The 54,290-nt window shown below is 68.3% G+C and carries 53 protein-coding genes and 1 riboswitch (1 of these 54 running past the window's edge); of the genes, 19 read left to right on the top strand and 34 right to left on the bottom strand.

Going from position 1 to position 54,290, the window contains the following annotated elements; all coding sequences use genetic code 11:
- Positions 1-75: 75 nt before the first annotated feature.
- From BHE97_RS05910 to BHE97_RS05900, 3 genes are all read right to left on the bottom strand, one after another.
- Entirely contained in the window at positions 76-498 is a 423-nt protein-coding gene (locus BHE97_RS05910) for a thioesterase family protein (protein ID WP_087623079.1), read from the bottom strand.
- The gene (smc, locus tag BHE97_RS05905) at positions 495-4,037 is read right to left on the bottom strand and encodes a chromosome segregation protein SMC (protein WP_087623078.1); all 3,543 of its coding nucleotides are present in this window, start codon (positions 4,035-4,037) and stop codon (positions 495-497) included. Before smc ends, BHE97_RS05910 begins: the two co-directional genes overlap by 4 nt.
- Before the next feature lie 122 nt (positions 4,038-4,159).
- Positions 4,160-4,357 carry a hypothetical protein gene (locus BHE97_RS05900; protein ID WP_087623077.1) on the bottom strand — a complete coding sequence of 66 codons (198 nt, stop codon included), beginning with the start codon at positions 4,355-4,357 and terminating at the stop codon, positions 4,160-4,162.
- A 170-nt stretch (positions 4,358-4,527) separates the two neighbouring features.
- Here BHE97_RS05900 and BHE97_RS05895 point away from each other — a divergent pair, with 170 nt between their 5' ends.
- Both BHE97_RS05895 and BHE97_RS05890 read left to right on the top strand, forming a co-directional pair.
- Positions 4,528-5,013: a PH domain-containing protein gene (locus BHE97_RS05895; protein ID WP_087623115.1), complete on the top strand. Its 486-nt coding sequence runs from the start codon at positions 4,528-4,530 to the stop codon at positions 5,011-5,013.
- Positions 5,006-6,364 (top strand): PH domain-containing protein, encoded by a 1,359-nt coding sequence (locus BHE97_RS05890; RefSeq protein WP_087623076.1) that lies wholly within the window; start codon positions 5,006-5,008, stop codon positions 6,362-6,364. Before BHE97_RS05895 ends, BHE97_RS05890 begins: the two co-directional genes overlap by 8 nt.
- Before the next feature lie 12 nt (positions 6,365-6,376).
- Here the strand turns inward: BHE97_RS05890 and dusB are convergent, their stop codons facing one another.
- From dusB to BHE97_RS05875, 3 genes are all read right to left on the bottom strand, one after another.
- Positions 6,377-7,525, bottom strand: coding sequence for a tRNA dihydrouridine synthase DusB (dusB, locus tag BHE97_RS05885; RefSeq protein ID WP_087623075.1), 1,149 nt, complete (start codon positions 7,523-7,525; stop codon positions 6,377-6,379).
- 156 nt (positions 7,526-7,681) lie between these two features.
- Positions 7,682-8,263, bottom strand: a complete 582-nt coding sequence (locus BHE97_RS05880) for a hypothetical protein (protein ID WP_087623074.1) — start codon at positions 8,261-8,263, stop codon at positions 7,682-7,684.
- A 25-nt stretch (positions 8,264-8,288) separates the two neighbouring features.
- The gene (locus tag BHE97_RS05875; RefSeq protein ID WP_236757542.1) at positions 8,289-9,677 is read right to left on the bottom strand and encodes a glycine--tRNA ligase; all 1,389 of its coding nucleotides are present in this window, start codon (positions 9,675-9,677) and stop codon (positions 8,289-8,291) included.
- 207 nt (positions 9,678-9,884) lie between these two features.
- Between BHE97_RS05875 and BHE97_RS05870 the strand changes: the two genes are divergently transcribed.
- From BHE97_RS05870 to BHE97_RS05845, 6 genes are read left to right on the top strand one after another with little or no spacing between them, the layout of a single operon-like run.
- On the top strand, positions 9,885-10,916 hold the full coding sequence (locus BHE97_RS05870; protein ID WP_087623072.1) for a zinc ABC transporter substrate-binding protein: 1,032 nt from the start codon (positions 9,885-9,887) through the stop codon (positions 10,914-10,916).
- Positions 10,913-11,674, top strand: coding sequence for a metal ABC transporter ATP-binding protein (locus BHE97_RS05865; RefSeq protein WP_087623071.1), 762 nt, complete (start codon positions 10,913-10,915; stop codon positions 11,672-11,674). The genes BHE97_RS05870 and BHE97_RS05865 overlap by 4 nt, the downstream gene beginning before the upstream one ends.
- Positions 11,671-12,492, top strand: a complete 822-nt coding sequence (locus BHE97_RS05860) for a metal ABC transporter permease (RefSeq protein WP_087623070.1) — start codon at positions 11,671-11,673, stop codon at positions 12,490-12,492. The genes BHE97_RS05865 and BHE97_RS05860 overlap by 4 nt, the downstream gene beginning before the upstream one ends.
- 10 nt (positions 12,493-12,502) lie before the next feature.
- Complete coding sequence (locus tag BHE97_RS05855) at positions 12,503-12,904, top strand: Fur family transcriptional regulator (RefSeq protein WP_087623069.1); 402 nt, start codon at positions 12,503-12,505, stop codon at positions 12,902-12,904.
- On the top strand, positions 12,883-13,764 hold the full coding sequence (locus BHE97_RS05850; RefSeq protein ID WP_087623068.1) for a hypothetical protein: 882 nt from the start codon (positions 12,883-12,885) through the stop codon (positions 13,762-13,764). Before BHE97_RS05855 ends, BHE97_RS05850 begins: the two co-directional genes overlap by 22 nt.
- Entirely contained in the window at positions 13,761-14,222 is a 462-nt protein-coding gene (locus BHE97_RS05845) for a GNAT family N-acetyltransferase (protein WP_087623067.1), read from the top strand. The genes BHE97_RS05850 and BHE97_RS05845 overlap by 4 nt, the downstream gene beginning before the upstream one ends.
- 91 nt (positions 14,223-14,313) lie before the next feature.
- On the opposite strand, the gene BHE97_RS05840 is transcribed toward BHE97_RS05845, so the two are convergent.
- Positions 14,314-15,129, bottom strand: coding sequence for a hypothetical protein (locus tag BHE97_RS05840; RefSeq protein WP_087623066.1), 816 nt, complete (start codon positions 15,127-15,129; stop codon positions 14,314-14,316).
- On the bottom strand, positions 15,126-16,748 hold the full coding sequence (gene cimA / locus BHE97_RS05835; protein WP_236757540.1) for a citramalate synthase: 1,623 nt from the start codon (positions 16,746-16,748) through the stop codon (positions 15,126-15,128). The genes BHE97_RS05840 and cimA overlap by 4 nt, the downstream gene beginning before the upstream one ends.
- A gap of 151 nt (positions 16,749-16,899) precedes the next feature.
- On the opposite strand from cimA, the gene BHE97_RS05830 reads away from it, so the two are divergent.
- A complete protein-coding gene (locus BHE97_RS05830; protein ID WP_140399990.1) occupies positions 16,900-17,589 on the top strand; it encodes a hypothetical protein in 690 nt (229 codons plus the stop codon).
- A gap of 37 nt (positions 17,590-17,626) precedes the next feature.
- Here the strand turns inward: BHE97_RS05830 and aspA are convergent, their stop codons facing one another.
- From aspA to BHE97_RS05815, 3 genes are all read right to left on the bottom strand, one after another.
- Positions 17,627-19,069 carry an aspartate ammonia-lyase gene (gene aspA, locus BHE97_RS05825; protein WP_087623113.1) on the bottom strand — a complete coding sequence of 481 codons (1,443 nt, stop codon included), beginning with the start codon at positions 19,067-19,069 and terminating at the stop codon, positions 17,627-17,629.
- 98 nt (positions 19,070-19,167) lie between these two features.
- Positions 19,168-20,262: a branched-chain amino acid aminotransferase gene (locus tag BHE97_RS05820; protein WP_087623064.1), complete on the bottom strand. Its 1,095-nt coding sequence runs from the start codon at positions 20,260-20,262 to the stop codon at positions 19,168-19,170.
- A 42-nt stretch (positions 20,263-20,304) separates the two neighbouring features.
- Positions 20,305-21,360 (bottom strand): 3-isopropylmalate dehydrogenase, encoded by a 1,056-nt coding sequence (locus tag BHE97_RS05815; protein ID WP_087623063.1) that lies wholly within the window; start codon positions 21,358-21,360, stop codon positions 20,305-20,307.
- Positions 21,361-21,857: 497 nt separating this feature from the next.
- Here BHE97_RS05815 and BHE97_RS05810 point away from each other — a divergent pair, with 497 nt between their 5' ends.
- Positions 21,858-22,421 (top strand): class I SAM-dependent methyltransferase, encoded by a 564-nt coding sequence (locus BHE97_RS05810; RefSeq protein ID WP_170931288.1) that lies wholly within the window; start codon positions 21,858-21,860, stop codon positions 22,419-22,421.
- Between the two features lie 4 nt (positions 22,422-22,425).
- Here BHE97_RS05810 and BHE97_RS05805 read toward each other — a convergent pair whose 3' ends face one another.
- The 4 genes from BHE97_RS05805 to thiM form a co-directional block, all read right to left on the bottom strand.
- On the bottom strand, positions 22,426-23,049 hold the full coding sequence (locus BHE97_RS05805) for a TenA family protein (RefSeq protein ID WP_087623062.1): 624 nt from the start codon (positions 23,047-23,049) through the stop codon (positions 22,426-22,428).
- Positions 23,046-23,855, bottom strand: coding sequence for a bifunctional hydroxymethylpyrimidine kinase/phosphomethylpyrimidine kinase (thiD, locus tag BHE97_RS05800; protein ID WP_087623061.1), 810 nt, complete (start codon positions 23,853-23,855; stop codon positions 23,046-23,048). Before thiD ends, BHE97_RS05805 begins: the two co-directional genes overlap by 4 nt.
- The gene (thiE, locus tag BHE97_RS05795) at positions 23,852-24,463 is read right to left on the bottom strand and encodes a thiamine phosphate synthase (RefSeq protein ID WP_140399988.1); all 612 of its coding nucleotides are present in this window, start codon (positions 24,461-24,463) and stop codon (positions 23,852-23,854) included. The genes thiD and thiE overlap by 4 nt, the downstream gene beginning before the upstream one ends.
- Positions 24,460-25,260, bottom strand: coding sequence for a hydroxyethylthiazole kinase (gene thiM / locus BHE97_RS05790; RefSeq protein WP_087623059.1), 801 nt, complete (start codon positions 25,258-25,260; stop codon positions 24,460-24,462). The genes thiE and thiM overlap by 4 nt, the downstream gene beginning before the upstream one ends.
- A riboswitch (TPP riboswitch) is annotated at positions 25,248-25,341 on the bottom strand. (Overlaps the previous gene by 13 nt.)
- Before the next feature lie 136 nt (positions 25,342-25,477).
- Between thiM and BHE97_RS05785 the strand changes: the two genes are divergently transcribed.
- The 3 genes from BHE97_RS05785 (at position 25,478) to BHE97_RS05775 (ending at position 28,348) form a co-directional block, all read left to right on the top strand.
- A complete protein-coding gene (locus BHE97_RS05785) occupies positions 25,478-25,987 on the top strand; it encodes a DUF6318 family protein (protein WP_140399986.1) in 510 nt (169 codons plus the stop codon).
- Positions 25,988-26,124: 137 nt separating this feature from the next.
- Positions 26,125-26,736 (top strand): hypothetical protein, encoded by a 612-nt coding sequence (locus BHE97_RS05780; protein WP_087623057.1) that lies wholly within the window; start codon positions 26,125-26,127, stop codon positions 26,734-26,736.
- A gap of 169 nt (positions 26,737-26,905) precedes the next feature.
- On the top strand, positions 26,906-28,348 hold the full coding sequence (locus BHE97_RS05775; RefSeq protein WP_087623056.1) for a PLP-dependent aminotransferase family protein: 1,443 nt from the start codon (positions 26,906-26,908) through the stop codon (positions 28,346-28,348).
- Between the two features lie 78 nt (positions 28,349-28,426).
- Here BHE97_RS05775 and ilvC read toward each other — a convergent pair whose 3' ends face one another.
- The 3 genes from ilvC to BHE97_RS05760 are packed head-to-tail and all read right to left on the bottom strand — an operon-like array spanning position 28,427 to position 31,809.
- On the bottom strand, positions 28,427-29,452 hold the full coding sequence (gene ilvC, locus BHE97_RS05770) for a ketol-acid reductoisomerase (RefSeq protein WP_087623055.1): 1,026 nt from the start codon (positions 29,450-29,452) through the stop codon (positions 28,427-28,429).
- 51 nt (positions 29,453-29,503) lie between these two features.
- Positions 29,504-30,037, bottom strand: coding sequence for an acetolactate synthase small subunit (gene ilvN, locus BHE97_RS05765; RefSeq protein WP_087623054.1), 534 nt, complete (start codon positions 30,035-30,037; stop codon positions 29,504-29,506).
- On the bottom strand, positions 30,034-31,809 hold the full coding sequence (locus tag BHE97_RS05760) for an acetolactate synthase large subunit (RefSeq protein WP_087623111.1): 1,776 nt from the start codon (positions 31,807-31,809) through the stop codon (positions 30,034-30,036). The genes ilvN and BHE97_RS05760 overlap by 4 nt, the downstream gene beginning before the upstream one ends.
- Positions 31,810-32,101: 292 nt before the next feature.
- Here BHE97_RS05760 and BHE97_RS05755 point away from each other — a divergent pair, with 292 nt between their 5' ends.
- Positions 32,102-32,455 carry a hypothetical protein gene (locus BHE97_RS05755; protein ID WP_087623053.1) on the top strand — a complete coding sequence of 118 codons (354 nt, stop codon included), beginning with the start codon at positions 32,102-32,104 and terminating at the stop codon, positions 32,453-32,455.
- Between the two features lie 63 nt (positions 32,456-32,518).
- Here the strand turns inward: BHE97_RS05755 and BHE97_RS05750 are convergent, their stop codons facing one another.
- The 6 genes from BHE97_RS05750 to BHE97_RS05725 all read right to left on the bottom strand — a co-directional run bounded on the left by BHE97_RS05750 (position 32,519) and on the right by BHE97_RS05725 (position 38,741).
- A complete protein-coding gene (locus BHE97_RS05750; protein WP_087623052.1) occupies positions 32,519-33,955 on the bottom strand; it encodes an SDR family NAD(P)-dependent oxidoreductase in 1,437 nt (478 codons plus the stop codon).
- Positions 33,956-33,986: 31 nt separating this feature from the next.
- The gene (locus BHE97_RS05745; protein WP_087623051.1) at positions 33,987-34,370 is read right to left on the bottom strand and encodes a Uma2 family endonuclease; all 384 of its coding nucleotides are present in this window, start codon (positions 34,368-34,370) and stop codon (positions 33,987-33,989) included.
- Between the two features lie 165 nt (positions 34,371-34,535).
- Entirely contained in the window at positions 34,536-36,242 is a 1,707-nt protein-coding gene (gene ilvD, locus BHE97_RS05740; RefSeq protein ID WP_087623050.1) for a dihydroxy-acid dehydratase, read from the bottom strand.
- 52 nt (positions 36,243-36,294) lie between these two features.
- Complete coding sequence (locus BHE97_RS05735; protein ID WP_087623049.1) at positions 36,295-36,987, bottom strand: hypothetical protein; 693 nt, start codon at positions 36,985-36,987, stop codon at positions 36,295-36,297.
- Positions 36,984-37,598, bottom strand: a complete 615-nt coding sequence (locus BHE97_RS05730; protein ID WP_087623048.1) for a SatD family protein — start codon at positions 37,596-37,598, stop codon at positions 36,984-36,986. The genes BHE97_RS05735 and BHE97_RS05730 overlap by 4 nt, the downstream gene beginning before the upstream one ends.
- Before the next feature lie 147 nt (positions 37,599-37,745).
- A complete protein-coding gene (locus tag BHE97_RS05725; protein ID WP_087623047.1) occupies positions 37,746-38,741 on the bottom strand; it encodes a patatin-like phospholipase family protein in 996 nt (331 codons plus the stop codon).
- A gap of 214 nt (positions 38,742-38,955) precedes the next feature.
- On the opposite strand from BHE97_RS05725, the gene BHE97_RS05720 reads away from it, so the two are divergent.
- Positions 38,956-39,846: an alpha/beta hydrolase gene (locus BHE97_RS05720; RefSeq protein ID WP_170931287.1), complete on the top strand. Its 891-nt coding sequence runs from the start codon at positions 38,956-38,958 to the stop codon at positions 39,844-39,846.
- 83 nt (positions 39,847-39,929) lie between these two features.
- Here the strand turns inward: BHE97_RS05720 and gatB are convergent, their stop codons facing one another.
- The 3 genes from gatB to gatC are packed head-to-tail and all read right to left on the bottom strand — an operon-like array spanning position 39,930 to position 43,212.
- Positions 39,930-41,438: an Asp-tRNA(Asn)/Glu-tRNA(Gln) amidotransferase subunit GatB gene (gatB, locus tag BHE97_RS05715; protein ID WP_087623045.1), complete on the bottom strand. Its 1,509-nt coding sequence runs from the start codon at positions 41,436-41,438 to the stop codon at positions 39,930-39,932.
- Positions 41,435-42,913 carry an Asp-tRNA(Asn)/Glu-tRNA(Gln) amidotransferase subunit GatA gene (gene gatA / locus BHE97_RS05710; protein WP_087623044.1) on the bottom strand — a complete coding sequence of 493 codons (1,479 nt, stop codon included), beginning with the start codon at positions 42,911-42,913 and terminating at the stop codon, positions 41,435-41,437. The genes gatB and gatA overlap by 4 nt, the downstream gene beginning before the upstream one ends.
- A complete protein-coding gene (gene gatC / locus BHE97_RS05705) occupies positions 42,910-43,212 on the bottom strand; it encodes an Asp-tRNA(Asn)/Glu-tRNA(Gln) amidotransferase subunit GatC (RefSeq protein WP_201791324.1) in 303 nt (100 codons plus the stop codon). Before gatC ends, gatA begins: the two co-directional genes overlap by 4 nt.
- Before the next feature lie 109 nt (positions 43,213-43,321).
- Here gatC and BHE97_RS05700 point away from each other — a divergent pair, with 109 nt between their 5' ends.
- Positions 43,322-43,579 (top strand): hypothetical protein, encoded by a 258-nt coding sequence (locus BHE97_RS05700; protein WP_087623042.1) that lies wholly within the window; start codon positions 43,322-43,324, stop codon positions 43,577-43,579.
- Positions 43,576-44,004: a type II toxin-antitoxin system VapC family toxin gene (locus BHE97_RS05695; RefSeq protein ID WP_087623041.1), complete on the top strand. Its 429-nt coding sequence runs from the start codon at positions 43,576-43,578 to the stop codon at positions 44,002-44,004. Before BHE97_RS05700 ends, BHE97_RS05695 begins: the two co-directional genes overlap by 4 nt.
- A gap of 5 nt (positions 44,005-44,009) precedes the next feature.
- Here BHE97_RS05695 and ligA read toward each other — a convergent pair whose 3' ends face one another.
- Positions 44,010-46,421: an NAD-dependent DNA ligase LigA gene (ligA, locus tag BHE97_RS05690; RefSeq protein ID WP_087623040.1), complete on the bottom strand. Its 2,412-nt coding sequence runs from the start codon at positions 46,419-46,421 to the stop codon at positions 44,010-44,012.
- A 55-nt stretch (positions 46,422-46,476) separates the two neighbouring features.
- A complete protein-coding gene (locus tag BHE97_RS05685) occupies positions 46,477-47,409 on the bottom strand; it encodes a methionine synthase (protein ID WP_087623039.1) in 933 nt (310 codons plus the stop codon).
- 41 nt (positions 47,410-47,450) lie between these two features.
- Between BHE97_RS05685 and BHE97_RS05680 the strand changes: the two genes are divergently transcribed.
- Complete coding sequence (locus BHE97_RS05680) at positions 47,451-47,978, top strand: GNAT family N-acetyltransferase (protein ID WP_201791323.1); 528 nt, start codon at positions 47,451-47,453, stop codon at positions 47,976-47,978.
- Between the two features lie 5 nt (positions 47,979-47,983).
- On the opposite strand, the gene BHE97_RS05675 is transcribed toward BHE97_RS05680, so the two are convergent.
- The 5 genes from BHE97_RS05675 to BHE97_RS05655 form a co-directional block, all read right to left on the bottom strand.
- Entirely contained in the window at positions 47,984-48,616 is a 633-nt protein-coding gene (locus BHE97_RS05675) for a hypothetical protein (RefSeq protein WP_087623038.1), read from the bottom strand.
- On the bottom strand, positions 48,613-49,716 hold the full coding sequence (mnmA, locus tag BHE97_RS05670; protein ID WP_087623037.1) for a tRNA 2-thiouridine(34) synthase MnmA: 1,104 nt from the start codon (positions 49,714-49,716) through the stop codon (positions 48,613-48,615). Before mnmA ends, BHE97_RS05675 begins: the two co-directional genes overlap by 4 nt.
- Positions 49,713-50,915 (bottom strand): cysteine desulfurase family protein, encoded by a 1,203-nt coding sequence (locus BHE97_RS05665; RefSeq protein WP_087623036.1) that lies wholly within the window; start codon positions 50,913-50,915, stop codon positions 49,713-49,715. The genes mnmA and BHE97_RS05665 overlap by 4 nt, the downstream gene beginning before the upstream one ends.
- A gap of 72 nt (positions 50,916-50,987) precedes the next feature.
- A complete protein-coding gene (locus BHE97_RS05660) occupies positions 50,988-52,628 on the bottom strand; it encodes a serine/threonine-protein kinase (RefSeq protein ID WP_087623035.1) in 1,641 nt (546 codons plus the stop codon).
- The gene (locus tag BHE97_RS05655; RefSeq protein ID WP_087623034.1) at positions 52,612-53,619 is read right to left on the bottom strand and encodes an FhaA domain-containing protein; all 1,008 of its coding nucleotides are present in this window, start codon (positions 53,617-53,619) and stop codon (positions 52,612-52,614) included. The genes BHE97_RS05660 and BHE97_RS05655 overlap by 17 nt, the downstream gene beginning before the upstream one ends.
- Before the next feature lie 72 nt (positions 53,620-53,691).
- On the opposite strand from BHE97_RS05655, the gene BHE97_RS05650 reads away from it, so the two are divergent.
- Positions 53,692-54,290, top strand: partial view of a hypothetical protein gene (locus BHE97_RS05650; protein WP_087623033.1) — the 5' portion only. It continues 124 nt past the right edge of the window; only the first 599 of its 723 coding nucleotides appear in the window; it begins with the start codon at positions 53,692-53,694; its stop codon lies off the right edge, out of view.

Genomic DNA, 54,290 nt, shown 5'->3' with positions numbered 1-54,290 from the left:
GGGCGAACTTGCACCACTCGGCGGAACCCGAGGGCGAGACGGGAAGAAGGAAAGGGGACCGGGTGGGAGGCAGAGTCAAATGACGAGGGGTTCGAGGACGGCGCGGAGCTCTCCGGGGACCGGAGTCACCTCGCGGCCCTCCCCCGTCACGTAGACGTGCACGAAGCGTCCGACCGCCGCCGGCTCCTCTGACCCCTGGAACAGCCCGATCTCGTACACGACACTGGACCGCCCGAGCTTGGTGACGGCCAGACCCGCCTCGACGGGCAGCGGGAAGCGCAACTCACGCAGGAACCGGCATCCGGTCTCCGCCACGATGCCGTAGGCCTCCAGTTGCCGGATGTCGACACCCGTCGCCTCGATCAGATACCCATTCACCGCCGTGTCGAAGTACGAGTAGTACTTGACGTTGTTGACGTGCCCGTAGACATCCTCGTCCTCCCAGCGGGTGCCGATGGGACGCAGGACCGGATAGCCGGAGCGGAGCCGTTCGGTCACGATGCCTCTTCCTCGTCCTCACGCAGCCGCTGGCTGATGACCGCGGAGACGCCGTCGCCGCGCATCGACACGCCGTACAGCGCGTCGGCCACCTCCATCGTGCGCTTCTGATGAGTGATGACGATGAGCTGGCTGTTGGCGCGCAGCTCCTCATAGATCTCCAGCAGGCGCCCGAGATTGGTGTCATCGAGTGCGGCCTCGACCTCGTCGAGGATGTAGAAGGGACTCGGCCGGGCCTTGAACAGCGACACCAGGAAGGCCACGGCCACCAGGGATCGTTCGCCGCCGGAGAGCAGCGAGAGCCGCTTGACCTTCTTGCCCGGGGGTCGCGCCTCGACATCGATGCCGGTCGTCAACATGTTCGAGGGGTCGGTGAGCACGATCTTGCCCTCGCCACCAGGAAACAACCGGCCGAACACATGCGCGAACTCCCGCTCGACGTCCTGCCACGCCTCGGTGAAGACCTGCTCCACCCTCCGATCGACCTCCTCGACGATCTCGAGCAGATCCTGACGAGTCTTCTTCAGGTCGTCGAGCTGCTCGGAGAGGAACTGGTGACGCTCCTCCAGCGCCGCGAACTCCTCCAGTGCGAGCGGATTGACCTTGCCGAGCATCGCGAGCGACTTCTCAGCCGTCTTGAGCCGTCTGGCCTGCTCCTCGCGCACGAAGGGCACGGGCTCGGCGTCCTCGTCCCCCAACACTGGGACGAGCTGGTCCGGCCCGTACTCGCCCACCAAGGTCTCCGGATCGATACCGACCTCGGCGAGCGCCCGCTCATGGAGCTGCTCCAAGCGCAGCACCAACTGCGAACGTGCCATCTCGTCGCGGTGCACGGAGTCCGTCAGCTGCTTGAGCTCGTTCTCGAGATCGCGCACGCGCGTGCGGACCTCCCGCACCTGCTGCTCACGACCGGCGCGAGCCTGCTCGATCTGCGTGCGGCGCTCGGAGGCCCGGCCGATTGAGGTCTCGAGGCGTTGCAGTGCCGTATCGATGCCGCCAAGGACAGCCGTGGCGGTCTCGGCCTCGCGCCGGCGCTGTTCTCGACGCTGCGCGGCGCGTTGCCGGGCCTCGCGCTCGGCTGCGGCTGCTCGCAACATGTTCTCGACCTGCGTCGCGAGGGCACGAGCGCGCTCCTCGGCGGTACGTAGCGCGAGGCGCGCGTCGGTCTCACCGCGGCGGGCAGCCGAGGCGGCATCGGCGAGTTCCTCGAGATGGCTGGTGTCCGGCTCCTCGTCGGGTGCCGACTCGGCCTGCTCGACTCGATCCTCCAACTCGGCGAGCCCCGCCAGGGCCTCCTCGCGAGCGACCTGGGCCTGCTCGATGGAGGCCTCCAACCGCTCCGCCTCGGCGGTCGAGGCCCGGGAGGCGGTGCCGAGCTCACCGAGCTTCTCGGCGACCGCTGACATCGCGGCATCCGACTCATGCAGCCGACTGAGGGCGGCATCGACCAGGCTCTGTGCCTCCTCGAGCTCGCCGGTGGCCTTCTCGGTCTCGAAGCGGAGGCGGTCGAGGTCGGCACCGACCTCGGAGAGCTGCGTATCCGCCTCCTCGATCGCCGCGGTCACCTCCAGCAGGCTCTGACTCGCCGACGAGCCCCCCTCGGCGAAGTGCGCGCCGAGGCGGTCCCCCTCACTGGTGACGGCGACGACCTCGGGCGCGGAAGCCACCAGCGCCCGCGCGGCCGCGAGATCGTTGACGACCGCAACCTTGTCGAGCAGCCGGTGCAGCGCCGGCCGGAGATCGGGCGGCGCGTCGATCAGGTCGATCGCGTAGGACGCGCCGGACGGCAGGTCGGGCCAGTCCCCATCGAGGGCAGGAGCGCCACCGAGCACGATGCCCGCACGTCCGAGATCGTGCTCCTTGAGTCGCTCGATGGCCCCGACGGCCGCAGGCGCACCGGAGACGGCAAGCGCATCGGCCGCGGCGCCGAGGGCCGCGGCAAGGGCGGCCTCATGGCCCGGGTGCACGGTGATGAGCGTGGCCACCGAGCCAAGGAGACCGTCGACCTCCTCGGGCACGGCGAGCAGCGCTCCCGCGCCGTCCTTGCGAGCGAGGCCGAGCTCGAGCGCCTCCTTGCGCGCGCGCAGCGCGTCCTGACGACGCTCGGCCTCGTGACGACGCTGTTCGAGGGACTTGGTCGCCTCCTCGGCGGCCGCCAATCGTTCCTCGGCGGTCTCCAGCTCCTCGTCGAGTCCGGTCTCCCCCGCGCTGAGGCCGGCGATCTGGCTCTCCAGCGCGGTGAACTCGCGCTGGGCCTGCTCCGCCCGGTCCCGTGCCGCCTCGGCCGCAGCGGTGAGACGGCCGATCTCGTCGTCGGCCGCGGCGGCACGGCTCTTGACGGTACTGAGCTGGCCATGCAGCCGGGCGAGACCTTCGCGACGATCTGCGGCAGCGCGCAGAAGTCCGGCGATCCGGCGCTCCTCGGCCGTGTACTCCTCCTCGGCGGCACGACGGCGCTCGATGATCTCGGCGAGCGACTGCTGGGCCTGCTCGACCATCCGTTCCAGCTCGGCATGCTCGTCGCGGGCCCGGCGCGCGTCAGCCTCGAGTTCCTCGGGATCGCGGCCCGGAACCCGATCGTCCTCGGCTTCCGCCTGTGCCAGCCGGATGCGCTCGCGCGCCAGCCCGGCCATGCCGTTGAACCGCTCGCGCACGCTGGTCAGCGCATACCAGGTCTCATTGGCCGCGGCGAGCTGTGGGGCATCGGCGGCCAGCGCCTGCTCGAGTTCCGTCTCTGCGGAACGCGCCTCGCGTAGGGCGGTCTCGGCATCGCTCTGACGCTGCTTGAGCGCCTGCTCGTCGGCGAGCTCGGTCTCGATGGTGGTGGTAGCCGTGACGATCTCATCAGCCAGCAGGCGCGCACGTGCATCGCGCACATCAGCCTGGATGACGGCGGCCTTGCGTGCCACCTCGGCCTGCCGACCCAAGGGTTTGAGCTGACGTCGCAGCTCGGTGAGCACGTCGTTCAAGCGAGTGAGATTGCCCTGCGTGGCCTCCAGCTTGCGCAGCGCCTTCTCTTTGCGCTTGCGGTGCTTCAGGACACCAGCCGCCTCCTCGACGAAGCCGCGGCGCTCCTCGGGAGTCGCCCGCAGGATCGTGTCCAGCTGGCCCTGGCCGACGATCACGTGCATCTCGCGACCGATGCCCGAGTCGCTCAGCAACTCTTGGACGTCCAACAGCCGACAGGTGTTGCCGTTGATCGCGTACTCGGAGCCGCCGCTGCGGAACATCGTCCGCGAGATGGTGACCTCGGTGTAGTCGATCGGCAACGCCCCATCGGTGTTGTCGATGGTGAGGACGACCTCGGCCCGACCGAGCGGGGGGCGGCCGGCGGTACCGGCGAAGATGACATCTTCCATCTTGCCGCCGCGCAGCGACTTGACGCCCTGCTCGCCCATGACCCACGACAGCGCGTCGACGACATTGGACTTGCCCGAGCCATTCGGCCCCACGACGGCGGTGATGCCGGGCTCCAGCTGCAGCGTCGTCGAGGACGCGAAGGACTTGAAGCCTCGCAGCGTGAGGGTCTTGAGATACACCACGTCTCCCGAAGCGGCCGGCGGAACGACTACTGGCTCACCCTAGTGGATCGCGACGTGCGGCCCGCGCGTCACGCGCCGCGAGACGACGAACGGCCCCGCACCGAGGCACGGGACCGGATTCAGCGCGAGGCGGGCTCGAAGAGCTCGGCGACGTCGTCGACGCGCGATCCGAGCGCCTCGACCAGGCCGTCGTTCTCGGCCTTCAGACGCAGCACCTCGGCCTCGAGATCGGCGACCCGGCGACGCAGCCGAGCCAGCTCACCGGCGGCGTGGTCATAGGACGGGCCTGCCAGGTAACCGACGAGCGCTTTGGCCATGAGAGTCCTTCACGGGAGAGACCGACAGGGAAGGCAGACGCGAAGACTGCCATCGTCCAGTGTCTCACCGGCCCGCCGGGAGGGTCAAATCGCCCCGTGCGCGCCGGTGACAGGGCTCAGTCGGCCCCGGGTGCCCGCCGAGGACGCGGCTCCGCCCTAGGGTGGAGAGCGTGTCCGACCTCTTCACCTCACCCACCGGCGACTGGACCGCGGTCTCCCCACGGCTCGCGACGGCCCGTCGACTCATCGGCGTCTCCTGCGGCGGCGTCCTGCTCCTCGTGGGCATCGTCGTCACCGTGCTGCTGTGGTGGTGGCTCGGCGTCCCCATCGCGATCGTCGGCATCGTCATCGCCGCCTGGGTGTGGTGGTGGGCGCCCCGCAACCGTCGCAGCTGGGGGTACACCGAGGGCCCCGAGGACTTCGTCGTGCGGGGCGGCATCATGTTCCGCCGACTCGTCGCCGTGCCCTACGGGCGGATGCAGTTCGTGGACGTCGAAGCGGGGCCGGTCGCGCGGCAGTTCGGCTTCGCGACGGTCACCCTGCACACCGCCAGCACCAAGACCGCCGCCGGCATCCCGGGAGTGCCGATCGACGAGGCCAACCGGCTGCGCAACCGCCTGACCGAGCTCGGCGACTCCGGGGGCGCCGGTGTCTGAGCTGCCACCGGACGACCTCGAGTCGCCCGAGGAACCGGGAACCCCGGCCGTCCCCGCCGGCGCCCAGACCGAGGGGCGGCGCACCCATCCGCTGACCGCCCTGGTCCAGGGCGGGATCTGGGCGGGCCTGGGCATCGTCGGACTCTTCAATGCCTTCGTCAACGGAGACTCTTTCAGCCTGTTCAGCGGCGTCATCGCCGTCGCCGCCGCTGTGGCGGGAGGGCTGCTGATCGGACTGATCGCGGGTTTCCTCCGGTGGTACTTCACCCGGTACTTCATCGACGGCACCGAACTGCGCATCGAGTCGGGGGTCATCTTCCGCACCTCCCGCCGCATCCCCTATGAGCGGCTCCAGTCCGTCGACATCGACGAGCCCTTCCTGGCCCGCCTGGTCAAGCTCTCGGAGCTGCACATGGAGATGGCCGGCGGCGGAGAATCGCGGTCCACCCTGCGTTTCCTGCCGCTTGACGAATCCCGCCAGCTACGCCGCGTCCTGCTGGCGCGCGCCCATGGCGCGGGTGCCGACGAGGCCGTCGCCGTTGCCGAGGAGCAGCGTGAGGTCATCACAGTCGTCGGACCCGATCGCATCATCATCGGCACCTTGCTGTCCCTGGACTTCCTCTTCGCCGTCGCCGCGATCGTGACCCTGCTGATCGTCGGCTTCGCGGTGCCCGATGCCTGGGCCGTCCTGGGCGGCATCATCCCCACCGGTTTCTGGCTGGTCCAGATCATCGGCAGCCGCGTGATCGCCCAGTGGAACTTCACGCTGTCGCGTGGATCTCGGGGGTTGCGGATCGAGCGCGGGCTGCTGTCACGCAGCTCGCAGACGATCCCCTATGAGCGCGTACAGGGCATCGCCGTGGTCGAGCCGTTCATCTGGCGCAAGCTCGGATGGCAGCGTCTGTCGGTCGACATCGCGGGGTACGGGGCGTCAGCCGACGAGGAGAACGGCGTCTCCGACACCACGCTGCTGCCGATCAGTGATCCACCGCTCGCCCGGGCCGTGGCCGAGGAGCTCATCGCCGGCTCAGATCCCGATAGCGTCGAACGTACGCCGGTCTCTCGCCGCTCCTGGGTCTTCGCGCCGATCGGCTACCGCTTCCGCTGGGTGGGGGCCTCGGACCGGACCTTCGTCGCCCGCGAGGGATGGATATCGCGGCACACCGATCTCGTCCCGCATCACAAGACGCAGTCGGTCGCATTGCGTCAGGGTCCCCTGCAACGCTGGCGGAAGGTGGCGACGATCGAGGTTCACACACCGCCTGGCCCCGTCAATGCCGAGGGCCGCCATCTCGACGCCTTGGTTGCCCGCGAGATCGCCGACCAGCAGATCGCCCGCGCCCCGCACTAGCGGTCCAGGCCGTCAACCGCCGGAGGTGGCGTCCTCCGCGGCGAGGTCGATGGCCCCCGTGAGCTCGCGGGAGTCGAGCCACGCATCAGGCAGGTGCACACGCTTGGGTGATCCCTGCCGCCCGCGAGGCGTTCCGAGCTCGGAGACCGGATACGGCTCGGCGGGATCGAGCTCGGCGAGCAACCCATCGAGGGCGGCGTATGACGACACCATCCCGAGATGCTCGCGGATGCGGCTGCCGGCCCTGAAGCCCTTGAGATACCACGACACGTGCTTGCGGAACTCCACGCACCCGCGTTCCTCGCCCAACCATGCACCGAGCAGTTCCGCGTGGCGGCGCATCACGTCCAGCACCTCTCCGAGGCGCGGCAGCTCCTGGACCGTCTCGCCGGCGAAGGCCGCCGCCAGGTCGCGGAAGAGCCACGGCCGGCCAAGGCAGCCACGACCCACGACCACCCCGTCGCAACCGGTCTGCTCCACCATGGCGATGGCATCGGCGGCTTCCCAGATATCACCGTTGCCGAGCACCGGAATGGACGACACAGCGGCCTTCAGCTCACCGATGGAGTCCCAATCGGCGCGACCCGAGTAATGCTGGGATGCGGTCCGACCGTGCAAGGCGATCGCTGCTGCCCCGGTGTCCTCGGCGATGCGCCCGGCGTCCAGATAGGTGAGGTGATCATCGTCGATGCCTTTGCGGGTCTTCACGGTGACGGGGACTCCGTACGGCCGAGCCGCCTCCACAGCCGCGGTGAGGATCTGCCCGAGGAGCCTCGCCTTCCACGGCAATGCCGCTCCCCCGCCTTTGCGGGTGATCTTGGCGACGGGACAGCCGAAGTTCAGGTCGACGTGATCGACCCCGTGCTCACCGCACAGCACGCGCACCGCCTCGCCCATCGTGACGGGATCGACGCCGTAGAGCTGCACGGACTTGACCGACTCATTGGGCGCGAAGGTCAGCATCGAGAGGCTGACACGGTCCCTCTCGACGAGTCCACGTGAGGTGATCATCTCGCAGACATACAGTCCCGCGCCCTGTTCGGCGCACAGCTGCCGGAAGGCGGCATTCGTGACACCGGCCATCGGCGCGAGCACGACGGGCGTGTCGACCTCGATGGATTCGCCGAGACGCAAGGGTCCGGGCAGCGTGGCGGTGGGCATGCCATCCAGTCTCTCAGCCCCCACAACCGAAACCTCAGGAGCCCGTTGAGTGTGGGGGCACCTCCCTGGACGAAGCGCAGCGGAGCCCGTTGAGTGTGACGTTCGGACGGCAAAACACGCTCTTTTACCGTCCGAACGTCACACTCAACGGGTTGCTCACTCCTCGGGGGCAGGGACGGTCCAGCGGATCGCGGAGGCCGCGTCGGTGATCTGCAGATCGATGGACTCCACCTGCTGGTCCGGCGCGACGAGATAGACGAGGCACTGCTCGATCTGCTCGCCGACCTCCAGATCGGCGGGTATCGCCGTCGGAGGGCAGGGCTCGAAGGAACCGACGATCGAGTTGGCGGTCAGCAGCGTGCGGTCGTCGGTGTGGACGAAGATCGGCAACGAGGTGGTCCCCGGCGTACCAGGACCCTCGTTGACGACGGTGACGCGCACATACCGCGGCGAGGAGGCGGCGTCCTCCTCGGTCAACGAGAACAGCGAGAAGTCCGCGATATCACCGGTATCGACCGCGGTGACGGCCACCGTGAGAGCGGTCGCATCCTCGGCATCCTCCGGATAGGCGACCGTGGCGCTCTCACCGAGGTCCAGCTCCGTGCCGCCCTCGGTGAGCGTCACGCCGTCCGGCGGTTCCAGACCGGTCGGATCTTCGTCGTCCTCACCGCCGGAGCAGCCGCCCGCGACGAGGGCGAGCGCCAGCACCGTGCCGACATACCAGGGTGTCCTGCTCACGAGAGTCAGCGTGCCGGACGGCCGGTCAGGCGCCGATGAGGCGCGCCGCGAGGTATCCCTCGACCTGGTCGAGGGAGATACGCTCCTGGTTCATGGAGTCGCGCTCGCGGATCGTCACGGCCTGGTCCTCGAGGGTGTCGAAGTCGACCGTGATGCAGAACGGCGTGCCGATCTCGTCCTGGCGGCGGTAGCGCTTGCCGATCGCCTGGGCGTCGTCGAAGTCGACATTCCAGTTCCGGCGCAGCTGCGCCGCGAGGTCACGGGCCTTCGGCGAGAGGGCCTCATTGCGCGAGAGCGGCAGTACCGCGGCCTTGACCGGGGCAAGGCGCGGATCGAGCTTGAGCACCGTGCGCTTGTCGACCCCTCCCTTGGCGTTCGGAGCCTCGTCCTCGGTGTACGCGTCGACCAGGAAAGCCATCATGGACCGGTTGAGCCCGGCCGCGGGCTCGATGACATAAGGAGTCCAGCGCTCGTTGTTCTGCTGATCGAAGTACGACAGATCCTGGCCCGAGTGCTCGCTGTGCGTCGTGAGATCGAAGTCGGTGCGATTCGCCACGCCCTCCAGCTCGCCCCACTCCGATCCGGTGAAGCCGAAGCGGTACTCGATGTCGACCGTGCGCTTGGAGTAGTGCGAGAGCTTCTCGGCCGGGTGCTCGTACAGCCGCAGGTTCTCGGGGTCGACGCCGAGACCGGTGTACCAGGACATCCGCTCGTCGATCCAGTAGTCGTGCCATTCCTCGTCCGAGCCCGGGGCGACGAAGAACTCCATCTCCATCTGCTCGAACTCGCGCGTACGGAAGATGAAATTGCCCGGCGTGATCTCATTGCGGAAGCTCTTGCCGATCTGGCCGATGCCGAAGGGCGGCTTCTTGCGCGAGGTGGTCATGACCTGGGCGAAGTTGATGAAGATGCCCTGGGCGGTCTCGGGACGCAGATAGTGCAGGCCCTCATCGGACTCGACGGGACCGAGGAAGGTCTTGAGCAGACCGTTGAACATCCGCGGTTCGGTCCACTCGCCGCGCGTACCACAGTTCGCGCAGACGATATCGGTCATCGGAACGGCATCGGGGTCGTCGAGACCCTTCTTCTCCGCGTAGGCCTCCTGCAGGTGATCCTGGCGGAAGCGCTTGTGACACGAGAGGCACTCGACGAGCGGGTCGACGAAGGCCGACAGGTGTCCCGAGGCCTGCCACACCGGTGTCGGCAGGATCACCGAGGAGTCGAGGCCCACGACATCGTCGCGTCCCTGCACCATGGACTTCCACCACTGGCGCTTGATGTTCTCCTTCAGCTCGGTGCCCATCGGCCCGTAATCCCAGGCCGAACGGGTACCTCCGTAGATCTCCCCGCACTGGTAGACGAATCCTCGGCGCTTGCAGAGGCTGATGACGGTATCGAGAACGGAGGCGGGCATCGCAGACTTCCAATCCGGCTGGGTGTCGGTGGGCGTTCGCAGTGCGTCGTAACGCTCTGCGCCCATGGTCGCCTCAGCCTACTCGGACCGGGCAGCCGACGAGCTCCCGCCCGAGACTTCGCTTCGGAAAGGACCTCCCAGGTGACTCCCGTCACTCAGGTGATCCTGATTTGACAACCATTCCAGAGACTTCTGAGAATGGTTCCCATGCACAGGTCCGCCCTTCCCGCTCTGCTCACCGCATCCGCACTGACCTTCGCGGCATGCGGCACCGACAACCCTGCCGATGACAGCGTGTCCGTCGTGGCGTCGTTCTACCCCGCGCAGTATCTCGCCGAACGAGTCGGCGGCGATCTCGTCGAGGTCTCCACCCTCACCTCCCCCGGTGTCGAGGCCCATGACCTCGAGCTCACCGCCCGGCAGATCGGCGAGCTGCGCGATGCCGACGTCCTGGTGTACCTCGAACACTTCCAGACGGCCGTGGACCAGGCGGTCGGACAAGCCGACCGCGATGCCGCCACGACGGTCGACCTCGCCGCTGGCGTCGACCTGCTCGACGCCTCCGAGGATGACCACTCCCACGAGGAGGACGGGCACGAGGACCACGACCACGGCGCGGACGACCACTCCCACGAGGAGGACGGGCACGAGGACCACGACCACGGCGCGGACGACCACTCCCACGAGGAGGACGGGCACGAGGACCACGACCACGGTGGCGTCGACCCGCACCTGTGGCTCGATCCGACCAACCTGGAGCCCGCAGCCACCGCGATCGCCGACGCGCTGAGCGACGCCGATCCGGACAATGCCGACACGTACCAGGCCAATGCCGATGAGCTGATCGCCGACCTCGAGACCCTCGACGAGGAGTTCGAGACGGGTCTGGCGCAGTGCGAGCGCCGCGAGTTCGTCACCAGCCACGCCGCCTTCTCCTATCTCGCGCACGCCTATGACCTCACCCAGGTGCCGATCGCCGGTATCGACCCGGGTGCCGAGCCCTCGTCGGCACAGCTTGCCGAGATCACCGACCTCGTCCAGGAGGAAGGCATCACCACGATCTTCACCGAGACGCTGGCCTCGCCCGCCCTCGCCGAGACCATCGCCCGCGAGACCGGGGCACGGACGGCTACGCTGGACCCGATCGAGGGCCTCACCGACGAGACCGCCGATGCCGATTACCTGTCGCTCATGCGAGACAATCTCGCCGCACTGCAAGAGGCCAACACCTGCCGATGACACCACCGCTCACCGCCCGCGGGGTCGAAGTCGACCTCGCGGGCGGTCACGTCGTGCGCGGCGTCGACCTCACGGTCGACGCCGGCGAGTTCGTGACCCTGCTCGGCGCCAACGGGTCGGGGAAGTCCACCCTCGTCCGTGCGCTCGTGGGACTCATCCCGTCCCGCGGGTCGATCGAGCTCTTCGGCACTCCGCTGACCCGCTTCCGCGAACGCTGGCGCCTCGGATACGTCCCACAGCGGCCCGGAAGCTCGAGCGGAGTCCCGGCCACGGTGCGCGAGGTGGTCACGAGCGGTCGGCTCGCACACCGTCCCCTGCTCGGCTTCGCCTCCCGCTCGGACCGGGTCGCGGTCGGCGAGGCCATCTCACACGTCCGCCTCGACGCCAAGGCCGACCAGCCCATCACGGAGCTCTCGGGCGGCCAGCAGCAACGTGCCTATATCGCGCGCGCCCTCGTCGGCGATCCGCAGCTGCTCGTCATGGACGAGCCGACCGCTGGCGTGGACGCCGAGAGCGCGGCCGTGCTGGCCTCGCTCATCGGCCACCTCGTCGACGATCACGGCATGGCCGTGCTCATGGTCGCGCACGAACTCGGTCCGATGCGTCCGCTGGTCGACCGTGCGGTCGTGATCGAAGCGGGACGGGTCTCCTATGAGGGACCGGTCGACGGCATCAGACACGATCACGCGCACGACCACCCCCACATCGGAGCACCTGAGCGGGTCCGTCCGGTACCCGAGGAGGGTCCGCTGGGATGACCGATCTGCTCGCCTACGACTTCATGCGCTATGCGCTCATCGCCGCGATCGTCACGGGCCTCGCGGCGCCCGCGGTCGGCACCTACATCGTGCAGCGGCGCCTCGCCCTGCTCGGGGACGGCCTCGGCCACGTCGCGCTGACCGGCGTGGCGCTCGGCCTCCTGACCAATGTGGCCCCGACGTTGACGGCAGTCGCCATCGCGGTGCTCGGCGCCGTGGCGATCGAACTGTTGCGCACCTATGCGAAGACCAGCGGCGATATCGCCCTCGCGATGCTCTTCTACGGGGGCATCGCCGGCGGCGTCATGCTGGTCAATCTGGCCGGAGAGTCCGCATCGACCCTCAACTCCTTCCTGTTCGGCTCGATCACCACGATCGACGCCGCCGACCTGGTCACGGTCGCGATCCTGGGACTCGTCGTGGTCCTACTCTCGATCGGCCTGTCACCACAGTTGTTCGCGGTGTGTCAGGACGAGGACCACGCGCGCGTGAGCGGGGTTCCGGTGCGGCTGTACACGATGCTCGTCGCGGTGCTCGCCGCCGTCACCATCACGGTCGCGATGCGCACGGTGGGACTCCTTCTCGTGTCCGCGCTGATGGTCGTCCCGGTGGCGGCGGCACAGCAGCTGACGCACTCGTTCCGCAGCACCCATCTGGTCGCGATGGTGCTCGGACTGGTCGCCGCCGTCGGCGGCGTGGTGGCGAGCTACGAGATCGACACGCAACCCGGCCCGACCATCGTCATGCTGGCTCTCGCGGTGTTCGCCATGGCAGCCGTGGCACGCGGGCTGATGTCGTTGCGCCGTTCCGCCCCGTAGACTGGCACCGATGAGCACCGCCAGCGACACGCCTCAGCGCAACACCCGTCAACGTCGCGCCGTCCAATCGGTGATGATGGACCTCGAGGGTTTCGCCAGCGCTCAGCAGATCCACGACATCCTCAAACAGCGGGGTGAGTCGGTCGGACTGTCGACGGTCTACCGCAATCTGCAGGCGCTGGCCGATGCGGACCTGCTCGATGCTCTGCGCAATGACGACGGTGAGACGCTCTACCGCCGGTGCTCCTCGGGACATCATCACCATCTGGTGTGTCGCTCATGTGGACGCACCGTCGAAGTGGAGGGTCCCGCGGTCGAACGGTGGGCGGATCTGACAGCCGAGAAGCACGGCTTCCGCGATGTCGAGCACACCTTGGAGATCTTCGGCACATGCGCCGACTGCGCGTCCTGAGCCGGGCCGACTGGTCCGCGCGCGCGGAGGAGCACCGCACGCGGGTCGAGCCCTGGACGCGAGCCCGCGTACGGCGCCGTGAAGTCGGTGAGAAGCACCCGGTATGGGACTTCCTCTTCGAGTACTACAATCTCTCCCCCGGCGGTCTCGAACGCTGGCACCCCGGACTGGACCATGCCCTGGCCGACGCGCCAGAATACGCCCGGCTCGCGTCGTACACGCGCCTCGAGGATCGCACCGTGGCCGCAGACCCGTCGCGCCTGTCCGCACGGCTCCCGCGATTGGCCTGGACACGTGATCTGCTGTCACGTACGGCCGGACGGCCGGGGCGATGGGGCTGCTTCGGCCTGCACGAATGGGCGATGGTGTATCGGCAGCCCGAGCAGCGCCGGCACACCGTCCCTCTCCGCCTCGGCTCGGCCGGCACCGATGCCGTCGTCGAGTCTCATCGACTGACCTGCACGCATACCGACGCGTTCCGCTTCTACACGGACGAGGCGCGGCCCCTCAACGAGCCGTCTCCCACTCGCGAGAACCAGCTCGAGCTTGAGCAGCCCGGCTGCCTGCACGCGAATATGGATCTGTACCGCATCGCCTTCCGGATGCTGCCCTTCGTCGATTCGGAGACCGTCGCCGAGGCCTTCGAGCTTGCCGCTGAGATCCGCGAAGTCGATATGCGCGCCTCGCCCTATGACCTGCGCCCCCACGGCTTCGATCCGATCGCCGTCGAGACCACGGAGGGCAAGGCAGAGTACGTCCGGCGGCAGCGTGACTTCGCCGCGCGGGCGGAACCACTCCGGGCCCGGCTGTTGCACGTCGCCGGCGAACTCATCCATCGAGCAGAGGAGTCGGCCGCATGAGCGAGCGGGACAATGCCGGCACCGAGCCCATCGTCGCTCGGGACGGCGATGAGCTGACGGCACGGGAGGTCTACGCGATCTGGCAGATCCGCGATCTCGTCTTCGCCGTCGAGCAGCAGTGCGATGAGCCGGATGTCGACGGCGTCGACCTCTTGCCCACCACGACACATCTGTGGTGCGCCGATGCCGACGGCATCACGAGCTATCTGCGCACGTATGTGACCGAGGCCGGTATCCGGCGCGTCGGCCGGGTCGCCACCCGCCGGGACGCGCGCGGCCAGGGCCTGTCGAGTCGGCTGCTGCGGGCCGTTCACGATCGGTGGGGCGCCAAGGAGATCCGGATCGGCGCCCAGGCCTACCTCGAGAAGTGGTACGGCTCCTTCGGCTACACACGGACCGGCGACGGCTATGTCGAGGCCGGCATCCCCCACGTCCCGATGGCCCGCCCCGCCTCGTGATCCCCGGCCTCCAAGAGCGGTGGCCTACGCACCCCTGACACGTATCGAGAGGTGCATGACCCACCGCACCTCGAGACGAGAGGTGCGTAGGTCACCGCACGGTGGCGAGGAGGAAGACGGGTTCGACCGGGACCTGCTCGGGAACGGCCTCGCCCTGCTCCGCTGAAGGGAGCGCCAGCGCGGCGAGTGCCGACTCGACCCGCTGACGCAAGGAGGCCTCGTACTCGGCGACCGGCCGGAGGGCGTCGCGGTACTGGGTGCCGTAGGCGAACGACGCGCTCCGCCCGGCATCGAGCTCGACCGCGGCCGCCTCGGCCTCGTCGACCACGTGCTGCAGGGCGGCATCGACCCCGGCCGCGAGACCTTCCTGTCCCGGCGGCACCTCGACGGCATCGAACTCGGACCGGATCTGGTTCATGAGCGGGATCAGCTCATCGCGCACCGGCGCGCCGCTGGCCACAGGTCCGCCGACCACCCGCTGAGGAAGGTCGGCGTCGAGGGCTTGCTGCGCGGCGGCCGCGAAGGGCGCGCCTACGGCCCATTCCTCCAGGACGTCCGCAGCGACATCAAGTCGCTCCTGCAATGCCGCGCGGCGCTGGAGAGCCTCGCGGAAGTCCGCCGAGCGCTCGCTGCCGTACTCGGGAACGTCCTGCGCGGTGGGGAGTCCCATGCGCAGCTCCTCGGCGAGCTCGGCCCCCTGATGAGGTTCGGCCTGAAGATCGACCGCGCTCAACCGCTCGGTGATCTCAGCCTGGAAGGAGTCCAAAACATCGTGCAGCCGTGCCGCCTCGGCCTCGGCACGATCGATCGCCCCGTTCTTCTGGTGGCGATCGACCAGATAGATGCCGGTACCGCCGACGAGCAGCAACAGCACCGTCAACAGGCCGAGGGTCGGGCGAATCCTCATCGCAGCGGCGCCACCTGGTGTCGTCGCAGTCCGTAGGTGACCGCGTCGACGAGCGCCCGCCAGGAGGCTTCGACCATATTGGCGCCGACACCGACCGTGACCCAGGTGGCGACACCGTCGGTCGTGTCGATGAGAACCCGGGTGACCGCATCGGTGCCGTGCCCCTGGTCGAGGATGCGGACGCGGAAGTCGGTGAGGTGGAATCGCGCCACATCGGGGTAGACCTGCTCGATGGCCTGCCGGAGCGCGTGGTCGAGTGCGTTGACCGGACCATTGCCCTCGCCGATGACGGCGAGACGATGGCCACCCGCGCGCAGCTTGACCGTCGCCTCTGCCAGCGCCTCGCCGTCTCCAGCCGACTCGGCGATGACGCGCCAGGACTCGATATCGAAGTAACTCGGCTTGGCCCCCTCGACCTCCTCCATGAGCAGCAGCTCGAAGGAGGCGTCAGCCGCCTCGAAGGTGTAGCCCTCCTGCTCCAGGCGCTTGACCCGGTCGGTCACCCGCGAGAGCGTCTCGGCGTCTCCGGAGAGGTCGAAGCCAAGCTCGCGGCCCTTCAGCTCGATCGTGGCGCGTCCGGCCATCTCGGAGACCAGCAGTCGCATGTCATTGCCGACCAGCGAGGGATCCATGTGCTGGTAGAGATTGGGGTCGACGCGGATCGCGCTGGCGTGCAGGCCCGCCTTGTGTGCGAAGGCTGAGACGCCCGTGTACGGCTGGCGAGCCGAGGGCGGGTAGTTCGTGATCTCGCTGATCGCGTGGGCGATCCGGGTGGCATCGCGGAGCGCGCCCTCCGGCATGACCGACATGCCGAGTTTGAACTCCAGATTTGCGACGCTCGTGATCAAGTCGGCATTGCCGGTGCGCTCGCCGTAGCCGTTGATGCAGCCCTGCAGGTGCGTGGCACCGGCGCGGACCGCGGCCAGCGAGTTCGCCACGGCGCACCCGGTGTCGTTGTGGGCGTGGATGCCGAGGCGCGCCCCGGTCGCCTCCTTCACCTCGGCGACGATATCGCCGACCCAGTGCGGCAGCATGCCGCCATTGGTGTCGCACAGGACCGCGACCTCTGCGCCCGCCTCCGTCGCCGTGCGGACGACCTCCAACGCGTACTCCTTGTTGTCGAGGAAGCCGTTGAAGAAGTGCTCACAGTCCAGGAACACGCGCTGACCTTCGCGGCGCAGGTGCTCCACCGTGTCGCGCACCATCGCGAGGTTCTCCTCCAGCGTGGTGCGCAGCGCGAGCTCGACGTGCTTGTCGTGGCTCTTGGCCACGAGCGTGACCACCGACGCGCCGCTGTCGCGGAGGGCGGACACCAACGGATCATCGGCGGCGGCAACTCCCGCACGCCGAGTGGACCCGAAGGCCGCCAGCGTGGCGTGCTTCAGCTCGAGCTCCTTGGCGGCGAGAGCGAAGAACTCGGTGTCCTTCGGATTCGATCCGGGCCATCCGCCCTCGATGTACCCCACCCCCAGGTCGTCGAGATGCTGCGCGATCGTCAGCTTGTCTTGCACGGAGAGATTGAGTCCCTCCTGCTGGGCGCCGTCGCGCATTGTCGTGTCGTACACGTGGAAGTCCGCGCGGGCCATGGTGCCGTGTGCCGGGGTGTCGCTGCTGCTCATCGTTCCTTCGGTCCTTCGCTTCTGACGGGTGCGCGGCCAACAAAAAAGCCCCCCGATACGGGAGGCTGCGCGTCGACGGGGATGGTGTCGACGCGCTAGGCGATGATGATCGAGACGTTGGTCACGGGCACCAGCATAGACTGGCGCGACGATGAGCACCACAGCAGTCCCACGCCCCGGACAGGTCGACGTCATGTACGCCGTGGTCACGACCTCACCACTCGAGCGCGATGATCCCCTGCCGACGGGCCTCGAGCCCCTTCTGCGACGCAATGGCACCAATCAGCAACTGCTGGCGATGTGGCGAGAACGCCAACACGCGCAGCTCCTGCTGCGCTCGGTGCCGCTGGCCGATGCCGGCGAGACCCATCTGCGTACGCGCGCGGCCGCGCTGACGCTGGCGGCCGAGAACGACGGGGTCGTGGTCGATCTCGCCATTCCTCGACTGGTGGAGCCCCCAGTTGACGAGCTGAGCCTCGCCCACTCCGATGCCTGGGTCATGGTGCACTACGAGGTGGCCGATCGCGGAGCGATCGGCAGCCGCGGACTGGAGTCCTTCGGTCTGCCGGAGCTGTGCGTCACGGTGCCCGAGGGTGCCGATCCGGCGATGTGCGGAGCCGTCACCAGCGGGCTGACCCACCGCCTGCTGGCGGAGTGGCCCCAGATGGATCCGGTCGGTCCCGCGGTCATCACGCTGCGCGATATCGCCTTCGGCCTGGGCGACCCGCAGGCCGCGGAGATCGGCACCGAACGCCGGATCCGGGTCGAGATCAGCTACGACGATGTCGCCCACGAGCTCGATGTGACCCTGGTAGACGATCCGGCGATCCTCTTCGCCTGACCCTCTCCCCTGGTGACCAGCTACTGCTGCGTTGGGGTCAGACGGTGCTGATGTCGTCGGCGACGTGGGGCGGCTCAGGCCGGGGCGCGAGATTGGCGAGGGACTCCGGCTGCAGGATCTTCTCCAACGTCTCCGGCGGCAGAAGCTCGCGCTCCAGGATGAGCTCGGCCACACCGCGACCGGTCGCGAGGGCCTCCTTCGCGACCTCGGTGGCCGCCGCGTAGCCGATATACGGGTTGAGCGCCGTCACGAGCCCGATGGAGTTCTCCACCTCCGCGCGCAACAGCTCGCGATTGGCGGTGATGCCGTCCACGCAGCGGCCGGCGAGCACCAGGATCGCCTCGCGCAAGCGCGACAGGCCGGCTGACAGTGAATAGCAGATGACCGGCTCGAAGGCGTTCAGCTGGAGTTGGCCGCTCTCCGCGGCCAAGGAGACCGTGACATCGTGCCCGATGATCTGGAAGGCGACCTGGTTGACCGCCTCGGGGATCACCGGATTGACCTTGCCCGGCATGATGCTCGACCCCGCCTGCACCGCGGGCAGGTTGATCTCATTCAAGCCGGCGCGCGGGCCCGAGGACAGCAACCGCAGATCGTTGCAGATCTTGGACAGCTTGACGGCCACGCGCTTGAGCGTGCCCGACAGCTGCACGAACGCGCCGCAGTCCTGCGTGGCCTCGATCAGATCGACCGCGGGCACGAGGGGCAGGTGAGTGATCTCCGCCAGATGCCGACACGCGGACTGGACATAACCCGCAGGGGAGTTGAGCTGGGTGCCGATCGCCGTGGCACCGAGGTTGATCTCGTGCAGGAGCATCACTGCCTCGCCCAGCCGGGCCCGGTCCTCGCCGATCATCAGGCTGTAGGTGCGGAACTCCTGGCCCAGGGTCATGGGCACCGCGTCCTGCAGCTGGGTCCGGCCCATCTTGAGCACGTCACGGAACTCATCGGCCTTGCGGGCGAAGGACTCCTCGAGCACGGCCATCGCCTCCAGCAGCGACTTCGTGGCCATGATGATGGCGATCTTGATCGCCGTCGGGTAGACGTCATTAGTCGACTGGCTCAGATTGACGTGCTCATTGGGGTGCAGACGCGTGTAGTCGCCCTTGGGGTGACCGAGATTCTCCAGCGCGAGATTAGCGATCACCTCGTTGGCGTTCATATTCGTCGAGGTGCCTGCACCACCCTGGATGACGTCGACGACGAACTGATCGTGCAAGGCCCCCTCACGAATCTGCTCGCAGGCATCGCGGATCGCCTCGAATCGCTTGTCGTCGAGCAGGCCCAGCTCGTGATTGGCGGTCGCGGCGGCCTCCTTGACGCAGACCAGCGCCTCGACCAGATAGGGACTGCCCTCGATCGGGATGCCCGTGATCGGGAAGTTCTCCAGCGCACGAAGCGTGTGCACTCCCCAATAGACGTCGGCCGGGACCTCACGGTCGCCGATGAGATCGTGCTCGCTGCGCGTGGAGGAGTCCATGACGTCCATCCAATCACCTGGACGCGACGGACCGGCGGGTAACCGGAAGCGTGTTCGCGTCGGCCACCTTGAGGGAAGACCGCCGCGATGTGACGCGATCAGATCAGGCGGGTCATCCAGCCGTGCTCGTCACGAGCGCGGCCGTACTGGATGTCGACGAGGGCCTGCCGGATCGCTCCGGTGACCTTGCCGAGCTCGCCGTCGCCGGACGTGACCTCGCCGCCGTTCCACTTCAGCGTGCCGACGGGAGTGATGACCGCGGCGGTGCCGCAGGCGAAGACCTCGGTGATCGTGCCGCCGGCGACACCCTCACGCCATTCGTCGATGCTGACCCTGCGCTCGACGACCTCATGTCCGAGATCGCGGGCGAGTTGCAGGATCGAGTCGCGGGTGACTCCTTCGAGGATGGAGCCACTCAGTTCCGGCGTGACGATCGACCCATCCGCGTGCACGAAGTACAGGTTCATGCCGCCGAGCTCCTCGATCCAGCGGTGCTCGACGGCGTCGAGGAAGGCAACCTGGGCGCATCCGTGGGCGGCCGCCTCCTGCTGCGGCAGCAGGCTGGCGGCGTAGTTGCCACCGCACTTGGCGGCACCGGTTCCGCCCGCGCCCGCGCGGCTGAACTCCTCGGAGAGCCAGATCGAGACGGGCTTGATGCCTCCGGTGAAGTAGGCGCCGGCCGGCGAGGCGATGACCGAGTAGGTGACGTGCTGGCTGGGCCGCACCCCGAGGAAGACCTCCGAGGCGAACATGAACGGGCGCAGGTAGAGGCTCTTCTCCTCCCCGGACGGCACCCAAGCGCGATCGGTCTCGACCAGCGCGCGGATCGAGCCGAGGAACCAGTCGAGCGGCAGCTCAGGCAGCGCGAGCCGTCGCGCCGACCGCTGGAGGCGCTCACCGTTGGCCTCGGGGCGGAACAGCCACACCGATCCGTCGGCCTGGCTGTAGGCCTTGAGGCCTTCGAAGATCTCTTGGGCGTAGTGCAGGACGGCGGTGGCGGGATCGAGCTGCAAGGGCCCGTATGGCACGACACGAGGGTCGTGCCAGTCCTCGGCCGGGGTCCACTCGGCCAGGAACATGTGGTCGGTGAAGTGGTTGCCGAAGCCGGGATTGGCGAGGATGCCGATACGTTCGGCTTCCCCGCGCGCGTGATCGGAGAGTTCGATGCGGGGGGCGAACGTGGGCGAGGTCATAGAGGTCACGGTACTGCTTTCTGGTGATCGGAGGGTACGGGGTCAGGCGACCACCGATACCGCTGCGGCCACGCGTGACGCGATGGCCTCTCCCACCTCCTCGGTGCCGCGAGTGCCGCTGCGCTCGGCGATATCGGCCTCGACCGCGTCCGTCACGGCCGCCGCCGCCTCGGGCAGGCCGAGGTGGTCCAGCAGGAGCGCCGCCGAGAGGATCGCCGCGGTCGGGTCGGCCTTGCCCTGGCCCGCGATATCCGGAGCCGAGCCGTGGACGGGCTCGAACATGCTGGGAGCCGTGCGATCGGGGTTGACATTGCCGCTGGCCGCCAGGCCGATACCACCGGTCACAGCAGCGGCCAGGTCGGTCAGGATGTCGCCGAAGAGGTTATCGGTGACGATGACGTCGAAGCGTCCGGGGTCGGTGGTGAGGAAGATCGTGGCGGCATCGACGTGGAGGTAGTCCACCGTGATCTCGGGGTACTCGGCAGCGACCTTCTCGACGGTGCGCGACCAGAGATGACCCGCGTGCACGAGCACATTGTTCTTGTGCACGAGCGTGAGCTTCTTGCGCGGACGTGCCTGGGCGCGCTCGAAGGCATCGCGGACGACCCGCTCGACGCCGAAGGCCGTGTTGAGGCTGACCTCGGTCGCGACCTCGTGCGGCGTGCCGACGCGGATCGCACCGCCGTTGCCGACGTACGGACCCTCGGTGCCCTCGCGGACGACGATGAAGTCGATCTCGCCGGGGCCGCCCAGGGGCGTGGGCACACCGGGGAACAGCTTGCTCGGCCGCAGGTTGACGTAGTGGTCGAGCTCGAAACGCAACCGCAGCAGCAGACCGCGCTCGAGGACGCCTGACGGCACCGACGGATCACCCACCGCACCGAGCAGGATGGCGTCGTGCTGACGGATCTCCTCCAGCACCGAATCGGGCAGCGTCTCACCCGTCGCATGCCACCGCCGCGCGCCGAGATCGTACTCGGTCGAGGTGAAGGCGACATCGTGATGCTCGGCGATGACGCCGAGCACGCGCAGTGCTTGGGCAGTGACTTCGGGGCCGATGCCGTCGCCGGGCACGACAGCGAGCGAGAACGTGGTCATGGGCGCGATCCTACGGGACCCGGTCTCATGATGTGAAACCGGTATCTCAGCTGTCGATCAGTTATCGTCGGGGCGGTCACTGACCTCGGCAACGTCCTCGTCGCGCAGGTGAGCCGGTCCCCATTCGATCAATGGCTGGTTCATGATGACGTGCTCCTTCGAAGAGTGGATGGGTGCTGGGAGTCAGCGGGATCCGGATCGATCCGACGACTCGCCAGGCCACATGCTCGAAGGTGGTCGAGCTCTGACAGAGGAGGAGACCAGGTCATGGTCAGGACATCTGCTGCGGAGTCGCCGGGCCAACGCCGAAACTCCGCGGCAGGTGTGGCCCTAAGAGGTCCTGCCGCGGCAAGCGATGAGTACGAACTGCTTCCGCATGTTCACATGCTAACTGTCACGATCGGCTTTGTGAAGCATTTCGCGAGACGCTGTGCTGCGTGTCTCACGAGCCGGTCGGCACCGACCGGATGCCGTGGTCACCGTGCCACACTGAGCACGTGAGCGCACCCACCGATCTCCCCGATCTCGTCGCCCGGACCCTCGACCTGTCCCGGCGGCGGGGGTTCATCACCTCGACGCGTCACGAGACCGGACGCCTGCTCGCCGCCCTGGCAGCCTCCCGCAGCGGCACCCTCGCCGAACTGGGCACCGGATGCGGTGTGGGTTCGGCCTGGTTGCACAGCGGCGCGCCGAAGGAGGCCTCGATCGTCAGCGCCGAACTCGACCCCGATCTCGCCGAGGACGTCCAGGAGATCTTCGGCGATGCCGAGAACGTCCGCGTCCTCTCCGGTGACTGGTCGGCCTTGGAGGAGTTCGCTCCCTTCTCCCTGCTGTTCGTCGACGTCCGCGATGTCATGGCCGATATCGATGTCCTCGCCGACATGCTCGAAGCCGGCGGGATCGCGGTGCTCGACGACTTCGTGCCCTCCTCCTTCTGGCCGCCCATCGTCGACGGGCAGGTCGACTCCATCCGCGAGCAGTGGCTCACCGACGAGCGCTTCGCGGCCGTCGAGATGCTCATCGACCCAGACGCGAGCCTCATCATCGCCACCCGCCGCTGACCGGTCAGCGCCAGGCGGCCTCCCAGAACGCGAGCTCATAGCGGGTCGCCCGGCCGTACGCCTGGTGCATGGCCGGGATCGTCGACGGATCGAGCTCGGCCCACCGGTCGGCGATGGCCTCGCAGCGCCGCGTCGCCTCCGCGAACCCGGGATCGCCGTACTGCTCGAGCCACGACCGATACGGATGGTCCGCATGGGCCGCGGCGGCGAGCGACTCCCCCACGTGCGCATAGACCCGGAAGCACGGCAGTACCGCAGCGAGACCGACGCTCACGGGCCGCTGCGTCGCGGCCGCGAAAAGAAATCCGGTGTACGCATCGCAGGTCGCGCTCGGCAGGGACCCCGCCAGCGTGGTGCCGATCACCGTCTCGTGCAGCTCACGCTCGGCCACCGCCGCGCCGGCAGCGAACTCCGCCATCGCCCCGACATCGGCGGTGGTGGGCGCGCGTACCGCCAGCATCGCGAGCACCCGGCCGTATCGGTCGAGATAGTGCGCGTCATCACAGAGGTAGCGCTCGAAGGTCTCGGATGGCAGCGTGCCGTCGGCGAGCCCCAGGACGAAGGGGTGATCCATGATCTGCGCGACCACATCGGCCGCTTCGACCCAAGCGCGTTCGCTGAAGCTCATCGGTCTTCACCTCTCAAATCGACCAGGTGGTCCACGGGGCCGTGCCCGGCGCCGATCCGCCGATCGACCGACGCGACGATCGCGCGCTGAAGATAGGCACGGGCGGCCACCACGGCGTCGGCCATCAGATCGCCGAGGGCCAGGCGCGAAGCGACCGCCGCCGACAAGGTGCAACCGGTCCCGTGCGTATTGGGGGTGTCGATCCGGGCATTGATCAGCCGGCCCGCGCCGTCGGCAGAGACGAGCAGGTCGACTACCTCGTCGCCATCGAGATGACCGCCCTTGACGAGGACATGGCGTGCGCCACGTGCCATCACGGCCCGGCCGGCGGCCTCGAAGTCATCGGGCGAACGGACGTCGCGACCGGCGAGCACTGCCGTCTCCGGCAGATTGGGAGTCGCCAGGTCGGTGATCGGCAGCAGCAGTTCGACGATCGCCGCGACCGCGTCCTCGGGGATCAGGCGGTCCCCCGAGGTGGCGACCATGACGGGGTCGAGCACTAGCGGGATCTCGGGTCGTTCCCCCAGCCGGGATGCGATCGTCTCGATCACCCCGGCATCGCCGAGCATGCCGATCTTGATCGCCCGGACATCCAGATCCTCCAGCACCGCGTCGAGCTGTTCGCCGACGAAACTCGCGGGGACCGGATGGATGCCGCGGACACCGGTGGTGTTCTGCGCTGTCAGCGCGGTGAGGACGCTGGCGCCGTAGACCCCGAGAGCCGTCGCGGTCTTGAGATCGGCTTGCACGCCGGCCCCTCCGGACGGGTCGGACCCGGCGATCGTCAACATGACCGGTTCGCTCATCGTGCTCTCCCTTCTTCCACCGCGGCGCCGAGAGCCCGCGCGGCTGCACATGGGTCGGATGCTCGGGTGATGGCCGAGACGACCGCCACGGCATCCGCGCCGGCTGCCACCGCCTCAGCCGCACGTTCGAGGTCGATGCCTCCGATGGCGACGACAGGGAGGGACGATCGCGCCGAGATCATCCGCACCCCCTCGAGGCCGAGCGGCTCCTCGTGATCGGGTTTGGTCGGCGTCGCCCACACCGGGCTGACGGCCAGATAGTCACACGCCCGGACCTGCTCGACATCGTCGAGCTGTGCGATGCCGTTGACGGACCAGCCGATGATCGCCTCACCTCCGAGGGCGTCGCGGGCGTCCGCGGGTCGAGCATCGCTGACGCCGACGTGAACCCCGTCGACGCGTGCGGCGGCCTCGAGATCGTCGTTCACGATGACCGGCACGCCCGTCGCGGACCGGATCGCCCCGGCGGCCTCGACGAGTCGGGAGGTCGAGGCCCTTTTGTCGCGGACCTGGATCAGATCGAGTCCGCCTTGCGCGGCGGTGACACAGATGTCCACGATCTCGTCGTGCGGCTCGGTCACCAGATACACACCGTGAATGAAGTTCATCGCCACACGACATTCCGCAGATCATCGGGCTGCTGGAGGTACAGGGCGTCGAGCAGGGCCGGTCGGAGCGTCCCCGGGCCGGCGGCCGACTCCCCCGCGACCCGCCCAGCCGCTGCCAGGATCGTCATGGCGCTGGCGGCGCCCACCCAGGGATCGGCGGCACATGCGCAGGTCGCTGCGACCAAGGCGGATGCCGCGCAGCCGAGGGCCGAGATGAGCGGCATCCGAGGATCCCCGCCCTCGACGAGCACCGTCCGCCCACCATCGGTGACCACATCGGTCGCGCCACTGACGACCACGACCGTTCCCAGCGATCCCGCGAGCCGCTCGGCCTCGTGGCGGATGGCGATCGAGTCGTCCGTGCTGTCGACACCACGTCCGGCGCCACGGGCGGTCGCGATGGCGAGGATCTCACTGGCATTCGCCCGGAGGACGGTGGGTCGGTGCGCGAGCAACGCGGTGACGGTCTCACGGCGGTACCTCGTGGCACCGACCGCGACCGGATCGAGCACCCACGGGATGCCACGGTCGTGCGCCGTGCCCGCGGCGGCGTGCATTCCCTCGACCCAGGGAGGGCTCAGCGTGCCGATGTTCACGGTGACCGCCGAGGCGAGAGCGGCCATGTCGGCAGCCTCGTTCACATCGTGCACCATCGCGGGGGATGCGTGCGCGGCATTGAGCAGATTGGCAGCCACGTCCATCGAGACGTAGTTGGTGATGCACTGGACGAGCGGCGTGCGCTCACGCACGGCACGGGCGGTGTCGACGACAGCGTCGACGGAAAGATCGGACGTCATACGGCTCCCTAGCGCCGGTGTTAACCGGATCAGGTTCGGCGGGTGTGTTCTCAGCCCTCGCGGGCACCCCGGCGTGGTGGTGTCGTGCCGACCGTAGCAGCCGCCACGGAACCGCCGGAGCGAGGGTTGTCCACAGCGCGGCACGATGGCGGGTGACAAACGGACCGATCGCCACTACTTTCGTGTCATCGATGTCGGGGGTGATGAGATGCGGCGGATGGTCCTGCCGGTGCTGGCGGTGGCGCTCATGGGGTGTTCGGGTCAACCCGAGCCGTCCGAGGAGACGGTCACGCCGACTCCGGAGATCACCGTGCCCGCGATGCCGGAGCTGGCGGCCGATGACTCCCCCGCGGGAGCCGAAGCCTTCGCCCGCCACTACATCGAGGTGCTGAACTACTCCGCTCTGACCGGCGACACCGCGGAACTGGAGAACCTGTCCGCCGACGACTGCACCGGCTGCGCGAAGTACATCGAGCTCTACCGATCGACCTACCAAAACGGCGGATTCTTCACCGGTGGAGAGTGGACCGTGGAAGCCGTTGCGCTGAACTCTCGAAACTCCACCCATGAAGTGACAGCAGATATTTCCGCCAGCGCAGGAAGCTCAAAGAAGTCAGCGACCGACACGGAGATCGAGAACGCGGCGTACCAAGAGCGCGTCTTCCTTGAGGTATCGCGAGGTGGCGACCGTTGGATCGCGCAGAGGCTTGGAAGGCCCGAAGAGTGATTCTCGCACTAGTAGTACTTGTGACAGCGCTTGTCGGTGGCGATGTTGTCGACGTATCCCCATCCCCCCGCCGACCATCAGTTGTCGTGGACGTGGAGCGCAGCGGCCCTGGGAGCGCGCCGAAGGTTCCTGGGCCGGTGGCGGGGCCGGGTGGAACCCCGGGTGCCCGGCCGCCGACGGTCCGCGAGCGTATCCGAGACGACCTCCGGCGCCGCTGCCCTCCCAGCGCCATCGTCGGATTTCTCTGCTCCCCCGCGCCCACGGACCCTGGCGGGACCGGCGATCCACCTCCTGGATCGGCGCCGGAGCCTCCGTCGCCCGAGGAGATTGAACGAGTCGTCCGCGAGATCGACCTGCCGGCCCTCAGCGTCGCCGTCGAACCGCAGGACACCACCCTCGTCAATCTGCCGACGAATCTGTACACGACAGCCCCCGATGTCGACCAGACCGTGGACGTCCTCGGGGTCGCCGTACGGATCCGCGCGACACCCGTGTCGTTCACCTGGCACCACGGCGATGGCACACAGCAGACCACGGGTCATCCGGGCACTCCCTACCCAGATCTCACCGTCACGCACCGGTACACCCGGGCGGCCGCATCCGTGCGTGTGCACCTGGAGGCCGGCTATCGGGTCGACTACTCGCTGAACGACGGATCATGGGTCCGGCTCGACGGACTCATCGTCGCCTCGGGCCCTCCCACGACTGTCGCCGTCCGCGCCGCCGAGCCCGTGCTCGTCAGGCCGTGACCACGGTTCATCGGGTCCTCGTCCTCCGGTAGCCGTCGCGGAGCAAATCACGCGCCGTGCTCACCACTGCCACTACAAGGAGTCCACTTCCCAGAATCGCCCAAACCATACCGAGATCTTGGCAGCCAATGGCCTTGTATTCGATAGCCAATTGTCGCAGAGTGGCAGCATGACCTCTCGCCAGATGAGCGCTGCGGGCCTGGTGACCGCCGTCGACCCGTCAGCCCACGCACGCGGAGGTCCCGCCTACCGCGCCTGGGCATCGGCCATCGCAGCGGCCGTCCTGGACGGCCGCATCCCCGACGGCACCCGGCTGCCCAGCGAACGGACCCTTGCCGAGGCTGCGGGCATCAGCCGCACCACCGCGACACGTGCCTACGGGGTGCTGCGCGACCGAGGACTCGCATCCGCACGACAGGGCTCTGGGACCGTCATCCGGCTGCCACTCACCGAACGGAACGCGACGAGCCTGCTCGCCACGTCCGCCGACCCGGACGACATCTCCATCACCACGGCCGCGATGCCCGCACCACCGGAGCTCGCCCGCCTCGTGCATCGCGCCGCCGAGGGTCTGCCCAGCCTGATGGCGACCCATGGTTACCTGCCGGACGGACTGCCGCTCCTGCGCGAGCGCCTCGCGCAGCGCTATACCGAGCACGGGCTGGCCACCGAACCCGAGCAGATCATCGTGACCACCGGCGCGCAAGGAGCACTCGCGCTCCTCACTCGCGTCCTCTGCCGTCCCGGCGACCGCGCCTTGACCGAGGCCTGCAGCTATCCACATGCCTTCGACGCCTTCAGCGGAGCAGGGGCCCGCCTCCTCCCGTTGCCCATCGCGGACGACCCCTGGCCCATGGCCGACATCGAACGCGCGGTCCCGTCAGCACAGGTCGCCTATCTGATCCCCGACTTCCACAATCCGACCGGTGCGGTCATGGACGCCGAGCGGCGTGGCCGCATCGGTGCCGCCATGTGCCGACACGGGGTCACCACGATCGTCGACGAGACCATGCGCGATCTGCGCCTCGAGGGCGAGGCTCTCCCCCACCTGGCGCGCTGGTGCCCTGATGCCTTCACCATCGGGTCGGCGTCCAAGTCGATATGGGGTGGACTTCGGGTCGGGTGGATCCGCGCGCCACGCTCGGCCGTCCCCGGTCTGATCCAGGCTCGCATGCACCAGGACCTCGGCGCATCGGCACTCGATCAGCTCATCGTCGCCGAGGCCGTCGCAGCGGGTCTGCTGGACCGTTCCCCCCACCTCCCTATCGCAGGCCGCACGCGTGATGCGGCCATCGCGCTGATCGCCGAGCGACTCCCCGACTGGCGGATCGACCCTCCGGCGGGAGGACTGACCTTGTGGGCTCGGCTCCCTGGACGCATGGCGACCGCACTCGCGATGGCGGCCGAGGAGCGCGGCCTGCTGTTGACGCCGGGACCGCGTTTCTTCGGCGCACAGCCCCACGCGGGTGAGCACTGGATACGCATCCCCTACACACAGCCGCAGGACGTGATGAAGAGGGCGATCGAGCGTCTCGCCTCGGCGTGGGAGGATCTCGGCCCACGGGACGCGGAGGCGGTCCGCGACCCGCGGACCATCGACATCATCGCGTGAGGGCGGAAACACACCGAGCGTGGCGCCCGCGGCATCACAGGATGCTACGGGACACCACGCTCGGTGATGAGAGCGAGCTCAGCGCGCGGCAGTGCCCTCGGTGTAGTCGTCGTCGACCTGTTGCCACGCGAAGTGCGCCCGCAGCTCCTTACCGGTCGCCTCGATCGAGTGGCCCGCCTCCTCCTCGCGCAGACGCTGGAACTCCTTGGCTCCATTGTCCTGGTCCTCGATGAAGCGCTTCGCGAAGGAGCCATCCTGGATCTCGGACAGCACGTCCTTCATGCGGTCCTTGACCGAGGAGTCGATGATCCGCGGGCCGGAGACATAGTCACCGTACTCGGCGGTGTCCGAGACGCTCCAGCGCTGCTTGGCGATGCCGCCCTCGTGGATGAGGTCGACGATGAGCTTGAGCTCGTGCAGCACCTCGAAGTAGGCGATCTCGGGCTGGTAGCCAGCCTCGGTCAGGGTCTCGAAGCCGGCCTGGATCAGGTGCGACACGCCACCACACAGCACGGCCTGCTCGCCGAAGAGATCGGTCTCGGTCTCCTCGGTGAAGGTGGTCTTGATGACGCCGGCGCGGGTGCCGCCGATGGCCTTGGCGTAGGAGAGGGTGAGCTCCCAGGCGTTGCCGGTGGCGTCCTGCTCCACGCCGAGGATGTCCGGGATGCCGCGACCGGCGACGAACTCACGACGCACGGTGTGGCCGGGGGCCTTGGGCGCGACGAGCACGACGTCGACACCGGCGGGCGGCTGGATGAAGCCGTAGCGGATGTTGAAGCCGTGGCCGAAGACGAGGGCGTCACCCTCGACGAGGTTGGGCTCGATCGACTCGGCGTAGAGCGTGCGCTGGACCTGGTCCGGCGCGAGGATCACGACGACATCGGCCTCCTCCGCGGCCTCGGCGGGGGTCAGGACGCGCAGTCCCTCGGCCTCGGCCTTGGCGCGGCTCTTGGAGCCTTCCGGCAGGCCGACGCGCACGTCAACGCCCGAGTCGCGCAGGTTCAGCGCGTGGGCGTGGCCCTGGCTGCCGTAGCCGATGACGGCCACCTGCTTGCCCTGGATGATGGACAGATCCGCATCGTCGTCATAGAACAACTCAGCCACGGGTGATTCTCCTTGCGTTGTGTGATGGACGTCAGTTTTCGGGGTCGACCGCTAGACGACGCTCTGTGCGCCCGGCACCGCCCGCAGGGTGCGGTCGGTGATGGATCGTGAGCCGCGGCCGATCGCCACGCGACCGGACTGGGCGATCTCACGGATGCCGAAGGGCTCGAGGACGTTGAGCATCGCGGCGAGCTTACCGGCGTCGCCGGTGGCCTCGATCGTGACCGAGTCCTGCGCGACGTCGACGACTTTCGCCCGGAACAGCTGCACGGTCTCGAGCACCTGCCCGCGGGTCTGCTGATCGGTCTTGACCTTGATCAACATGAGCTCACGCTCCACGGCGGCGGTCGGCTCGAGCTCGACGATCTTGAGCACCTGCACGAGCTTGTTCAGCTGCTTGGTGACCTGCTCGAGGGGAAGCTTGTCGACATTGACCACGATGGTCATGCGCGAGATCTCGGGGATCTCCGTCGGTCCGACCGCCAGGCTCTCGATATTGAAGCCGCGACGCATGAACAGACTCGACACGCGGGCGAGCACGCCGGGGCTGTTCTCGACCAAGACGCTCAGGGTATGCGTGCTCACAGGTCGTCCTCTTCCCAGTCGGGCGCGAGATCCCGCGCGATCTTGATGTCGTCATTGCTGGTGCCGGCCGCGACCATGGGCCAGACCATGGCGTCGCGCTCGACCACGAAGTCGATCACGACGGGCACATCGTTGATGCTCAGCGCCTTGGCGATGACATCGTCGAGGTCGTCCTCGCTCTCGCATCGCAACCCGACACAACCGTACGCCTCGGCCAGCTTGACGAAGTCGGGGATCCGGCGTGCGCCGATCGACTCCGGTCCGGTATTGAGGTCGGTATTGGAGTAACGGCCCTCGTAGAAGAGCGTCTGCCACTGGCGCACCATGCCCAGCGAGGAGTTGTTGATGACGGCGATCTTGACCGGAATGCCCTCCAGCGCGCAGGTGGCGAGCTCCTGATTGGTCATCTGGAAGCAGCCGTCTCCGTCGATGGCCCACACGACGCGGTCCGGGGCGCCGGCCTTCGCTCCCATCGCGGCGGGCACGGCATAGCCCATGGTGCCGGCGCCGCCCGAGTTGAGCCACTGGCGGGGTCGTTCGAAGTCGACATAGTGCGCCGACCACATCTGGTGCTGGCCCACACCGGCGACATAGGTGGCCTCCGGACCGGACAACGCGCTGATCCGCTCGATGACCGTCTGCGGAGCCAACCCCTCGGCGGGCTTGTCATAGGAAGGTGCGAATTTGGACTTGAGTCCGAGCACGAAGGCACGCCAGGCCGAGTACTCCCCGACCAGGCCGTCCTCCTCCGCCTGCTTCTGCAGGGCGCGTACGAGATCGGCGATCACCTCGCGGGCATCGCCCACGATCGGGACGTCGGCGGTGCGATTTTTGGAGATCTCGGCGGGATCGATGTCGGCATGGACGACCTTCGCATTCGGAGCGAAGGACTCCAGATTGCCGGTCACACGGTCGTCGAAGCGGGCACCGAGGGTGATGAGCAGATCGGACCGCTGGAGCGCCCCGACAGCAGCGACCGTGCCGTGCATGCCGGGCATGCCGAGATGCAACTCGTGCGAGTCGGGAAAGGCACCGCGCGCCATCAAGGTGGTGACGACCGGGATCTGGGTCAGCTCGGCAAGCACCTTGAGTTCGGCCGCCGCATTGGCCTTGATGACGCCGCCGCCGACATATAGCACGGGCTTGCGTGCCTCGGCGATGAGCTTGGCCGCCTCACGGATCTGCTTGTTATGCGGACGCGAGGTGGGACGGTAGCCCGGCAGCGCCAGCTCGTGCGGCCAACGGAAGCTGGTGGGACCCTGCAACGCATCCTTGCTGATGTCGACCAAGACCGGGCCGGGACGGCCGGTCGAGGCGATGTGGAAGGCCTCCGCGATGGCGCCGGGGATGTCCGCCGGATCGGTCACCAGGAAGCTGTGCTTGGTGATGGGCATCGTGATGCCGCGGATGTCGGCCTCCTGGAAGGCGTCCGAGCCGATGACCCCGCTGGCGACCTGACCGGTGATCGCGACGATCGGCACCGAATCCAGGTACGCGTCGGCGATGGCGGTCACGAGGTTGGTGGCACCCGGGCCGGACGTGGCCATGCAGACGCCGACCTTGCCGGTCTCCATGGCGTAACCCTCGGCGGCGTGCCCCGCTCCCTGCTCGTGGCGGACCAGGACATGTCGGATCGAGGAGTCGAACAAGGGATCGTAGGCCGGGAGGATCGCGCCCCCCGGGATACCGAAGATCGTATCGACGCCCACGCGCTCCAGGGCGCGGACGAGGCTCTGTGCCCCCGTGATGATCTCAGCCGGCGGTTCGGTCATCTCGCGGTCCATCTCTGCTCAGTGGGTCGGTACTTCTGGCGTGCAGCTCACATAAAAAAACCCTCCGGCCCGTCAGGGCAGTGGAGGGAGGCGATCGTCGGTGACGACCGCCTAGGAAACTACGAGAAGCTGTGCACGCACGCGTCCAGTGTGCTCCTTGCACCAGACCCTGGTCAAGTTCTGAGACATTCTCTTCCACCATGTGGACCAACCCGTTGTCCGCGCCGGAATCCGGACGGTGTTGAATGGTCGGGAGCGCTTCACTGCGGGGCGCCGCGATGAAAGGTACGCCATGAAGCCGTTCACCAGGGCCGCCGCCGCGGTCTCGACCGCCGTGCTCGTCGGCTCGCTCGCTGCCTGCGGCGGCGGAGCCGACCGCCCCAGTCAGCAGGAGCTCGCCGACGCGATCACCTCCGAGGAATCGCCGCTCGGTGGCGCCGCGGTCCCCGACGAGATGGCGGACTGCGTGGCCGGGGTCTTCGTCGACTCCGATCTCTCCGACGAGGCTCTGCGCGCCATGGCCGACCTCGACGAGGATTACGAGGCCTCGGAGGAAGACGAAGAGACGCTCGGCAACCTCAGCCAAGATGTGATGACCGAGTGCACTCCCGAGATCGAGACCCCGGGGACTCCGGACTCCGAGTGATCCGACTCGACTACGGCCTCCGTCCTCATTGGGCGGGGGCCGCGGTCGTTCTCGCCCCGAGTTTCACCAGGGTGAGGGGCGGAAGTCTTTGAGGAAGACGCCGTAGAGGTCCTCGCCCGCCTCACCGCGCACGATCGGGTCGTAGACCCGCGCCGCGCCGTCGACCAGATCGAGCGGCGCCTTGAAGCCCTCCTCGGCCAAGCGCACCTTGGTGACATGGGGCCGTTCGTCGGTGATCCATCCGGTGTCGACCGCGGTCATCAAGATGCCCTCGCTCTCGAACATCTCTCCCGCGCTCGTGCGCGTCAGCATATTCAGCGCCGCCTTGGCCATATTGGTGTGCGGATGGCCGGGGCCCTTGTAGGCCCGGGCGAACTGCCCTTCCATCGCCGACACGTTGACGACATAGGAACGACGCGCGCCCGCGCGGACCGCAGCCGCCATCGCGGGCCTCAGCCGGCTCGTCAGGATGAACGGGGCGACGCTATTGCACAGCTGCACCTCGAGCAGCTCCAGCGCATCGACCTCGCCCACATGCTGCACCCAGCTGTTGGTGTCCACCACATCGGGCACCAGTCCCCCGGCATCGATGCGCTCCAGGTCGGCCGACCCCGCTGTCAGCGCCATCGCAGTGAGTGCGTCGGCCGTCCCGGCGTCCCCGGCAAGGACCGGGTGCGAGGCCACCGATCCGACGAGCGAGGCCGGATGCGCGTCGCTGGGGTGACCGAAGGTGACGAGCTCGGGCATGGGGCCGGCGGAGAGCTCGGTCATCTCGGCATCAGCGAGGTGCTGATAGGCGCCCGGGGACCGCTTGACGGTCTGCGCGGCGTTGTTGATGAGGATGTCCAAGGGCCCAGCGGCAGCGACATCGTCGGCCAGCCCGATGACCTGAGCGGGATCGCGCAGGTCGATGCCCACGATCTTCAGCCGGTCGATCCACTGATCGCTGTCGGGCAACTGACGGAACCGGCGCACCGCATCGCGCGGGAAGCGGGTCGTGATGGTCGTGTGTGCCCCGTCGCGCAGCAACCGCAAGGCGATGTACATGCCGATCTTCGCGCGGCCACCCGTCAGCAGAGCGCGCTTGCCCGACAGATCGGTGCGAGCATCACGCTTCGCGTGGCTCATGGCCGCGCAGTCGGGGCACAACTGGTGATAGAAGGCGTCGACGACCGTGTAATCGGTCTTGCAGATATAGCAGGGACGGGCCACCTTCAGCGTCCCGGCGGTGGCGCCCTTGGCCTGTGAGACCAGCGGCAGGCCGGCGGTCTCGTCGTCGATCCGTCGCGCCGAACCAGTGGCGGTCGCCTCGATCACCGCGCGATCGGCGGCGGCGATCTCGGCCCGCTTGGCCTTGCGGCGCTGCTTCTTGACGTCCTTGTAGAACTTGCCGCACGCGCGTCGCAGCGCGATATAGGCGTCGTCCTCCTCGCCGAGGAACTGAGCCTCGCCGAGGACCTTCAGCGCGACGGCGAGCTCATCGGGATCGATCGTTGACACCGCGCGATCCTACCGGGAGGCCCCGACGGGATCAGCGGGCTAGGTCGTCGACCGCGAAGGACACCCGGAAGGGGCGCTCCACACAGACCGTCTCCCCGGGCCCCCAGCTGCCGAGTTCGGTGTAGACGTCGTCGCAGGGATTCAGCGCATAAGCCGTCAGGCTCAGCTCCGGTTCGGTCTCGACCCTCCAGAAACCCTCGATGCCCCACATCGCGTACTGGGCCGGCTTAGTGATCCGGTCGGTCGTCACCGAGGCCGGCGACACCACCTCCAGAGCGAGGAGCACGTCCGACGGGGCGAGCCAGAGTCCAGCTGGCGTGACATCTCGCCGGACGACCGCCACATCCGGTTGACGGTAGTGACGTGAACCGAACTGGATACCGGCGCACGGCGGTGCGGACCGATGATGATGCATTGTGGTCGCTATAGCCACCCGAACGCATCATGTTTCGAGGCGATGCGGACCGGTCGTGATGCATTGTGGTCGTCATAGCGGCCCGAATGCATCATCATCAGTCCCCGCGCGACGAATACGACGGAACCATCGACGAACGCCGCCACGACGGGATTCTCTGGAAGGCTATCCGCAGACGGCGCCGTCGGCGGCCGAGGACACGAGCTTGGCGTACTTGGCGAGCACGCCCGTGGTGTACCGCGGCGGGTTGGGCTCCCAGCCCTGCTGACGACGCTCGAACTCGTCGGCCTCGATCTCGACCTCGAGGGTGCGGTTGGCCATGTCCAGCTCGATGATGTCGCCATCGCGGACGAAGGCGATCGGACCGCCGTCGACCGCCTCGGGTGCGACGTGGCCGACGCACAGACCGGTGGTGCCGCCGGAGAAGCGCCCATCGGTCAGCAACAGCACGTCCTTACCGAGACCGGCGCCCTTGATGGCACCGGTGATCGCCAACATCTCGCGCATGCCCGGGCCGCCCTTGGGACCCTCGTAGCGGATGACGACCACATCACCGGCCACGATCGTGCCGTCTTCCAGCGCATCCATCGCCGCGCGCTCGCCGTCGAAGACCCGGGCGGTGCCGCGGAAGACATCGGAGTCGAAGCCGGCGCTCTTGACGACCGCACCCTCGGGGGCGAGCGAGCCCTTGAGCACCGTGATGCCGCCCGTGCGGTGGATCGGCTCAGAGAGCGGACGGATGACGCTGCCGTCGACCTTGCCGTCGAGCCCGAGATCAGCGAGGTTCTCGGCCATGGTCTTGCCCGTGACCGTGAGGGTGTCGCCGTGCATGAGCCCTGCGTCGAGCAGAGCCTTCATGACGACGGGGATGCCGCCCTTCTGGTCGACGTCGTACATGACGTACTTGCCGAAGGGCTTGAGGTCACCCAGGTGCGGGACCTTGTCGCCGATGCGGTTGAAGTCCTCGAGGGTGAGGTCGACCTCGGCCTCACGCGCGATGGCCAGCAGGTGGAGGACGGCGTTGGTGGAGCCGCCGAGAGCCATCACGATGGCGATCGCGTTCTCGAAGGCCTCGCGGGTCATGATCTGACGAGCGGTGATGCCCTTGCGCAACAGCTCGACGACGGCCTTGCCGGACTCCTGCGCGAAGCCGTCGCGGCGACGGTCGATCGCGGGCGGCGCCGCCGAACCCGGCAGGCTCATGCCAAGTGCCTCGGCGACCGAGGCCATCGTGTTGGCGGTGTACATGCCACCGCAGGCCCCCTCGCCCGGGCAGATATTGCGCTCGATCTTGTCGAGCTGCTCGCGGGAGATCAGACCCTTCATACAGGCGCCGACACCCTCGAAGCCGTCGATGAGCGTGACATCCTCGCCATCGACCTTGCCCGGCATGATCGACCCGGCGTAGAGGAAGACGCTCGCGAGATCGAGGCGAGCCGCTGCCATCAGCATGCCCGGCAGGCTCTTGTCACAGCCGGCCAGCAGCACCGATCCGTCGAGCCTCTCGGCCATCATCACAGTCTCGACCGAATCGGCGATGACCTCGCGGCTCACGAGCGAAAAATGCATACCCTCATGGCCCATCGAGATGCCGTCCGAGACGCTGATCGTGCCGAACTCGAGCGGGTAGCCACCGCCCGCATGCACGCCCTCCTTGGACGCCTTGGCGAGGCGATCCAGAGAGAGATTGCAGGGGGTGATCTCGTTCCAGCTCGACGCCACGCCGATCTGCGGCTTGGCCCAGTCGTCATCGCCCATCCCGACCGCGCGGAGCATACCGCGCGAGGCGGTCGCCTCGATGCCATCGGTAACCGTCCGGCTACGGGGCTTGATGTCGATCTGGTCCGCTGGAGTGGAGTCGGAGGAGGTCATGGGAAAAGCGTACGACTCGCCTCCCGCCGAACGCCGTGGGGTTATCGCGGAGTCAGAAGAGCGGGACCGCGGCGAAGGCGAGCCCCCAACTGACGAAGCTGCCGACCAACACGTACTCGGCACGTGTGCCGTCTCCAGGATCGCGAGAGATCTCCGGAAACCGCAGCACCCCCTTGGCCGCCATGACAGCGGCGACCGCCGCGTACTGCCCGGCGAGCGCCATCGCGAAGATGAACACCCGCTCGATCGGCCCGAGGATGCGCCCGCCCTGGAGCTCCCTCTCCTCCTCCAGGACCGCCGGCCCGGCTCGCCGCAGCACCGCTCGCACGATCACATTGGCCGATTGCAGCAGGAAGAGCACGACACCCAGCCCCAGCGCCGCCACATCCACGTCCAGTCCTTCGATCGGCGGTATCTCCAGGCCGGCGTACCAGGAGCCGATGGGCGGCTCCGTACGCGGCACATGCTGACCGAAGAGGAGCGCGACCACGAGGCCGGCCGCCAGGACGAGCGGGCCCGAGACTCCCTGGCGGTGCTGGGCCGTGAGCCAGAGCATGACGAGGACCATCACGGGGATCAGCGTCCATATGCCTGTGCGCTCCAAGCCGAGCATCGAGCCGCCGAGCACGTAGACGGACAAAGCTGCGAGGAAGGGAAGCTCGAGAGCCCGCAGCCGGCCCCCGGCCGGCCGGCGGACCAGATCGGCCGCGCCCACCGAGGCCAGGAGGAGCGCGACGATGATCATGACCGGCTCCAGGCGTCCTTGAGCGCGAGAGCGCCGCTACGGCGCAAGCTCTGCGACACGGCCGACTGGGTGATGCCCTCCTGCTCGGCCAGCTCCTCCTGGGTGAGTCCGCGGAGGACCCCGAGCGTCAACCGGCGCTGACGTTCGTCGAGCCCGCTCACGATGTGATCGCGACAGACGGCGTAGGCGTTCACGAACTCCCCCTTCTCATATCCCTCGGCCGCCCACACCCGAGTGCGCATGCCCCGGATGCGGCGCTCCTGGCGTTCGACATCCTCGAGCGCCTCCCGGGCGGCCCACCAGGCCGAGCCGTCCTGGATCAGACCATAGGCGCCGGGTCCGACGATCTCGACATCCCCGACCCCGATCCCGGCGCGGCAGTCAGCCGGATGCGGCAGACTGAGCCGAAGGATCATCGCCGCGTCGAGCGCTGTCGCGATATCGGGGTAGACGGCCTGGAGTTCGTCACCGATCGTGGGTTCGGGAGCTTGCACCGCTCCCGGCACCATCTCGGCCGTGACGGCACAGGCCTGCAGCACAGCGCGATGCAGAGCGCCGCGATCGTCCCAGGCGCGGGAGTCGACGAGATCGCCGATGAGAGCAACAGCCATATGCTGATAATGCCATAGAAACAGCAATGAGCTTCTATTGTGCGGCGCGTGGCTGCCGTGCCGGCCGTGATCGCGATGATTGAGGTAGGACACGAGGCGGCGACCCGGGACCGCACATCTCCGCCGCGCGAGGGCGACGCCCGCCAGTCAGTCACCGCTCCTGTCCACCCGCGGCCACCCGCCGGGATGCTGTCGCATCCACCGCTCAGCCGCCGCGTATCCGGCCTCGTAGAGCGACTGCTGCTGAGCGGCGGTGAGATCGAAGTCGGTCCAGCGCACTCCCTTGGGCTTGGCGAAGATGCTCCGATCAGCGTCGACCGGGTCGCTCACATGTCGCACCTGCGTGGAGTCGACGGTGGTGAAGACCAGATTCGTGAGCAGCGACAAGGGGCCGGTCACCGGCTTGGCCTTCGCGCGCTCCCCCGCCGGCGAACTGAGCCGCACGCCGATGGTCGGCCAGCGGCTCGGCAGACCGTCGGTCCGGTCGAAGGCGTCGATCGGATAGCTGCGCAGCAGCGACCCATCGGCGAGCGTGACCGTGCCGAAACGCGACTTCACCCGCACCGGCTCGAAGAGGAACGGGATGGCCGAGGATGCGCGAACCGCCCGCGCCACCGGATAGGTATCGGCGCTGCGACCGTAGCGCGGCAGATCCCACGGCAGATACATGACCCGCTGACGGGAGAGATCGCTCGCGGTGACGACCAGTCGGTAGGCCTTCTCCGGAGGCAATGACGCCTCGGGATCGTCCAGTCGCAGATCGCCGAAGGAGCGCACCCCCAAGTCACCGAGAACACCGGCGAGCCACTGCTGCAGGTAGGCGCCCCGATGCGCCCCGAGATGGAACAGGACACCCCAGGCGCTCGCCGCATTGGGCCACCACGAGAGCGCCCGGCCGATCGGTCGCCGATCGAGCATCGCGCGGTAGTCCATCGTGCGCATGACCTCGTCGACCCGGCTCATCGACTCGCCGCGCTGCTGCATCGCGACGATGATCGCGCCGACCACCGCTCCCGCGGACGAACCGGCGATCCTAGCGAATCGATAGCCGTGATCGGAGAGCGCGACGACCGCCCCCACCAGCGCGATGCCCTTGACCCCGCCCCCTTCGAGCACCAAGTCGGTGACACGTTCGCTCGTCATAGGGACCAACCTACGTCGGCCCCACCATCGGGACAGCGCGTGCGGCACGAGCCCGTTCCACCGCCCGCGGGTGCCCGCGAGTGGTGCAGGTTCGCCCCGGAACCGGCGCTGACAGGGCGAATATGCGCCACTCGCGGGCAGGATTGCACCACTCGCCGGCCACCCTCTTCGACGACCGTGGCTCCGGGCTGTAAACGAGGACTACACTCGGGCCGTGATCTCTCACGAGACCCTGCGCTATGTCGACATCGACAGCCAGGACGGGACCCGTATCCGGGCCTGGACCAATGACGTGGATGGACCACCCGTGCTGCTGTCGAACGGCCTGGGTACCAACCCCTTCGCCTGGCCGGGCCTCCTCCGCGAGGACTGCGGGGTCCATGTGGTCTCGTGGAATCACCGGGGCACCGGCGGAGGGGGACGCGTCGCCGAGCGCCGGGTGAATCTGGATGCCTTCGTCGAGGATGCCGTCGCGACCCTGGACGCCTTCGGCCTCGAACGAGCCCCGGTGCTGGCCTGGTCGGCCGGGGTGACCGTCGCCTTCGAGCTCGCGCGGCGCTTCCCCGACCGGGTCGAGGGCATCTACGCGATCGCCGGTGTTCCCGGCGACACCTTCTCGACGACGCTGGCGCCGCTTCGAGTGCCGCCGTTCATCGCCCGTCGCATGGTGGTCACGCTCAGCCGTACCGCCCGCCGATTCGGGACCCTCGTCGAGCCGCTGACTCGGGATCTTCCTGTCGTCCCGCTCACCTCGCGAGTGCTGCGCCGGACTCGGCTCATCGATCCCGCGGCCGACCTGGAGGAACTCCAGGCCCTCCTCCACGAGTTCCGCACGACCCATCCGCGCTGGTACGCCCACCTAGCTCTGAGCGTGAAGGACCATCAGCGCATCTCGCTGTCGGCGATCGACTACCCGGTGCGTTTCCTCGCCGGGCGACGCGATCTGCTCGTCGGCGCGCGTTACGTCAAGACCGCCGCGGATCGCATCGCGCACGCCAGCTACGACGAGATCAATGCGACGCATTTCATCGGCGTCGAGTTCCCCGACTACGTCACCGCATCCCTCCACGACTTCCTCGCCGATCTCCCGCAGAGCACTCGTTGAGTGTGACGTTTGGACGGTGAAATCAGTGATTCGACCGTCCAAACGTCACACTCAACGAGTGCTCTACCCTCAACGAGGGCTGGTCAGGAGAGCTTCTCGAGGATGAGCTCGCGGACGCGGGCCGCATCGGCCTGACCGCGCATCTGCTTCATGACCGCGCCGATGAGCGCCCCCGCCGCCTGCACCTTGCCGCCGCGGATCTTGTCCGCCACGTCCGGATTGTCGGCGATCGCCTGATCGACGGCCTCGCTCAGCGCGCCGTCATCGGACACGACCTCCAGGCCACGGCTCACCACGACCTCTTCGGGAGTGCCCTCGCCTGCGAGCACCCCGTCGAAGACCGATCGCGCGAGCTTGTCGTTGATGCGGCCCGCGTCGATGAGTCCCTGGATCTCGGCGACCTGCTGGGGTGTGATGCCCAGTTCAGCGATCTCGGTGCCGGTCTCGTTGGACCGGCGTGCCAACTCACCCAGCCACCACTTCTTGGCAGCCGCAGGCGTCGTCCCGGCGGCGATCGTGGCGGCGACGAGGTCGAGCGCGCCTGCACCCACCGTGTCACGCATGTCCAGATCCGAGAACCCCCACTCGGCCTGGAGCCGCTTGCGACGCTCGGCCGGCGGCTCTGGCAGCGTCCGACGCAGCTCCTCGACCCACTCGCGCGATGGGGCCACCGGTGCGAGATCGGGCTCAGGGAAGTACCGATAGTCCTCGGCATCGGACTTCTCGCGACCCGCCGAGGTGCTGCCATCGGCCTCATGGAAGTGCCGGGTCTCCTGCACGACCTTCTCCCCGGCGTCGAGGATTCCCGCGTGCCGCCCGATCTCATAACGCACCGCGCGCTCGACCGAGCGGAAGGAGTTGACATTCTTGGTCTCGCTGCGGGTGCCCAGCACGTCCGAGCCCCTCGGCTTGAGCGACAGGTTGACGTCGGCGCGCAACGATCCCTGGTCCATCCGGGCATCGGAGACGTCGAGCGCCACCATCAGGTCACGCAGGTAGTTGACATACGCACGCGCCACCGCGGGTGCCTTCTCACCGGGCACCTCGATGGTCTTGGTGACGATCTCGATCAGCGGGATGCCGGCACGGTTGTAGTCCAGTAGCGAATGCGAGGCACCGTGGATGCGTCCCGTGGCACCGCCGACGTGCAGAGACTTGCCGGTGTCCTCCTCCATGTGAGCCCGCTCGATCTCGATCCGATACGTCTCACCCTCGCCCCCATCCTCAGCCGGCACAGTCAGGTCGACATAGCCATCGAAGGCGATCGGCTCGTCGTACTGCGAAGTCTGGAAGTTCTTCGGCATGTCGGGATAGAAGTAGTTCTTCCGCGCGAAGCGGCACCACTCGGCGATCTCGCAGTTCAACGCGAGGCCGATGCGGATCGCCGACTCGACGCCCTTCGCGTTCACCACCGGCAGCGCACCAGGCAGTCCGAGGCATACCGGGCACACCTGGGTGTTGGGCTCCGCACCGAAGGTGGTGGCACAGCTGCAGAACATCTTGGTGGCGGTGTTGAGCTCGACATGGACCTCCAGGCCCATGACCGGGTCGTACCGGGTGAGAGCATCCTCGAAGGCAACCAATGCGGTCATCGGACCTCCTCCAGCTTCGGGGTGTCCACGAGGCGCTCGAGGGCGGCCGCGGCGTTGTACAGGCGGTCGTCGGCCATCGCGGGCGCGAGGAACTGCACGCCGACGGGCAGACCGGAATCCTCGGCCAGGCCTACGGGCAGGCTCAGGCCGGGCACTCCGGCGAGGTTGGCCGGGATCGTTGCGATGTCCTCCAGGTACATCGAGAGCGGATCATCGGACTTCTCTCCCAGCTTCCAGGCAGTGGTGGGCGCGGTGGGCGACACCAGGACATCGACCTGCTCGAAGGCGGCCTCGAAGTCCCGCGCGATCAGCGTGCGCACCTTCTGCGCTGAGCCGTAGTAGGCATCGTAGTAGCCGCTGGACAGAGCGTAGGTGCCCAGGATGATGCGACGCTTGACCTCGTCGCCGAAGCCAGCGTCACGGCTCGCGGCCATGACCTGCTCGGCGCTGGCGCCCTGGTGAGGCACCGTGCGCAGGCCGTAGCGCATCGCATCGAAGCGAGCGAGATTGCTGCTGACCTCGCTCGGCATCACGAGATAGTAAGCGGCGATGCCGTGCGCGAAGCTCGGACAGCCGACCTCGACGATCTCAGCACCGGACTGCGCCAACTGCTCGACGGCGCGGTCGAAGGCGGACTGGACGCCGGGCTGAAAACCCTCGCCGCCGAGCTCGCGGACGACACCGATCCGCAGTCCCGTCACGTCGCCACGCCGGGCCGCTTCGACGACTGGCGGGACCGGGCGCTCGATGCTGGTGGAGTCCATCGGGTCGTGACCCGCGACGATCTCGTGGAGCAGCGCGGCATCGAGCACGGTGCGGGCCATCGGGCCTACCTGGTCGAGGCTGCTGGCCATCGCGATCACGCCGTAGCGCGATACCCCACCATAGGTCGGCTTGACGCCGACGATTCCCGTCATCGCACCGGGCTGGCGGATGGAACCACCGGTATCGGTGCCGAGTGCGAGCGGTGCCTCGTAGCCGGCGACGGCGGCGGCCGAACCGCCACTCGAGCCCCCGGGGATCCGCGATGTGTCCCACGGGTTGCGAGCGGGTCCGTAGGCGGAGTGCTCATTGGAAGAGCCCATGGCGAACTCGTCCAGATTGGTCTTGCCGAGGATCGGCAACCCCGCGGCCCGCAGGCGGGTCACGACGGTGGCGTCATAGGGCGGGATCCAGCCCTCGAGCATCTTCGAGCCGGCCGTCGTGGGCTGGCCCGCGGTGTTGATGAGGTCCTTGACCGCGATCGGGACACCCGCGAGGGCGGGGAGTTCCTCACCCGCCGCGCGACGTGCGTCGACCTCGGCGGCCGTGGCGAGAGCCCCCTCGGCGTCGACATGCAGGAAGGCGTTCAAACGCTCGTCGACCGATGCGATGCGTTCGAGGTGAGCCTGCGTGACCTCCACGGAGGTCGTGTCGCCATCGGCGAAGGCCTCGGCAATGCTCGCGGCCGAAGCGGTGGTGACGTCGGTGGTCATTCTTCTCCCAGGATCTGCGGGACGCTGAAGCGCTGTTCCTCGGCATCGGGAGCACCCGACAGGGCCTGCTCGGGCGTGAGCCCGGTGCGCACCTCGTCGGCACGCAGCACATTGGTGACAGGGATCGGGTGGCTCATCGCTGGGACGTCGTCGCCGGCGACCTGCTGGACGACCTTGACGTGCTCGAGGATCGCGGGCAGCTCCGCGCCCAGTCGATCGAGCTCGTCCTCGGATAGGTCGATGCGAGCCAGGCTCGCGAGGTGGGCGACGTCGTCGCGAGAGATCGCAGAAGACGACATGTGCTCCATCCTAGAGCCTGCCCGCTACCCCTCCGCCTCGACACCGGGTGAGTACCGAGCGCACTCTGATGCATCACTGCATCATCATCCATGATGTTATGATGTGACCATGACACGTACCACGATCACCCTGACGCCCGAGGCCGACAGCCTGGTGCGCCGTGTCATGCGCGAGCGTGGTCTTTCCTTCAAAGATGCCGTGAATGCAGCCATCGTCGACGGTCTCGCTCCTCGCGAAAGGCGAGTGCGCTTCGAGACCCCTACCTTTGATCTGGGCGAGGCGCTCCTGCCACTCGACCACGCCCTAGCCTTGGCCGGAGAACTCGAGGATGAGGCGTTGCTGAGCAAGCGAGACATCGGCAAGTGAAACTCGTTGACGCCAACGTTCTGCTCTATGCAGTCGACCGGAACGCACCTCGTCACAGCGCGGCCAAGCGCTGGCTCGACGATACGCTGTCGGGGAACGAGACCGTCTTGCTCCCCTGGCCGAGCTTGCTCGCCTTCATCAGGCTCACGACCCACGCGCGTGTGTTCGACCGGCCACTCTCCCCTTCGCAGGCTCTCGAGATCGTCGATGGCTGGCTGTCCGCCCCCAACGCGCTTACACCCGAGCCCGATGCACGACACTCGCAACGTCTACGCGAGATGCTCGACTCAGCCGGGGGCCATGGCGGCAATCTCGTCAACGATGCTCATCTGGCAGCCCTAGCCCTCCAGTACGGAGCAGTCGTCGCGACCTTCGACAACGATTTCTCCCGCTTTGCTGCCGTGCGCTGGGAAACCCCGCGGTAGACGCTTCAGTCATCCGTGCCCTCGGGCTCGAGTGGGGCGAGGGCGTCGGGACCTTCGGTGACGAGGATCTTGAACTGCTCGGCATCGATGATCCGGAGACCTAGCTCCTCAGCCTTAGCCAGTTTGGATCCCGCCCCCGGGCCGGCGGCCACGAAGTCGGTCTTCTTGCTCACGCTGGAAGCCGCCTTGCCACCCGCGGCGATGATCGCCTCCTTGGCACCGTCGCGACTGAATCCCTCCAGTGAGCCGGTCGCGACCACGGTGATGCCGTCGAGCACTCCCCCGCCCTCAGCCACCGCACCGGGACCGGCATGCCCGGGGATGGCGAACTGGACACCGGCGGCCTTCCAGCGCTCGACGATCTCGCGATGCCAGTCGACCTCGAACCAGTCGATGACAGCATCGGCGATGGTGCCCCCCACGCCGTCGACGGCCGCGAGGTCCTCCCTCGTCGCCTCGCGAATCGCCTCGATCGAGCCGAAGTGCTGCGCCAGCGCACGGGCCGCCACCGGACCGACGTGGCGGATGCTCAAGGCGACCAGCTGGCGCCAGAAGTCCTTGGACTTGGCCTTCTCGAGCTCGTCGAGCAGCTTCTCGGCCTGCGCCGACGGCAGCACCTGACGATAGTCCTTGCGCACCCCCGCCTTGCGGCGCTCGGCGGCCGAAGCGTCCTCGTAGCCGGGCGGATAGGTCAGCTCGACGCGCTGAAAGGGAGCACGCCGCACTGGCTGGCCGGTGCGTTGGTCGACTCGCGGCTCACCGGTCTCCGCGTCGCGGACGACCACCTCGATGGGAACCAGCTGGTCCATCGTGAGCTCGAACAGCGCCGCCTCCGTCACGAGGGGCGGCTCTGCGGGCACCGACGGCTGGGTGAGCGCGGCGGCGGTGACCTCACCGAGCGCCTCGATGTCGAGGGCGCCCCGGGATCCGACGTGTTCGACGCGCCCGCGCACCTGCGCGGGACAGGACCGGGCGTTGGGACATCGCAGGTCGATATCGCCCTCCTTCATCGGACGAAGGGCGGTGCCGCACTCCGGACAGTCCGTCGGCATCTCGAAGGCGTGTTCGCTGCCGTCGCGGCGTTCGACCACCGGTCCGAGCACCTCGGGGATCACATCACCGGCCTTGCGCAGCACGACCATGTCGCCGATCAGCACACCCTTGGCCTTGACGACCTCCTGGTTGTGCAAGGTGGCCTGGCGCACCACGCTGCCGGCGACGCGCACCGGCTCCATGACCGCGAAGGGGGTCGCCCGTCCGGTGCGACCGACCGATACGACGATGTCGAGCAACCGGGTCTGCACCTCCTCGGGAGGGTACTTGTAGGCGATCGCCCAGCGCGGAGCGCGGCTCGTCTCCCCCAGCTCCGGATGCAGGGCGAGTTCGTCGATCTTGACGACGAGTCCGTCGATCTCGTGCTCGATCGAGTGCCGGTTCTCCCCCAGCTCCTCGACGCGAGCCAGGACCTCGTCGATGGAGGTGTAGACGCGCGAGTGCGGGCTCACCGGCAGACCCCATTCCGCCAGGAGGGTGTAGACCTCGCTCTGGGCGGCGACGGGCGGGTTCTCCCAGGCGCCGATGCCGTGCACGTAGAGCGAGAGCGCGGCGATGCGCTCGAGACCAGCCTCATGCTCCAGTCCGCTCTTCTTGTCGAGCTGCTGACGCAGTCCGCCGCTGGCGGCATTGCGGGGATTGGCGAAGGCGGGGAACCGACGGGCAGCACTGGTGCGGACGCGCTCCTCGTCGAAGGGCCTGCGGCTCGCGGCCGGACGCGCCTCCCATCGCTCGCGCGACTCGGCGTAGGCGCGTTCGCGCAGCTCGGCCTGCAAGGCGTTGAGACGCTCGAAGGCGGCGACCTTGATGAAGACCTCACCGCGCACCTCGACGATCGGGGGATGCCCGTGGCCCTTGAGGCGTTCGGGGATGCCCTCGACGCGCAGGGCATTGACCGTGACGTCCTCTCCGATGCGGCCGTCGCCGCGCGTGGCCGCGGACGTGAGCACACCGTGCTCATAGCGCAGCGAGACGGCCAGTCCGTCGATCTTGACCTCGGTCAGCCAGGCCACCGCGCGACCCGCGGCCTGCTGGGCCTTGACGCACCAGTCGCGCAACTCGTCGGTGGTGAAGACATTGTCGAGGCTGAGCATGCGCTCGGCATGTTCGATGGGTGTGAGCACGGAGTCGGCGGGGGCACCGACCCGTTGCGTGGGCGAGTCCTGGCCCTGCAGCTCGGGGTGCAGGCGCTCGATCTCCTCGAGGCGGCGCATCCAGCCGTCGAAGGTGGCGTCGTCGACGAGGGAGGTGTCGCGGGCGTAGTAGGCATCGCGCGCCTCGTCGATGCGTTCGGCGAGGGCACGCACTTCGTCGCGGGCGTCGTCCAGGCTGAGGTCGGGAAGGTCCGATGCGTCGGCTGCCATGGCACGACAGTAGCGCCGCCTCCCGACACTCACCTGAGCAGACGCCCAGGGGGAGTCAGGAGAGGCTGGTGGCGATCGCCTGGGCGCATTCGAGGGAACGACGGGCCTCGCCCGGGGTCTGCCCGGCGAGGCCGCACGAGGGTGTCACCACCATGCGGTCGGTGTACGAGGAGGGTTCGTAGCCGAGGCGGCGCATGAATCCCTCGAGGGCTTTCGGGTCGAGCCCTCCGGGCCACAGGTCCACACCCGATTCGAAGGTCTCGGCCCACCTATCGTCCACCTGGGCGAGGGCGAGATCGAAGCCGATGGCCGTGATCCCGGTCCCGGCGAGCAGCGCCACAGGGACATCGTCCGCGCAGCAGTGGACCACCGATCGGCCACCCGCGTCCTCGATGGCCTGGACGAGACCGCGCAGCAGAACATCGGCCTCCGGCGGGTGGACGGTCCGATATCTGCCGAATCCGCTCGTCGTCGGCACCGCGCCTCGCAGGACCGAGGAGATCCCGGGCTCGTCGATCTGCACGACGAGCTCGTGGCGGGGGAACCGGCGCCGCAACGCGGTCAGGTGCTCGCCTATGCCGGCGGCGAGAGCACCGGCCAGATCACGTCGGGCCCCGTGGTCCGCTAGCACTCGCTCACCGCGTGGCAGCGCGACGGCCGCGGCCAGGGTGAGCGGCCCGGTGACCTGCTGTTTGAGCGTGCCCTCGTGTTCCTGCAGCTCCTCCTCGAGGAGGTCGAGATCGTGGCCCATCAGCGAGGCAGCCCGGCGATGGTCGACACCACCACCGGAGGACAGCCTCCACCCGGCGGGTTGCAGATCGACCGCCAGTTCCGTGACGAGTCCGAGCGTCCGGCCGATCATGCCGGCCGGCGCTCCCCGGTCGGGCAACTCGGGGACGAAGACGAGATCGTCGAGCACCCCGGTGACCACCTTGATGGCCTCGCGATAGTCCTCTCCCGGCATCGACCCGACTCCCGTGGCACGCATGCGCCCATTCTCCCCGATCGGTCACTGGCTACGCTCGGCACGTGACGATCCGGACCGCCGTACCGGCTGACCTCGACCGCCTCGCCGATCTGGCAGCGCGGACCTTCCCGCTCGCCTGCCCCCCGCACCTGCCGCCGGATGACATCGCCGCTTTCATCGCCGAGCACCTCACCGCCGACCGTTTCGGGCACTACCTCGCCGATCCGTCACGGACCGTCCTCGTCGCCGACCAGGACGGTGAGCTGGCGGGATACGTCCTGCTCGTGTCCGGTGACCCCGACGATGCCGCGATCTCCGACCTCGTGCGGCACCGACCGACCGTCGAGCTCAGCAAGTGCTACACGGCTCCGGAGTTCCATGGGTCGGGGATCTCGGCGCAACTCCTGGACCACATCGCCTCATCGGCCCGCGAGCACGGGGCGGCGAGTATCTGGCTGGGGGTCAACGGTCTCAACACCCGCGCGCAGCGGTTCTACGCCAAGCACGGCTTCGAGACGGTCGGGACGCGACGTTTCACGGTCGGTGCGCGGGTCGAGGACGACCTCGTCCTCGAACGACCGTTGCCCTGACGTGCTCAGATGAAGCCGAGGATGATCACGAAGAGCGCGAAGAACAGGATGAAGAGCGCCGCCGCGATGAGCAGCAGGGCGAACACCACCGGATGGGCTCGCCACCAGGAGATGAGCCGCGGGTCCCGTCGCCGCAGCGCTGCCGCCGTGAGCGGCTGACGAGCCCGCTCGACGGCGACCCCGTTCCGCCAGAGGTCGGCGGCGAGCTCCTCGAGCTGGTCGACCGTGAACATCTGACTTGCCAGAAGGAGCACGGGACCTTTCTGTCCCGCGACGATCAGGTGAGGGGACGGTCGCATCCCGCCCAGGCTGAATCGCTCGGCGAGCACAGCCAGGCTCAGCTCATCCGCGCGATAGACGCGGTCGGCCCCGACGAGCCTGCCGACCCGATAGCTGCCCCCACCGAAGGACACGCCGCTGCGCCTCACGAAACGGAAGGCGAGCCAGCGGGTGGCGAAGATCGCCGAGGCGTAGAGAACGATGATGACGGCTAGGACCGTTGCGATCGAGCCACCGGGCAGCAGCAGGGCCGATGGGACCAAGGGCAGGAGGAACAGCGGCCCCATAGCGGCGATGTAGATCGTGTTCAGGCGCACGACACGCCGTGCCTCTTCAGGCGGCACCCGCAGCTCGGTCACGCGGAGATCTCCGTCGCCGCGCGAGAGGTCCGGGCGATGGTTCCGGACCCGACCACCCGACTGCCGTCGTAGATCACGCACGCCTGCCCCGGCGCGATGCCCTCGGCCGGATCGATCAGCGCGACGACGATGGAGCCACCGTCGTCACCGACCTTGACGCGAGCGCGGTGCTCCGCGCCGTGGGCGCGCAACTGCACCGTGCACTCCAGCTCCTCCGTCGGCGCGGTGCCACACCACAACGGCTTGAGGCATTCGAGTCCGTCCACGAGCAGATGCTCGCGGGGGCCCACAGTGACCGTGCCACTCACGGGCTCGATATCGAGCACGAACCGCGGCTTGCCGTCGTCGGCCGGCATGCCGAGCTTGAGACCCCGACGCTGGCCGATCGTGAACTGGTAGGCGCCCTCGTGTTCGCGGAGCACCGCACCCGACTCGTCGACGATCGCCCCCGGCTTGGGACCGAGTTTCTCGCTCAGCCAACCGGCATTGTCTCCATCGGCGATGAAGCAGATGTCGTGGCTGTCGGGCTTGTGGGCGACCTGCAGGCCGCGACGCTCTGCCTCGACGCGCACCATGTCCTTGGTGTCGCCGCCGAGCGGGAATAGCGAGTGCCGCAGCTGGTCCTGCGTCAGGACGCCGAGCACATACGACTGGTCCTTGCCGTGATCGACCGCGCGGTGCATCTCGATCGTGCCGTCGGCAGCGGTGCGCAGCTGCGCGTAGTGTCCGGTGGCGACCGCGTCGAAGCCGAGCGCCATCGCCCGGTCGAGCACCGCGGCGAACTTGATCTTCTCATTGCAGCGCAGGCAGGGATTGGGTGTGCGGCCGGCGGTGTACTCGGCGATGAAGTCCTCGACGACCTCGTCGGCGAACTCGTCGCTCATGTCCCAGGTGTAGAAGGGGATGCCGATGGCATCGGCGGCACGGCGCGCGTCGCCGGCGTCCTCGATCGAGCAGCACCCGCGTGCCCCGGATCGGTAGGAGCGCGGGTTGCGGCTGAGCGCGAGATGGACGCCCGTGACATCGTGACCCGCTTCTACGGCACGTGCGGCTGCGACCGCGGAGTCGACGCCGCCGGACATCGCGGCGATGACCCTCATCGTGCACCGCCCCTGACCAACCGTGCGGCGCGCGCCCGCTCGTGTGCCCCCGGCAGCACCTCGAGCAGCCGGTCGACATCGGCATCGGTGCTGGTGTGGCCGAGGCTGAACCGGAGGGAGCCGCGTGCCGCGGCCTCGTCGAAACCCATCGCGAGCAGGACGTGGCTCGGCTGCGGCACTCCCGCCGCGCACGCCGAGCCGGTCGAGACCTCGACGCCGTGGGCGTCGAGCAGCATGAGCAGTGCGTCCCCTTCGCAGCCGGGGAAGGTGACGTGGACGATATTGGGCAAGCGGTGATCATCGCCTGCGAGCGGGTCGCCGTTGACCACGGCATCAGGCACGAGCCGGGTGATGCCTTCGACGATCCGCTCACGCAGTCTCTCGATGCGCGCGGCCTGCTCGGCCTGATGCTCGACGGTGAGATCGAGGGCAGTGGCGAAGGCGGCGAGGAGGGCGACGCCGATGGTGCCGGATCGCACGTCGCGCTCCTGGCCACCCCCATGCAGCAGCGGCGTCGGCGTCAGCTCGCGCTTCATCAGCAGGGCACCGACGCCGACCGGGCCGCCGAGTTTGTGCGCGGTCACCGTCATCGCGTCCAGTCCGCTCGCCTCGAAGTCGAGCGGGACGTAGCCGGCGGCCTGCACGGCATCGGAGTGCACCGGAATGTCGTGCTGGGCCGCGAGCTCGACGACCTCGCTGATCGGCTGGATCGTGCCCATCTCGTTATTGGCCCACATCGTGGTGACGGCCGTGATGTCGTCCGGTGCGCTCTCGATCGCCGTCTTGAGGGCGTCGACGCGCAGCCGTCCTTCACGATCGACGGGGGTGACCTCGATCCGTGCCCCCTCGTGCGCGGCGAGCCACGTCACCGGGTCGAGGAGGGCGTGGTGCTCGATCGAGCTGAACAGCACTCGGCGGCGCTGGTCGGTTCGTCGGGCCCAGTAGAGGCCCTTGATCGCCAGGTTGTTCGCCTCGGTGCCGCCCGAGGTGAAGACGACCTCCGAGGGTCTGGCGCCGAGGCGTTCGGCGATCCGCTCCCGTGATTCCTCCACGACGCGGCGAGCAGCACGTCCCGAGGCGTGCAGGGACGAGGCATTGCCGACCCGGGCGAGCTCGCGCGTCATCACCGCGAGGGCCTCGGGGTGCATGGGGGTCGTCGCGGCGTGATCGAAGTAGGCGCGTGAGGGAGCTGCGGACATGACCAGTCCAGGGTACTCGCCACCGAAGCGGCCCCGACGATCACGGCCCGGATCATCGGCTGGCGGTCTGGGTCAGGGAAGACCGTCCCAGAGGGTCGCGTCGACGACTCCCGGAGCGGCCAGGAAGATCAGCGCCGCCACCGCCGCCCCGCAGAGGCACAGGAAGGACATCAGGATCGCGCCGAATCTCGGTCGCAGGCGGGTGATCGACCGCACCAGCAGGACGGCGGCGAGCATCGGCATCAGCACCCAGCCGATCGACCAGGGTGAGGAGAACGGATCCGAGAGCCAACCCGCCTGCAGGGTGTCGGCGAGGGCCGATACCCCCAGCACATACCAGCCGAAGAGGAATATCGATGCCCCGCGCAGGCTCGCGGTCAACGCCATCCGCACTCCGGACCGGGATGACGGGCCGAGGACGGCCGCGGGCCGCTCGCTGCCGAGCTCTGGGCCCGCGAGGCGACCGAAGAACTCGCGGCGGCGCAGAAGGAGTGAGACTAGGGCGATGGTGACCGCGGCCATCCACCACACGGGTGCCGCGCTCGTCATGCTCTCGGGCCGGTACTCGGCCGGCGCGAGCCCGCCCACCATCGCGGCCACGGTGGGGACGGCGGCGATGACACCCGCGCTGGCCAACAGACCCGCTCCGAAGGTCGTCATCCGACTCCACGACGTGACCGTCGCGGGACCGGCGCAGGGCAACTGGGGTTGAACCGGTTCGCCGATGTCGTTCGGCGGCGCATTGCGGGTCACTGGGGCGCCCGGGGCAGCGGCGACCGCCCCGGGCACTGTCTCGTCAACGAGTGCGTCCAGCATCTCGGTCACCGACCCGAAACGATGATCCGGTTCGGTCGCCATCGCTCGCATGACGACGGCGGAGAGTCCAGGCGAGAGCCCCGGCTCGAAACGCCGCGGATCGGGACGCGGCTGGTGACGGTGTGCCATCAGCTGCGCTGCCATCGTGCCCTCGAAGGGCGGCCGCCCGGTGAGACACTCGTACAGCAGACAACCGACTGAGTAGACGTCGCTGCGCTCGTCGACCCGGCCCTCGGCCTGCTCCGGCGCCATGTAATGCGGCGTGCCGGCGATAGTGGCGGTGGCGTCTGAGGCCGCTCGTGCGATGCCGAAGTCCACAATCTTGACCCCGCCCTGCTCGGTCACCAGGACATTGGCGGGTTTGATGTCCAGGTGCAGGATGCCGGCCGCATGGCAGGCCGCGAGACCCTGTAACACGCCGCGGACCACGAGCACCGATCTCGTGCTCGGGCCGTAGGCGGCGAGGATGTCGCGCAGCGACGTACCCTCGGCGAGCTCCATGACGAGGTGGGGCGTGATCTCGCCGTCGCCATCGGGGAGGTGGACCAGGTCGTGGACCGTGACCACATTGGGATGCGATACCCGCGCCAGGGCCTCCACCTCCCGGGTGATGCGGCGCATCGCCCGAGGATCATCGGTGAGGAAGTGCGAGAAGCGCTTGATGGCGACCTCGCGGCCGAGCTGGCGGTCACGCGCGCGGAACACCACGCCGTGGTTGCCGGCACCGATCCGCGAGATCAGCTCGAATCGACCGGCGGCCGGATCGACGGGGGTCGTGGTGCGCAGGGGGCGGGCCTCGGACACTTCATCGCCTCCCCTCGTCGCCTGCGCGGTCTCGGGCACGACCGTCAGCCGTGCCCTCCCATTGTCGCGCACCGCGCTAACGACTCGTGACATCGGCGAGGTTCACCGTGCCGGTGACATCGATCGTCACATCCAGGGGCACGCCCGCCAGCGCGAGGACCGCTCCGCTGCGCAGCGGCGTCCACCGCTCGCTTTCGATCGGCTCGCCGTCGAGGGTCGTGCCATTGGTGCTGCCGAGATCGGCGACCTCCCACCGCCCGGCCCGGAGCCGGACCGCGGCGTGGCGACCGGAGACCTCGGGCTCGGTGAAACGCACGACGCTGCGCCCCACCCGGCCCAGCACGGCGGTACCCTCGCGTGGGACCTCCACGACATGTTCGCCGTGCCGCAACCGCAGGGTGGGTGCAACGTTCACGGTCAGGGCCTCGTCGTCCGCGTCGAAGGCCGAGAACAGGGCCGTCGCGGCCGGATCGAGCTCCGGTCCCGAGGGGACCGGTCGCAGCGGTATCGGCTCGGCCGTGGCGGGCTCCGGATCGTCGGTGACGACCTCCCAGCCGAGCGGCTTGCGGCGATCGGCCCGAGGGATCTCCACCGAGCCGGTCTCGACCGGTTCGAAGGCCCCCGCCCGCGCGATGGCACGCGCCGGCGGTATCCATCCCGACCGCAGCCCGGGATCGATCTCGACGTGTACGGTGACGTCCGCGGGCACACCCCATCCGGACCGACGTGCGTGGGCGGCGTACAGCTTGGCGCCGTCCGCGCCGAGCCGTTCCACGTCGCCATCGGGATCGAGCCGTTCCAGGTCCTCCGGGGCGATCCGCACGGTGAGCTCGGCGAAGGCGAGCCGTTCACCGCTCGGCATGATGAGGTGCTGGCCGGTGAGGGCACGCACGAACCTGCGCCGCAGCACGCCGGACGACCCGGTCGGATAGGCGACGAGCTTCGCCGCCAGCTCCGTGGCCGCGGCGCGCTTGGTATCGGTCTTGAACACGCTCTGCGCGACTCTCAGCCCGAGGACGACGACTCCGGCGAATACCGCCAGGATCAGCAGATTCATGGTGAGGGAGGCGATGGTCGAGCTCATGACGGCATCATTGACGCTGAGACCCGCCCGCGTCGAACCGCGGCGGAACGCGTTCCACGAGAGGAGAGACCGGTGCTGAGCATCGAGTGGTCGACGGCCGATGGGTACGCCGGCACCGCCGAGCTCGGTGCCGGTGGCAAGCTCGTGCTGGCTCGCCGGATGGAGCTGCCAGAGCAGCAGCCGATGGTCGTCGAGGAGATCGCGGGCTCGCTGTACGTCCTCGTCCGGCTGCCCTATGTCAGCGACCCGGCGCTCGTGCTGACATCCACCGAGGGGGAACCGGTGCTCTACCGGCGGCAGCGGGCCAACGGGGCAATCGTCGAGGTGAGCACGCCGAGCGGGGTCGCGATCACTCCGGAGCCGAGACAGCGGATCACGCTCACCGCCAGCGGCACCCGGGTGAGCTTCCGCGTGCCGGAGTTGGAGCTCACGATCGCGACCCGATTCCGTGCCTCCTCCTCACCCGAATCCGGCTCAGGAACGGTCCAGCTGGCGCTGAGTTCCTTGGAGCACGACGACTCGTGGCTGGTGGCCGCGCTCGCCGTGGCGCTCTCCCCCGAGCACGGCGTGGTGCCGCACGGCGAGCTGAAGGCAGCCTTCGCGGCCTGGCGCGGCATCGCCGAGCCGAGTGTGGGGTCCTTCGATCGCAATGTCCTGCGGCCGGCCGTCGA

Origin of the sequence: Aeromicrobium sp. PE09-221 (genome assembly GCF_002174305.1) — a bacterium.
GTDB lineage: Bacteria > Actinomycetota > Actinomycetes > Propionibacteriales > Nocardioidaceae > Aeromicrobium.
This window is presented reverse-complemented; position numbering and strand designations above follow the sequence as displayed.

Coding starts and splice junctions, on each gene's coding strand:
- thiD (WP_087623061.1), bottom strand. CDS start 23,855: ATGAGCGAACCGGTCATGTTGACGATCGCCGGGTCCGACCCGTCCGGA.
- BHE97_RS05730 (WP_087623048.1), bottom strand. CDS start 37,598: ATGGCTGTTGCTCTCATCGGCGATCTCGTCGACTCCCGCGCCTGGGAC.
- BHE97_RS05755 (WP_087623053.1), top strand. CDS start 32,102: ATGAAGCCGTTCACCAGGGCCGCCGCCGCGGTCTCGACCGCCGTGCTC.
- thiE (WP_140399988.1), bottom strand. CDS start 24,463: ATGAACTTCATTCACGGTGTGTATCTGGTGACCGAGCCGCACGACGAG.
- BHE97_RS05875 (WP_236757542.1), bottom strand. CDS start 9,677: ATGCCCGCCTCCGTTCTCGATACCGTCATCAGCCTCTGCAAGCGCCGA.
- BHE97_RS05845 (WP_087623067.1), top strand. CDS start 13,761: ATGAGCGAGCGGGACAATGCCGGCACCGAGCCCATCGTCGCTCGGGAC.
- thiM (WP_087623059.1), bottom strand. CDS start 25,260: ATGACGTCCGATCTTTCCGTCGACGCTGTCGTCGACACCGCCCGTGCC.
- BHE97_RS05865 (WP_087623071.1), top strand. CDS start 10,913: ATGACACCACCGCTCACCGCCCGCGGGGTCGAAGTCGACCTCGCGGGC.
- BHE97_RS05850 (WP_087623068.1), top strand. CDS start 12,883: ATGCGCCGACTGCGCGTCCTGAGCCGGGCCGACTGGTCCGCGCGCGCG.
- BHE97_RS05700 (WP_087623042.1), top strand. CDS start 43,322: ATGACACGTACCACGATCACCCTGACGCCCGAGGCCGACAGCCTGGTG.
- BHE97_RS05805 (WP_087623062.1), bottom strand. CDS start 23,049: ATGAGCTTCAGCGAACGCGCTTGGGTCGAAGCGGCCGATGTGGTCGCG.
- gatA (WP_087623044.1), bottom strand. CDS start 42,913: ATGACCACCGACGTCACCACCGCTTCGGCCGCGAGCATTGCCGAGGCC.
- BHE97_RS05840 (WP_087623066.1), bottom strand. CDS start 15,129: ATGAGGATTCGCCCGACCCTCGGCCTGTTGACGGTGCTGTTGCTGCTC.
- gatC (WP_201791324.1), bottom strand. CDS start 43,212: ATGTCGTCTTCTGCGATCTCTCGCGACGACGTCGCCCACCTCGCGAGC.
- BHE97_RS05745 (WP_087623051.1), bottom strand. CDS start 34,370: ATGCATCATCATCGGTCCGCACCGCCGTGCGCCGGTATCCAGTTCGGT.
- BHE97_RS05900 (WP_087623077.1), bottom strand. CDS start 4,357: ATGGCCAAAGCGCTCGTCGGTTACCTGGCAGGCCCGTCCTATGACCAC.
- BHE97_RS05860 (WP_087623070.1), top strand. CDS start 11,671: ATGACCGATCTGCTCGCCTACGACTTCATGCGCTATGCGCTCATCGCC.
- BHE97_RS05685 (WP_087623039.1), bottom strand. CDS start 47,409: ATGCGTGCCACGGGAGTCGGGTCGATGCCGGGAGAGGACTATCGCGAG.
- BHE97_RS05760 (WP_087623111.1), bottom strand. CDS start 31,809: ATGACCGAACCGCCGGCTGAGATCATCACGGGGGCACAGAGCCTCGTC.
- BHE97_RS05785 (WP_140399986.1), top strand. CDS start 25,478: ATGGTCCTGCCGGTGCTGGCGGTGGCGCTCATGGGGTGTTCGGGTCAA.
- mnmA (WP_087623037.1), bottom strand. CDS start 49,716: ATGAGGGTCATCGCCGCGATGTCCGGCGGCGTCGACTCCGCGGTCGCA.
- BHE97_RS05775 (WP_087623056.1), top strand. CDS start 26,906: ATGACCTCTCGCCAGATGAGCGCTGCGGGCCTGGTGACCGCCGTCGAC.
- ligA (WP_087623040.1), bottom strand. CDS start 46,421: ATGGCAGCCGACGCATCGGACCTTCCCGACCTCAGCCTGGACGACGCC.
- aspA (WP_087623113.1), bottom strand. CDS start 19,069: ATGGACTCCTCCACGCGCAGCGAGCACGATCTCATCGGCGACCGTGAG.
- BHE97_RS05725 (WP_087623047.1), bottom strand. CDS start 38,741: ATGACGAGCGAACGTGTCACCGACTTGGTGCTCGAAGGGGGCGGGGTC.
- BHE97_RS05655 (WP_087623034.1), bottom strand. CDS start 53,619: ATGAGCTCGACCATCGCCTCCCTCACCATGAATCTGCTGATCCTGGCG.
- BHE97_RS05660 (WP_087623035.1), bottom strand. CDS start 52,628: ATGTCACGAGTCGTTAGCGCGGTGCGCGACAATGGGAGGGCACGGCTG.
- BHE97_RS05870 (WP_087623072.1), top strand. CDS start 9,885: ATGCACAGGTCCGCCCTTCCCGCTCTGCTCACCGCATCCGCACTGACC.
- dusB (WP_087623075.1), bottom strand. CDS start 7,525: ATGCCCACCGCCACGCTGCCCGGACCCTTGCGTCTCGGCGAATCCATC.
- BHE97_RS05855 (WP_087623069.1), top strand. CDS start 12,503: ATGAGCACCGCCAGCGACACGCCTCAGCGCAACACCCGTCAACGTCGC.
- BHE97_RS05830 (WP_140399990.1), top strand. CDS start 16,900: ATGAGCACCACAGCAGTCCCACGCCCCGGACAGGTCGACGTCATGTAC.
- gatB (WP_087623045.1), bottom strand. CDS start 41,438: ATGACCGCATTGGTTGCCTTCGAGGATGCTCTCACCCGGTACGACCCG.
- cimA (WP_236757540.1), bottom strand. CDS start 16,748: ATGAGCAGCAGCGACACCCCGGCACACGGCACCATGGCCCGCGCGGAC.
- BHE97_RS05665 (WP_087623036.1), bottom strand. CDS start 50,915: ATGTCCGCAGCTCCCTCACGCGCCTACTTCGATCACGCCGCGACGACC.
- ilvD (WP_087623050.1), bottom strand. CDS start 36,242: ATGACCTCCTCCGACTCCACTCCAGCGGACCAGATCGACATCAAGCCC.
- BHE97_RS05815 (WP_087623063.1), bottom strand. CDS start 21,360: ATGACCACGTTCTCGCTCGCTGTCGTGCCCGGCGACGGCATCGGCCCC.
- BHE97_RS05820 (WP_087623064.1), bottom strand. CDS start 20,262: ATGACCTCGCCCACGTTCGCCCCCCGCATCGAACTCTCCGATCACGCG.
- BHE97_RS05735 (WP_087623049.1), bottom strand. CDS start 36,987: ATGATCATCGTCGCGCTCCTCCTGGCCTCGGTGGGCGCGGCCGATCTG.